Source organism: Cysteiniphilum litorale (genome assembly GCF_003428165.1).
Taxonomy (GTDB): domain Bacteria; phylum Pseudomonadota; class Gammaproteobacteria; order Francisellales; family Francisellaceae; genus Caedibacter; species Caedibacter litoralis.
The window spans coordinates 1-43109 of sequence record NZ_QLIQ01000028.1 but is presented as its reverse complement, the minus strand read 5'-3'; the positions used below and the strand labels follow the sequence as shown (position 1 = coordinate 43109).

Genomic DNA, 43109 nt, shown 5'->3' with positions numbered 1-43109 from the left:
ATCCCCGATAACTCTTCCAACACCCAACTCATTTACTTACCTTATTTCCTTGTGATTTTATTCATCTTATCTTTAACTCAACCATTTTAAAACCCACTTACCCAAAGATCCCTATAAACCTATGCTTTTCAAGAGGGGTGGCAGCCGCAGGCTGACGGGGTGTTTATAAAATCATAGTTTTTTTCTAAAGTGTGTAACTTCAGTTATTAAAGAAGTTAGCCAGTTTAACCAGTTATCAAATCCCTCTTCCGTTTTAACCGAAAGCTCAAAAAACCGAATATCACGACGAATTTTACGAATATTTTCAATACAACGCTCAACACTGAAATCGACATACGGCAACAGATCCGTTTTATTAATAATCACTGTATCCGCATGATAAAACATATCAGGATATTTCAGCGGCTTATCATCACCTTCTGTCACTGAAATCACAGCGATGCGATGCTTTTCACCTAAATCAAACATCGCCGGACAAATCAAATTACCGACATTCTCAATAAAGACAAAACTATTTTCTTGAATGTCTAAATGCTCATACGCATGTCCTACCATATGCGCATCCAAATGACATGCTTTACCAGTATTGATCTGATAGGCTTTCGCCCCTGCTTTACGGATTCGATTGGCATCGATCTCAGTTTGTTGATCACCTTCAACAACAACGATTGTGTGCTCAGCATGAAGCTTAGCAATCGTCTTTTCAAGTAATGAAGTTTTACCCGAACCTGGACTGGATACAAAATTAAATGCTAACGCATTTTTAGCACTCAAAACCTCACGATTGGCATGCGCATATTGATCATTTGCTGCCAAAATTGCCTGTTCTAGTTTGATACTATCAACCCCATGATCATGATGGTGATGATGGTCGTGCGCATGTTGATGCGTATGCTCAGAACCGCTGCAACCACAAGTTGTACACATAACTTACTCCTTAACTCTTAACTCTTAACTCTTAACTCTTAACTCTTAACTCTTAATTATTCTGACGTTACAAACTCAATTTTCTCCACCAACATATCTTGACCTGTTAGTATTTCTTTATCATGACTTTGGCACTTAGGACATGCATCATAAAACCTTGATAATTGATAATCATGCGTACATGTTAGGCAATGTGCCCATGCCGGTTTAATAGCAATATTTAAGATACTTTGCACTAGTGGCGTATCTTTAGCAGCAACTGGGAACCAAAAGCGCATTGACTCAATATCAACGCCGGCTAATTGCCCAACACCTAGCTCAATTTGTCGCACGGCTTGCGCCTCATACCCCATGCTTTTTGCTTTATCAAGCACAATCGTAATCACACTTTGGCATAACGAAAATTCATGCATAACTTATCAACCGATATATCACTGCAAATTAGACTAGCACATGACAAATAAGCGAGAATAGTATAACTGTGCTATTTAATGCCTTAAATGCGCAAATAATGACATAACGCAAGTTTTGTTTACTTTTGTGCGCTTAGTGTGTGTTTGGGTTTCCAATGAAGCACTGTCTTAGGCTATAGTGAGTAGCACTTAAGTCCAAGAGCTTGTAACCTATGCCACAGTACTTTCTTGTTTTTAATTGCGGTAGCTCCTCAATTAAATTCTCACTTTATGATCACAATACCTTAGTACAGACGCTTGTTGGACTGGTTGATAAAATTAATACCAACGAAACAACGCTAAGCATTTCTGTTAATGGGCAGACTAAGACGGAGACTTCGCCACTTAATTACCATCAAGCATTTGCCAAAATTATTGGTTTTTTAAAGCAGCAAGACTGCTTCAGTCAAATCATTGCTATTGGGCATCGCGTCGTTCATGGTGGGCATCATTTCGATCGTGCTGTCATTGTAACGGATGATGTTATTGCTAAAATTCGCACCCTTATCCCTTTAGCCCCCTTACACAACCCTGCTAACCTTGAAGGTATTGAGTTTTGTCAGCAGCATTTTATATCGATACCTCAGATTGCGGTCTTTGATACGGCTTTCCACCAGAGTATACCTGAGGAAATCTATCGCTATGCCATCCCTAATACGCTTTATGAAGATCTACATATTAGAAAATATGGCTTTCATGGAATAAGTCACCAGTATATTGCGCAGGCTGCCGCTCAACATCTATCTCTTACACAAGGCAATTTTATCTGTGCGCATCTAGGCAATGGCTGCAGTGTCACCGCGATCAAAAATGGCAAAAGCATCAATACCAGCATGGGATTTACGCCGTTAGATGGACTGGTCATGGGCACGCGCTCTGGCACTATTGATCCTGGTATTTTTAGCTATCTGCAACAGATACTTAATATGGATGTTAATGAGATTAATCAGCTATTAAACAATCAAAGTGGCTTGCTTGGCTTATGCGGGTTAAGTGATATGCGTGAAATTGAACACCTTATTGACAATCCTGATATCGAATTAAAGGAAGCAAAACAAGCGAAATTAGCACTGGATATATTTAGTCACCGCGCTGCAAGCTTCATTGCGAGCTACCTTATGTATTTTGATCAACTTGATGGGCTTATTTTTACCGCGGGCATTGGTCAAAACAGTGCCTTAGTACGTCAAGAAATCATCAATCGACTTAAATTCAACGGCTTTGCCATTGATGCTGCGCGCAATCAAAATGCCGCACAAACAATTGAAATTCACGCTAAAGGCAGCAAACGCATTATGGTACTCAAAACCGATGAAGAACGAATGATTGCGCAAAGTTGTCAAATGTTATTAGCTAATTAAGGATCAAACATGAGTCTACCAATCATACTACTACCTACCGGTCAAGGTGTTGGCTTGTTCTCGTTAAAGCAAGGCTTAAGATATGCCCTTGAACAGCGTGGCTATCGCGTTAAGCTGTTTAATCCATTATTTGATGCAGAAATCTCGTCTTCTGAAATTGAGCATTATTTTCAACAAAACAAAATGAAAGACTTCTTTGAATACTTGCTTAATATTTATGATAAAGTTAGCCAAAACAGTGATATTACCTTAATTGATGGCGTGTTTATCAAAGAACACAATCATAATCAGTTTGAATGGCTAAACGCTTACATCAATCTCTTTAATAAAACACTTATTCGCGCATTTAACGCTAATGTTATCCTCATTGCACGCCAAGGATATAAAACGCTAAAAGACCTTGAGATTCAACTAAAGCTATATCAACAGCAAATTCCCCAAGACGCACTTTTAGGCGCCATTGTTACTAAACTTAACGCGCCAGTTGATAGTGATGGCAAAAATCGTTTTAGTTTATTAGATGAAGATATTAACAGTAGCGTACCAAGCCTTACGCGATCAGACATTGAAGCATTAACTATCTTTAGCAGTAATCATCTGAATTTACTCGGGGTGACACATTGGCAAAATAATCTCACCTATCCTCGTGTTATTGATATCGCCAATCGTTTAAATTTAACTGCCCTCTTTGAGGGCTTTGATCTTGAGCGCCGTGTGCATATCGTCACCATGTGCTCGCGTACCGTCGATCACGCTTTAGATGAGATAAACCCAGGCACATTAATCATCACAGCTGCTGATCGCAGTGATATTATTCTAGCAGTGACAGTTGCCGCACAAAAAGGCATTAAAATCGCAGGATTAATATTAACTGCCTTCTCACTTGCCAATCGTGCCGTACTGGATTTCTGTCTTGATGCGGCTAAAGGCATGTCTTTACCTATCTTTGTGACCGACAATAAGAGCATTAGCACCATTTTGAAATTAGCTGATATTGATTACAGCAGCATTCCTAAAGATGATATAACGCGTTTAAATCTCTTGCGATCATCCATTGCTGAATGCATTGATGTCGATATGATTACACGCAAGCTTACCGCAACACCCGCACCAACCAAACTATCGCCGCCAGCGTTTCGTCATTATCTAATCAAGCGCGCAACTGAAGTCACCAAACGTATCATTCTACCCGAGGGTTTAGAGCCGCGCACGATTGAAGCTGCTATTTTCTGTAGTGAACGCAAGATTGCTACTTGTATCTTATTAGCGAAACGTGATGATGTGATCGAAGTTGCCAAAAAGCAAGGCTTACATTTATCGGATAAAGTCATCACAATTGACCCAGATAGCATTAAAGCTCAGTATCTCAAGCCACTTATCGATGCGCGAAAACACAAAGGCATGACCGAAATTATGGCGCGTGATGCACTTGAAGATAATGTAACCCTTGCAACCATGATGTTATATATGTCAGATGTTGATGGCTTAGTTGCAGGTGCTTTAAACACCACTGCACATACGATTTCCCCCGCACTTAAAATCATTAAAACGAAGCCTGACTGCTCGATTGTCTCGTCGGTATTTTTCATGTGTCTTGAAGATCAAGTACTTGTTTATGGTGATTGCGCGGTTAATCCTGATCCGACAACCGAGCAATTGGCTGAAATTGCTATTCAAAGTGCTGAGTCTGCCACAGCATTTGGCATTGATCCTAAAATTGCCATGATCAGTTATAGCACGGGAGACTCAGGTCATGGTGCCGATGTTGATAAAGTCAAATCTGCAACTGAATTGGTTAAGGCAAAACGTCCTGATCTGATCGTTGATGGCCCCTTACAATATGATGCTGCCACAACGCTCTCGGTTGCTCAAAAAAAGGCACCTAATAGTGCCGTTGCCGGATATGCTAATGTATTGATTTTTCCAGATTTAAATACAGGTAATACAACCTATAAAGCCGTGCAGCGAAGTGCTGACGTCTTAAGCATAGGCCCCGTATTGCAAGGCTTAAACAAGCCGGTTAATGATCTCTCGCGCGGCGCAACCGTCGATGATATTATTTACACCATTGCAATTACTGCGATTCAATCACACGCCACTGAGTAGATGTTGGCTGAGCGTAAGTCGAAACCTTTATAAGCATGCCATTCTCGGGCGCATGAAATACGCCCCTACGATTTAATCAACTGGAGAGTTATCATCTGCGCCATATTACCCGCTGACTTTTTCACAGCATCTGACATTACATCATCCTTCACAAATAAATGCTCTCCTTGCACACCGTAAAACAGCACATGATCTATCGGCATATTAAGCGCATTTGCCAATGCTAAAGAAGGTGCAACACCAATATTATGTGAAGATAAAAATCCACTAAACTCAAGAATCTCATGCGACTGTAGAGTGAATGGCATACTGGGTTCAACGCCCGCATTAACTGCATCGATTAGAATGATTTGGGCATAGTCCTTTTCTAAGAAACGCAATAAATTCAAACCTGGTCGATCAGCAATCTCAATATCAATATGTGAACGTTGGTTACTCTTGAGCATCTCTTTGATTTCTTTTGCTACTAACCATCCGAATTGATCATCGCCAAAAGGCGAGCCAATACCAAGAACAAGTGTTTTTTGTTTTCTCATCCTTACTTGTCATCACCAACATCATAAGTCATTATAGATTTCGTCCTCATCATTATCCCACACTGCTTGAAAGCTTGACTGTGACATCATTGTGAAATCTTGACGCACTTTTTGCAAACTATCTTTTTGATGCAAAAAATCAATAAAATCCTCCACCTCTGCAAAATACTTCGCGGGTAAATGGTTTAGCTTCTGAGTGATTAAATCAATATGTTTTGACTGCATAAAAACTCCATATACTCATTGATGTCTGAAATTATGGACTACATTTCGACAAACATCAAATAAAGAGTTTAATCGCAATGACCAGGGCAATATGCTAAGCATTAGTTTTCTGCAAGGAATTAAAATTGATAGAAAATTAATGCATTATCATAAAAAACCTCACCTTTACCTGCGCATGCTTGATCCAGTGTTTTAAACCACTCAAGTGGATTATCACGAAAACACACGGGATTATTTGAGGCATACATGAGTCTTTGGTAACTAAAGCAGTCAATAGCATAGTCAATAATCGCTTTACTATGCGCAAGCTGCCCTAACATTTGCAGCCCTGACAGTTTCAGTGCAACCTGCTCAATCTCGGATAAGACTCGCATAGTTTGTTGCCATAGCTGACGCTGCTCGTCATTCTCCCATAGTGGCAAACCACAATGTTCAATCGCTGTTTTAACACGTGATGCTTTAAGGTGTGGCGCAAGATTTAACAACTGTCGCGGGTAGGCTTGGCAGTCAAAAATAAGATTATAATCCGCTAATATTTGCAAATTAGCGATTACATTGGCATGCGTTGATAGATCCTGCGATTCAGGGCAGTAATCAACGTCTTGCTCATAAGCTAGAATATGACGGATACCAACGACTTGCGGGTACTGTTTAAGCTTGTCTAGCTTGGCAATAAACGGTACTTTTGGCAATGTCATATCGACATAAGCAATATGTTTGATTTGAATCTCAGGGCATTTTTGCGCCACTGCCATCAACCATTTGATTTCAACCTCTGTGTCAATACGACTATCATGTGCTTCAATATGCACTGCTCCATAGAGTTTATCCTGCATTTTCTGCTGTAGCGTCTGAGGCAAGAAATCCTGCTTCAACGTTTCATTTGATTGATTTAACACCCAACTATTTATCTTTTGATTCAAGTCCCAAAAGTGAACATGTGTATCGATAACCTGCAAAACCATACTCCATCAATTCAAGTTTTTTGTATTCTATACTCCCCATGATCCATTTTACAGCGTTTACTGCCTCAACGCTGTAACAGTTTTGATACACGACAATACTCCATTGAAACAGCAAATTGTTTTATTTCTGCTATTCTTATCTACAGAGGCCCCCAGTAAAACCACAACCCAAGAGGTGAATATTATGAAATTATTTGACTTATATATCGACTACGTTCGTCAAAGCAAGATTAATAACGACACAGATCAACCACAAATCTTCATGATCAAATAACCAAAAGAAAATTCAAAACAACTGATCAAACAAGTTTCTCTGTTAGAGTTTTCCTCCCTCCTTTCCCCTCTCTAGCAGAGAGAGTTTTTCATCTAATATCTCAAAGAATCCTTTTTCAATTTCAGGTGATATCGCTAGGTAATACCAATTATCTTTGGCAAATCCTTGGCATTTTACCGCATCTTTGTACGTCATAATCATCGGCATGTTATCATTCATCGCTTTAAAATCATCAAGTGTAAAGCTGTGATGATCTTTAAAAGGATACTCCTCAACCATAAAACCTAGATTTTTTAAGGTATTAAAAAAGCGCTTAGGATTACCGATACCTGCCACAGCATAGCATGTACTCCCCACGGACTTCAGTAATTGATCAATAGCAAACTGCTGACCTGTTGCTAAACTTACTAAGCTTTGTGGCAATAGTTGCATATCATATTGTGCTTTATTACTTACGCTTGCCCTACCACCACCGTTGATAACCATCATATCAACTTCTTCTAAGCGTGTAATAGGTTCACGCAAAGGACCTGCTGGCAAACACAGACCATTACCAAATTGGCGCTGACCATCAATCACCGCAATTTCTACATTTCGATGCATCGCATAATGCTGCAAACCATCGTCACTAATAATGATGTCAACTGCCTTAAGTTTCTCTTCGATATATTGAATCGCTTCGACACGTTTAGGTGAGATAACAATTGGGGTATCTGGTAATAACTGATGCAGCATAAAAGGCTCATCACCACAGATACTTGCTGGCGTCCTCTCATCTATCATAAAAGGATAGTGTGTTGCTTTACCACCATAACCACGAGTAATAATTGCTGGATGATAACCTTGCTCTTTTAAATGTTGGCAAATGGCCTGCACCACAGGCGTTTTACCCGTGCCACCAACAGCAATATTGCCAACGACAATCAACGGCAATTTACTTTGATAAGCCTTTTTTTGTAGCTTAACTTTGCGTTTCTTAGCAATGTATGAAAAAAGCCATGACAAGGGTGCCAAGATCATTGCGCGCCAAGTCTTATGCACTGTGTACCAATCCTTTTGCATCACTTAGGACTCTTAATGCAGCGATTGATGATAAAGCTGATAATATAAGCCGTTTTCATTTTGCAATAGGTCTTTGTGCCTTCCCATTTCAACAATCTCACCGCCATCCATCACCACAATCTTATCAGCGTGTTCGACCGTTGATAGCCTATGGGCAACAACAAAGGTCGTGCGATCTTTCATTAAGCGCTCTAATGCTTGCTGCACTATGCGCTCAGACTCATTATCCAGTGCACTGGTTGCTTCATCGAGGATTAATACCGGCGCATTTTTCAAAAGAGCTCGAGCAATCGCAACACGTTGGCGCTGCCCGCCAGATAGACTTAGACCATTTTGTCCGACTTCGGTATATAAGCCTTTAGGCAGCTTCTCAATAAAATCCCAAGCATTAGCAGCTTTTGCCGCTTCAATCACTTCTTCCTCACTAACCTCGCCATCACGACCGTAGGCGATATTATGAAAGATTGTATCATCAAACAGGTTAACATGCTGCGACACCAATGAAATATGACTACGCAAGTTTACCAAAGTCAGTGATTGCATATCCTCATTATCTAGTAGAATCTGCCCCTTTGTTGGTTGATAGAAGCGTGCTAACAAGTTCACCATCGTGGTTTTACCACCACCTGATCGCCCAACTAAAGCAATCGTTTGCCCAGGTTTTGCGATTAAGCTGATATGTTTTAATACCACTTGCTGAGACTCCGGATAAGAGAAGCTTAAATCTTTAAATTCAACTTGCCCTTTGACATGTGATAATTGCTTGCTACCCTTATCTTCTTCAGATTTCGCATCCAAGATCTCAAAGATATCTTCAGTTGCCGCAATTGCTTTTTGAATGGTTGAGTTAACATTAGTTAAATTTTTAATCGGTTTTAAAATCGCCATCATTGATGCAAAAAAGGCAACGAAACCACCGGCATCAAGCCAGCCACCTTCCTTTAAGCCATAGGTTGCCACGATAAACAAAATCACCGCGATAACAATCGCACCAATAAATTGAATAATTGGTGAAGATAAACCATCAAGCATGAGAGTTTTGATTTGTTGGCGATAGGTATAGCTTAGGTTGTGATCAAACTTTTGCAGTTGATATTTTTGCCCACCAAAGACGCGGATTTCTTTGTAGTTAATCAAGGCTTCTTCAGCAAAGTGTGTTACCGAGCCCATCGCTGATTGGGTATTACGACTATAATGGCGGAACTTCTTACTGATCCAAGTGATAAAAACTGCAAGAAAAGGGGCAACAACAATCACTGTAATTGATAACTGCCAACTGGTCACCACCATCACAATAATCAATCCAATGACAAAGGTGCCATCCTGCACGACAGTGATAATCGCAGAGCCCGTGGCACTGGTTACTTGATCGACGTTATATAAAAGCTTAGAGAGCAATTTACCTGATGAGGTTTTATCATAATAATGCGCGGGAAGATCTAAAAACTTGCCAAACATACGCTTGCGAAAACGATAAACAACTTGCGCACCAAGTTTACCCATAAAGAATGATGATAAGAACGAGCCAACACCACGCAAAGTAAACAGAAGTAAAAACACCAAGGCAATGCCCTTTAAAAACTCACCTCCTGTCGGGGTAAAGCCTTTATTTAATAACGGTTTAATCAAATACATCGCATAGGCATCACACGCCGAATAGATAATACTACCAATGACAGAGATTAATAGAAGCGGCCATAGCGATCTGACTTCCCATAGCAATCTTTTGTACAGACTATAGGTTTTCTTATTCGCATTTTCAGAAACGTGCATATTTTGCATATTTTTATCTTTATTTTATTTAAGAAGCCAAATTGTCACAGAGTTTACCTAAATTTACTGATAACATAAAGAATAAGCTCGCTTAAGCTACAATAAACATGCAAACGTATTTAGTCGGCGGCGCTGTCCGCGATCAATTATTACACCTCCCTGTCAAGGATCATGACTGGCTAGTGGTTAATGCCAAGCCATTAGACATGCTAAAGCGTGGATTTATTCAGGTAGGTAAAAATTTTCCTGTGTTTTTACATCCAAAAACACACGAGGAATACGCACTAGCACGCACGGAAATAAAAACAGGTCGTGGCTATCAAGCCTTTACATTTAACACGGATGAAGTGTCATTGATTGAAGATTTGAAGCGACGAGATCTCACCATTAATGCCATGGCAATTGATGAAAATGGGCAACTGCATGACCCTTTTAATGGTCAAGAAGATATCAAAAACAAAAAACTTCGCCATGTTAGTGATGCTTTTTGCGAGGATCCTTTGCGCGTGCTGCGTGTTGCGCGCTTTGCTGCCAAGCTTCATTACCTTGGATTTACCATTGCCGATGAAACCTTGAAACTTATGCAAAACATTATTACTAATAACGAGCTTGAAGCATTATCTCACGAGCGCATTTTGCAAGAGTTTATACGTGCCTTAAACACGCCAAACTTCGAGGTTTTCTTATCAACATTACAACAGCTAGGTGCCTTTGAACATATTCTTAAACCTTTACAAACATTAGCAATAACTAGACTTAAACCATTATTAGGTGCAATTGAATTACAATGTGAAAATCATGATATTTTATTTGCTTTACTGTTCATGCATTTAGACAGCGAGCAAGCACTTATAAATGTATTAAATGAGCTTAAACCACCGAAAAGCACTCAAACACTTAGCCTTAGACTCTATCGCCACCATTGGTTTTTCAGCACATTACAACAGCATTCAGAAAAAGAAATATTACAAACATTCAAAGCAATTGATGCATTGCGCAATAAATCCGCGTTTAATGATTTTCAAATAGCACTAAGACACCTTTATCAAAACTCAGCGCATGCCATATCTAATATATGTTTAAGTGCCAAAATTCAAAAAGCGTTAACCGAATATGACTATGGTTTAGCACTTAAGAATATTCGCAATAAGCAAACGATTGCCAAAACGGTGATGAAGCTACAGTTACAGCTGATCGAGGAAATGCTCGCCAAATTCACCGAACCAAAATAATCTCAAAATATAATAAAACATAAAAGCATCATGCCAGCGCTCAAGGTAGTGTCACAATTTTATAAACAAGCAACTACTACATATCCAAAATGCGCAAATACTTTATAGATGGTGCAATGTCCCATGAAAATGGAATTTACAAAGGAAATCAAGTGATCCTGTATCTAAAGGTTTTGACAATCCTTGATTTCGCTTGGAAATATCATCTTGCAAACACAAAAAAAAAAAACCGTCTATATTTTACCATTAACAGGTTGTAATAAGATCACAAAACAAATGAGGGGCATAATAATGATTTCAAAATTATCTATCCAAACTATATTATTTATACTTTTTAGTTCCGCATTACAGGTGTATGCTGCTCCATACAAAGATTGCTCGGGTGGCATTTCCGTTGATGGGCTATTTGATTACTGGCACCAGACTCAAGATAATCAATCCGGTCAAATGATATTAACAAAAAAACTCACTAATAATAGTTGCAAGAGCGCATTATATTATATTGTCAAATTATACCGTGTTGAAAACCCATTTAACGAGAATGGACAAAAAGAAAAAAGCATAGAAATGACCCCTAAGGATATGTCTGAATCTATCTTCATCACACCCAGTAGACTAATTATTTTACCAAAACACTCAGCTCAAGTTCGACTTATCATGCCAAAGGGACATAATAACAATGACTTAGCTTTTTATCGAGTTTCATTTCAACCAGTTATACCTGAGAAGAAATATGGTTTTGATATTGATGAAGATGAACTCGAAAAATTAAGGGCGCAAACCGTAGTTGGCATGGGCGTATCTACAGCTATTGTTATTGAACCTAAAATACCTAACTATACATCTGAATTAGTTCAGTCAGATAATATTATTACAATGAAAAATAAGGGTAATTCATTGCTAATGTATAGCCTAAGTGGTCAATGTATACCGAGCAAAGAAACAACTAATATGCCTGAAAATAACTTAGCCATAAGGGTTGCATGTAGTAAAGATGGATATACTACTTATAAAGTAAGGCTTTATCCTAATAATGAACGAATACTTGATTTATCTAATTTTAAGAGTGAAGTAATTATTACTAAGCTTATGGGTGAAGAACAATCTAGAGAGTATATTAATATCACTAATTAGAATCTCCCCCCTCCCCGCAAACATATAAACTTTAATAAATAAGCTATTTAGACATCATGATAAATAGCTTGCGGCGAGGGAAATATTATGTGCTACAAAGTAGTAAACAAAAAAAATTTAAGCCTAATTTTATTCCTTCTAATTAATACATTTACTTATGGTAACGATATATCTCCGACACTAGATTGGAATGCAGTTCCCGATGAGTTTCGTGCTCAATTAAAAGATCATGGAATCATGATTAATGTTAGATATCAAGATGAAGATCTAGGTAACTATTTTATTGAAATAATTGATGAAAAAACCATTAAATTTAAAGATTTAAAAACGCTTTCTAAAAAATTACAACTTAAACCCATAATTTATCATATTTTTGAAACACTCCCCATCAATCAAATCATATTATGTCCAGATGAATTAATATCAAAGGGTCTATGTCATAAGTCTGAACAAATTTTATATGCACAATTTAGTCTAGAATCTTTAACCATGAACTTAACTATTAATACAAAGCTTTTTGAAACTCAAAAAACTAATCAATTACAATACCTACAATCACCATCAAATCAGTATCTGTCATCTATTTTTAAATATAATTTAAATGCTGCAACAACTATCAGCCCAAACACAAGTAACGTCGCATCATTAGCATTAAATAATATCACAAGTTATGGTAATACTAGATTACTTACTAACGGTTACTTTAGCACCTCAAATCAAGTAAATATAAAAGCCAACTTATCACAACTATTAGTACTCCATGATTTCAAAAAAAGCGCTTTGAGTTTTGGGTTTAGCCAAGGAAATAGCGTCTTTAGCTCAAGAAATACGGCAACGAATTATGGCTATAGTGGTAACAGCATTGCATTAAGCTTCTATTCCAGCAATAACTTATTATTAAACAAATCACAGGGCTCATTGATTCCGATCATTTTATTTATTCCAAGACAATCAACTGTAAGGGTTTATAAAGATAATAATTTATTAAGTATCCAAAATTTTGAACTTGGCACACATGAATTAAATACAGCAAACTTTCCAGGTGGGGTATATCCCGTGCGCATAGAAATCCGTGAAGGGGATATACTCGTGAATACATTAACGAAAATTATTAATAAACCCTTTGACTTATCTACCTTAGATCCTGATTTAGGCTTTTCTTATTCTTTATGGGGAGGAGTGGCATCTTCTCCAACATATAACGAGCCAGTCACAGTGGACTCCTTTAATCACCTTTATTTTGGAGGTAATATTAATTTTGTTCTTAATCGCTATATGTTAAGCGGAGCTTCAGCTTATATGATTGGCCGCTTATCTGTTTTTGAGTTCAGCAATCAACTTATGCTTCCTTACGGCATCACTGGCAATGCTAATATCGGTGTCGATACAGATGGTGGGATTGCTCTGACCGCTAACTTAAATAAGTCGTTTTATAATATTCTATCTATTGGCACTAGCTATACTCAACAACAAGGCTCTAATGAAAAGTCTCCTTTTTATATAAGCAACAACAATTTAAGCATGTCCTTATCTTTAAACATGCAATCATTTGGCTCATTATCATCCAATATAAACTATAACTTTAAGAATCATCTTAAAAATTATAATTTTATTTATAGCAATACTCTCTTTAAGCGCCATGGATTCACATTGCGTACAAACGCATCATTATTACTCAATGAAAATCATAATAGCAGCCTCTCAAAATTTAACACCAATTACTATATTGGATTAGAGTTAACATATAATTTCGATGAAAATGGCAGTATAAACTTAGATACCTTATACAATCCTAAGGATAAGTTAATCTCATCAAATATTAATTACTCGCCTAATATTGATGATAACTTAATTATTTCAGATATGAATATTGGTGGCTCATATAATCAAAATAGCTCCATGATCAATGCTAGCACTTCGTTTAATAGTAATTATGCTTTAGGCAATATTAATACAAACATTACTCAAAACAATGAAAATTTGACTACACAAGTTATATCAGGAAATTTAAGTGGAAGCCTAGTCATAGATCAAGAACGCTCGTTATTGCCAAACCAACAAAAATCAAATGCTGGTGCTGTGATATATCTGGATAATGATATCGAAGATACCTTATCAATTAACATTAACGGCACTTCATATCCTATAACAACTGGCACTAATTTTATTCCATTACCTCCTTACAAAAAATATGAATCATATATCAGCATCAATAAAGAAACAAAAAACTCACTTCTGCTAGATACTAATATAAATGAATTTGTTTTATATCCTGGGAACGTATTTTCAATAACACATACAGCAATTCACATAATAATTATTAGTGGGCAATTGATATGCAATGGTGAACCATTGAAGCATGTGAAAGTTAGTAATTCAATCAATAGCACTTATAGCGATGATAATGGCTATTTTACTTTAGGTGTTAATAGAAACAACCCAAACTTCAATTTCGTCAGTCAACATCAAAATAAACCACACGAATTTTCTCTTAGTCAAATACAAACGTCAAAATTATATGACGGTTATTGGTTAGGAGAGATTAACTGCAGTCACCAAAACGCGGGAGATTATGATGTCATACAGTAACAATATATTAGAGTCACTTAGTTATCATATGATCAATAATATTAAGTATTTAAGCATTCTGCTTTGGATGCTATCTGGACTCTCTTACGCAATAGATATTAACTATCAAGATACTATAGATAAGCAAAACCGTATAACGCTCCAACTCAATAGCAATGGTGATAGTTTACTAAACATACAAGGCTATGGAGCGGAAAAATTATCATCCATTGAAGAGCAATTAGTTGATAGCACGTTAATAGGTTGGAAACAAGTGTATGAACAGGATAAAGTCTTACTTACGGTTAATGAAGGTATTAATTCTGTAAGTCATTTCCAAATGCTTCCATTAGATACATTATCTTCAGACCTAACGCTACAATATGGTAGTCAAAATAAACAAATAAATATCAAGCAAATTGCTCTTCTAGTTAAAATAAAACCTCTAGACCCCAATAACAATATTAGCGTTACATTTAGTAATGAATGTATATTCTGGCAAAAAAATTATGCTTACTATACCGAAGCACTCATAAAACCCAATTGCATTAATACTTCTTTTACTATTAATGACTTTGGAAATCCATGGCAACAAGTTGCTACTGCAAGCTATTATGGTATTGAAACTAATAAGCTAGCCAGTTTACAAGGTGGTCACTGGTCGCTATCAACAACAACACATTCTAATAGCTCAACAATGGGCGTAAACTCTATAACTACCCCAAATAATGTCGATACACATATTACTAATGGAAGCTATCGATTCCAATTTGACTCAGGCGGGATAGTCGTTAGCATACCTTTTAGTTCTAACTTCTATTTTCAGAACAACCAATCTAAATCTCTTAATGTAACACTTATACCGGATCCATCAAATGTCAATAACTATGTGAGTGATCACAATGAAAAAATCATTTTAACTTATACGACTAACCAATCCATTACTGGCTTAAAGTACAGATTAATATGTGATGAACAAGTGCAGCATGATAACCAAAGTTATTGTGCGCTAAAAAATTTAAATTTAACCACAGTAACAATCCCGCTCAAGGTGTTTTTATCTGAATGTAACGATAGTTCCGCTGAGTTTTGCCATGCAGAAAATCAGTTCATGCCCATGAACACTATCGATATACAAACTGATAAAAACATTAATTACGCTCAACTACGTTTTCTTGCTTCCAATCTAGCAACAAAACCAGATGGGCATTATCAAGCATTGGTCAAAATTATGGCTGATGCTCAATTTTAACACAAACTAGGAGAATGCTTATGAAACATAAAAAACATGTCATACCAATTAAAAAGCATCTGTTTATATTTGTGCTCTTATTTACAGAAACGCAGATGGCATTAGCGATTAACACTGGTGAGTCGGTAAACAAAGATATTGACATTACGGCTCGCTACAACATGGATCCTGAAGTGGGAATGAGGTTATGGGTTAATGGTATTGTCAGCAATGATAATACCATTGATTGTGGCAAATGGGACAACACATTAGTTTCAGGTAGCCATAGATCATTTTGCTCTACAGTAGCAATCAGCGGCGACGGAACTGCCGCTGGCTATCAGACAACAAATGCTTATATTAATAAAACAGCACTAGAAATCTATGATACTCGCGGATTAGGCGGCATTAAAAACTTTGATCTTAATGTTACAATCACAACTTTTGATGGTATTGGTAGTAACTTAAGCAAGGTACATATTCCGTCACATTTCATGACAGTTCAAGATGCTACAGGAGTTATTGTTAACACGTCCAACACATATGATACAACATTAGATAACACTAATATTCCATATCGAATTCAGACGGGTTACTATACAGTATTTCAAGAGTCAAAGACTGCGACAAAAGCGTTTAATTTTCAAAACTTAGCAACTACGACAAATCAATCAGCATATATCCCTTTTGGAATGTATGGTTTTGCCTATGATGGAACACTATCTACAGCGGCTTTTGAGACAAAATATACTGGATACTACAGTGCAAAAATAACATTCACATTATCAAATGATAGTTGGAATGGATTATGATCAAAACCATAATCCAAAGAACAAAACTAAATTGAGGAGTACAACATGAAAAATTCAAACAAAATGATAACACTAGGAACCCTTTTTTGCTTAACCAATGTGGTTTTTGCAGTAGATCCCTTAGAAGTCACTGTAAAATTACAAATTGGTGATGTTTCTGAGCCTAATGTCGATATTGTCCTTTTCCATGATCAAAACCTTGGAAATACCACCAATTTACCAATCCAACTTGGTGGTGAATATCTTGTTATTGGCGACAATAGCATCTGGGGATTGAATAATGGCAGCACTAATGCAATACCCGCTAATTTTAGTGAGTTCACGACACGAGCCCGAGGTGCTGTAGAAATTTACGATAGTAATCATACAGGACTTATTAATTTTAGCTCAATCAAACTTCAAGCAACAGTGCAAAGCCTATCCGGCGATACGCATACTCAACAACAGCTCAATGTTAGCGCATATGGTGTTGCCACAACGACAGATAGCAGTTTATTAAAATTTGACTCTGATCAGTTTTCAGCACTTCCAGTTGGATATTATGATGCATTAAACAATGCCACTGTCGTCTCGCTTACTAATGAGCAAATCTATAACTTTGCAACTCAAGAGGTCGGTAAATCAGTAGTTTTACCATTTGCATTTATTGCACAAATTGATAATGCCACTTTAGCAAGCTGGAATCCTGATACTTTCTCTGGTACTAGCACATTAACCATCACACCAAGCTTCACTGATGTTTCACAATAACATTAAGTACATACCAGTGTGATAAAACAAACATAATAAAACGTTTGGAGTCATTATGAAAAATCTAAATATAAACTTAAAAAGGTATAGACTAATAACAATATTATTTGCTCTATTTACTAGTGTTCAACTAACATTAGCAATCAACTCCGATGAGGTGATCAATAAAGATATAGATATTACTGCACGTTATCAAATGGATCCGATTGTCGGTATGCGCCTTTGGGTTGACGGTGTTGTTAGTGCAGATAACACTATTAATTGTGGCAAGCATGATACTACAATAAAATCAGGACTCTATCGATCTTTCTGCACAAGTGCAGCACAAGCAAGTACGAGTGATGCCATTTATAAAACAAGCCAAAATTATATAAGAAAGACCGCTTTAGAAATATACGATCAAAGATCTTTAGGAGGCATCAAATCAGTTGAATTACAAGTCAGCATTACTACTTTTGATGGTGTTGGTAATCTTTTATCTAACATTCACCTTCCTACTAATATGTATATAAGTGACAATTTGAATGAAGTTATATACAACGATAGCAATACTTACCACAATGATTTAAATACTGCTAGCATCACAAAACTAATTTCAACTACAGATAGTTACGCAGAAGTTACACAAACAAAAACTAAAACAGAGATGTTAAATATACAGGGACTACAAACAACAAGTGGGCAATCTGCTTATATCCCGTTTGGTTTCTTTGGGTGGCATTGGGCAAACCTTGCTGATGATGTCTATGAAGCACGATACAAAGGTCATTATCGTGCCAAAATTACCTTTGTCCTTTCAAACCCGAGTTGGAATGGTATTTAACTTTAACACTCACAGGGATGTGATCCTTCAAAAGATAAACTAAAATATCACTCACTTTTTATAAGCACACTAAGAAAAAAATAATCTTTAGCTTTTTCTTTATAAAAGCTATAGAATCTTATCTTAAACATCGCTAATGGTTTGCGCGAATTTGCGCAACGCAAGAGGGAATCTGGTGTAACTCCAGAGCTGGCCCGCAGCGGTAATTGGAAACGAACGATACACATTGATCCTTACACCCTGAGAGTCAATGAAACGCACTGATTAAAACAATTGGGAAGCAGTATCCAGTAGGTGTTTAAACGCGTCCATAAGCCCGAATATCTGCCATTGGTTAAATTGATTTTATGTTAAAAAGCTTTCGTGGAACAAAGCACACATATGGCATAGATATTTGGCATTGACTGATGAGTCAATATCAAAACACTTCCTGCTAACTTATGTCCTTATTCCCGATTGCTTAGTTTAAATTAATCGCGGATAGAGGATAAAAAATGAATGTAAATGTCACCAAACGCTCAGGACGTTTAGAGCCTGTTAATCTGGATAAAATCCATCGCGTCATCACTTGGGCTGCTGAAGGTTTAGAAAATGTCTCTGTTTCTCAAGTTGAGTTGCAATCACATATTCAACTGTATGAAGGCATGAAAACAGCGGATATTCAGGCGATTATCATTAAAACGGCTGCTGATTTAATCTCTGAAGAAACGCCTGATTATCAATATATGGCAGCGCGCTTAGCGATCTTTCACTTGCGTAAATTAGCTTATGGCGAATTTGAGCCTCCGCATTTACATGATCACGTTGAAGCACTGGTCAAAGCAAAAAAATATGATGCGCATTTACTTGATGACTACTCTCGTGCTGAGTTCGAGCAAATGAATACACATATTGATCATTGCCGTGATATGAACTTCACCTATGCTGCGGTGAATCAAATGCAAGGCAAATATCTCGTGCAAAATCGCGTTACCGGCAAGATCTACGAAACCCCACAAATGCTTTATATGTTAGTGAGCGCTTGTTTGTTTTCAAAGCATGACAAAGCAACACGTATGCAATACGTGCTTGATTTTTATGATGCGATTAGTCAATTTAAGCTGTCTCTACCAACACCAATTATGGCAGGGGTGCGCACGCCGACACGACAATTTAGTTCATGTGTACTTATTGATACTGATGATAGTTTAGACTCAATCAATGCTTCCGCATCGGCAATTGTCAAGTACGTCTCCCAGCGCGCGGGTATTGGTATTAATGCCGGCAAAATTCGTGCACTGGGTAGTGAGATCCGTCAGGGCGAAGCACTACACACTGGCTGCATTCCATTTTATAAATATTTCCAAACGGCAGTAAAATCATGTTCACAAGGGGGTGTGCGTGGTGGTGCGGCTACCTTGTTTTATCCACTGTGGCATTTAGAAGTTGAGTCTCTCTTGGTGCTTAAAAATAACCGTGGGGTCGAGGATAACCGCATCCGCCACTTAGATTATGGGGTGCAAATCAATCGCTTAATGTACCAGCGCCTAATCGAACAAAAAAATATTACCCTTTTCAGCCCTAGTGATGTACCAAGGTTATATGATGCTTTTTTTGCTGATCAAAGTGAGTTTGAGAGGCTTTATATTGCTGCAGAAAACACGCCCGATATCCGCAAAAAAACGCTTAAAGCCAGTGAGCTTTTCGCCCTATTAATGCAGGAGCGCGCGCAAACTGGACGTATTTACATTCAAAACGTTGATCATTGTAATACGCATTCGGCATTTAATGCGCAACTTGCTCCGATTAAACAATCTAATCTATGCATGGAGATCACCTTACCCACTAAACCACTTGAGCATATTTTTGATAAAAATGGTGAGATTGCACTATGTACTTTATCCGCATTTAATTTAGGTGCTATTGATTCTCTTGATGAGCTAGCGTCTTTAGCCACTTTAATTGTCACGGCTTTAGATAATCTATTGGATTATCAAAACTATCCGTTAGCGTCAGCTGAAATTCCCGCAAAAGCGCGCCGTAGTTTAGGGGTTGGCGTTATTAACTTTGCTTATTACTTAGCTAAAAATTATGTCAAATACAGTGATGGCAGTGCCAATAAGCTGACACATCAATCTTTTGAGGCTATTCAATATTATCTACTTAAAGCATCGAATAAGTTAGCCAAAGAAAAAGGTGCTTGCGCATACTTCAATGACACAAGCTATGCCCAAGGATTACTGCCCATTGATCACTATAAGAAAAGTATCGATGAATTTGCTGATTTTCCACTGCAATATGACTGGGAAGCCTTGCGCCAAGACATTCAACAACATGGCTTACGCAATTCCACTCTAAGCGCGATCATGCCATCAGAAACCTCGTCACAAATATCCAATGCCACCAATGGCATTGAACCACCGCGTGGTTTGGTCTCGATCAAACAAAGTAAAGACGGCGTATTAAAACAGGTTGTCCCTGAAATTCAGCGCTTAAAGCCCCACTATGAGCTGTTATGGCAAATGCCTAATAATACCGGTTATTTGCAACTTTGTGCGATTATTCAAAAGTTTATTGATCAGTCAATTTCAGCCAACACCAACTATGATCCGCTTAAATTTAATGATCACAAAGTGCCAATGCAAACCTTGATGTCCGATCTATTGATCGCTTACAAATATGGCTTAAAAACGCTTTACTATCACAATACACGCGATCACGCCAAAGAAAGCAAAGAGCCAACTAATCATACGATAGAAATAGCAGATATCGACGAATGCGAATCAGGGGCATGTAAAATATGACACAAAGTTACCATTACTCGACCTTTCAAACAACATCAAATAACCAACTGCATGAACCGATGTTTTTTGGCACATCAGTTAATGTTTCACGCTTTGATCAACAAAAGCACCCTATTTTTGAACGCCTGATTGAAAAGCAGCTATCTTTTTTCTGGCGTCCTGAGGAGATTGACTTAAGTCGCGATCGCGTTGACTTTCAGAAGTTCAATGCCATTGAAAAGCATATTTTTTTATCTAATTTGCAATACCAGACCTTATTAGATTCAGTGCAAGGACGCAGTCCAAATATCGCCTTTTTACCGCTTGTCTCGCTACCTGAGCTTGAAACGTGGATTGAAACCTGGAGCTTTTTTGAGACAATTCATAGCCGTTCATACACACATATGGTACGCTCGCTCATGGATGATCCAAGTCCTGTGTTTAATGCGATTGTTGATAATCATGAGATTAGGAAACGCGCACAGAACATCACTTATTATTACGATCATCTAATCATGCAAACACAGCTGTTACAAACACAAGGCGCTGGAAGCTATCATATTGATGGTAAAACCATTGAAGTCAGTCAACATAGCATTAAAAAAGCACTTTACTTGGCTCTGCATGCTGTTAATGCCCTTGAAGCCATTCGCTTCTATGTCAGCTTTGCCTGCACGTTTGCCTTTTCTGAGCAAAAGAAACTTGAAGGTTGTGGCAAAATTATGAAACTGATTGCACGCGATGAATCGGTGCATTTAACCAGTACTCAGCATATGATTAATATCATTCTCTTAGGCAAAGATGGCGACCCTGAGTTAACCGAGATTGCACACAATCTACATGATAAAGCACAAGCCATTTTCAAAGAAGCGATCGCACAAGAAAAGGCATGGGCAAAGTATCTGTTTTCACAAGGCTCTATATTGGGATTAAATGAGCAAATCCTTTGTCAATATATTGACTACTTAGCCAAAGAGAGGATGCACGCTGTGGGACTTAATACCGATGATATTATCGCGCCCAAAGGCAATCCCATACCGTGGATTAATCATTATCTTAATTCTGATAACGTCCAAGTTGCACCACAAGAAACAGAAATCAGCTCTTATCTTGTCGGTCAAATAGATAGTAATGTTGCCGATAATGCCTTTAGTGGTTTTGAACTATAACAATGGTTCGTATTAAACTTAATGATCAAATTATAACGATTGATACTAATAAATTAACGATACTTGAATGTCTTGAACAACAAGGTATTGCTGCCAATTTCCAATGCCGCGATGGTGTATGTGGCACCTGCCGCTGTCAACTGATCTCAGGAGAGGTTCAATACACCAAAGAGCCACTGGCTTTTATTAAAGAAGATGAAGTACTTATTTGTATTGCCAAAACACCACTGTAATAAACGCCTAATACATACTGTCATTTAGTGAAAGATCAAATTACATACGAGAAGCTTAACTATATCACTTTGATGCTTCAGTCATCTAACCTTTAACTCAATCATTTTAAAACTCTCTTATTACAGTGACCTCTGTAACTCCCGATTATCACAAGAAATACTTAAAAAACAACAATAAAAAACGATATATTAATCATAATTTAATATTTTATGATGTTATTTTATTGACAAACAGTAATTTATAGGCGAGACTACCCATGCCATTAACAACAAAAGGTAAAAAAAAATGAAAAATATAATTACACTTGCATTATTAACTGCTTCAGCGCTAACTGCATTTGCAAATACATCTCAAGATCAAAATCAGGAGCCTGTACTAGCCAAAGTATCTACAATTGAGGTATTTAAAGGCAATGTTGATAAAGAGACCCCAGATAGAACAATCAATACATACACAGCCCCAGGTTTTGAAAAATGTGCTGTGTATTTAAAATCAGGAGAAGAATCTGCCAAAATGCTTATTACATTATCTAGAACTGGAAACGAAGAAGGAGCTAAATACCTACTTCAGTGTGAACCAGTACATAAGAATACTGAAATGTAGGCAAACATAAACGTAAATTAGATCCCTACTATTTGAGTTCTTCATCAGTTCATCTAACTATGTCACTTAACTTAATAACAGAGTTAATGTCAAAAGTGGCGTATGACACTTAAGCGCTGTCAATTCGGACTATTTATGCTTTTTAATTTTTAAAAAACGTGTTGGTTTACTTTCCAACATATAATTCCAATACTCACTACCCTTTTCTTTAATGCCTTTTGGGGAAATGCTAAGAGGTATCCATTCGACAAATTCAAAACCAGCACTGGAAAAAGCATCTGTTATTGTTTTTTCGGAATAATGAGTTACTTGAATATCGCAAGGATTAGTTGTTAAAAATCTTAATTTAAACGTTTCACCATCCTTTAATGGTCTATCATGAAAGGCTTGTTCACTATATTGCAAAAGCATATCACTTTTCGCTTTCTCACCAATAAAATCAATAGTAGTTAATATAGTGCCATTATTACTTAGCAGAGAATATAATTTCTTGCATACCTGCTTAAGATGTAAAACATCACTACAATAATTAATCAAGAAACCGGCTGTTATCAAGTCAAATTCTTGGTTAGATTCAAAATCATTAACGCATGAGTGAATGAAAGATATATCATTATGACTCTTAAATGATTTTTCTGCCAATGCTAACATTTCAGCTGAACTATCAACACCTAGGACAGGGCTGAAACCATTAGCAAAGAGAATGTTGGTATAAAATCCATTTCCACAAGCCAAATCCAATGACCGACATTTCTTCAGCTCTCTAAGTTCATTTTCAATTAGCCATTTCTCGAGATACTCTCTATACGGTAATTCATCTGTTGTCTTATATTCAGTAGCAACTTGATCATATGTATGCATTTTACTTTTCCTTTAGTAATTGATAACACTCATAAATACTTCATAAGTCAATATTTATACCGCCCATAAACCATTTTGTAGTATAGCATTTTTTACTGAAATCTAGCCTTCTGCTCATTAATCCAATTAATATAACTAGGAATATAAGTGAATGCAGCATATGGATAGTGATAGGCAGGGAAAGCCATATCTTCACTATCAGTATGCCCAGATCTACTAGTAATACCTACTTGGTAAGGCTGCCCATTTTTATCAAACATCAAAATAGGACCACCAGAATCACCATTACTAATGTTGCTTATATGATCTATTGCTTGTGAAATACTCCGTGCACAGATATCTTTATTCTCATCAAACCCCCATGCATGACATCCCTGTGAAGAGTCATCTATTTGCACACGAGTTTTTTGCAAACGCTTTTTCCATAAACCAGTTTCTGTTCTGCCCATTCCAATTACTGTAAACTGTTCACCATCAGCAGGTTTGTCACTATTATATAAATTTATAATATCAGCATAAATTTCTGGTGGTACAGGTTTTTCAAGCTTATATAGACCAATGTCATCAGTATGATTATAGTAATCCGGTGCGCCACTATCATCGTGCAGATAGCTTGGATGCCTTATTGCTTGAGTGATCCTATAAGTATTTTCATCAGTTTGCGACCCAAACTCCTCTCGTCCAATCTGTAGAAGCACCTTATTAACATCCGTATTGATACAGTGCGCCGCAGTGAGCACCCACTGTTTATCAATTAATGTCCCTCCACAAAATTGTTTGAGTCCATCCTCAGTGTTAATAAGAACCCCTACATAAAAAGGAAACTCCCCTTTAGCTGCATCACTACCCCAGGTAATTCTGCTATGAAATGTAGGTTGGCTAATATTATTGCCAAATACAGTTGTAGAGGTTAACACAATAGATGCACACATTAATAATTTACGCATAAAAAATTTCCTTCTATTTATAGTTTAATAACGAAAATTAGCCCTGCCTCGTTATTGATCTAATTTACTCTTTGCGCATCAACACTCGTCTCATAGTTAAAACCAGTGAAACCAAGTGCCGTTTTACAGTTTTGAGGTTGATCACCTGTGGTACTTCCATTATAACCATCTACTTTCATTGTTATCTGAGAAGTATGCTCAGCACTGCCTATGTCAACTTCTGATGTATTTGGAGCGATGGTTTTTACACCGGGGTGATTGCCATTAATATTAACACTTACTGGAAAGTTATTAGGATTAGATGCAATTACATGTATTTGAACTGCAAGGTCGAAAAGACCAGGACTATATTGCCGACATTCAAATCTAAGACGAAGAGGTCCTGACTCAGGAAGAGCTTCAACACTTGCCTGATTACTAACAAAATTTTGTCCATCTTTAGTCACTGTTGCTTGAAGCTTATTGCTCTTCCAATCAGCATCAGCACTTTGAACCTTATATAACTGACCAGTAGCGATATCAGAGCATTGACCACCTGCCGTTGGACAGGCTTGCCATGAATAACCAAGGGATGCTTCTAATGGAAAGTTTAAGGTGCCTTGAGAAATACTTATCTCTTGATCTACTTTTACTGGGCTAGGAATTGATGGTTGACCTGATAATTGAGGATCATCATCTTGAATAACAAGTGTCGCACTCTCTTCACCAACTTTTATCTGATAATCAGAGGAACTCTCTAAATTAATTTTAATCGATTCATTAGGGTCATATATATTATCATCTATTACTGTTATATCTTTAATAACAGACGCTTGACCTTTCCGAATGACGACCTCTTTCGTGATTGCATTAAAATCTTTATTTTCTTCTGCAGTACTTCCATTAAGATTGACTCTAACTGTTATGTCATCTGATACCGCTTCTGCTGCATGAATTTCAAATTGACCATTGGTAGATGGCTCTGCAGGATTCTGTATCTTTACAATACCTATTTCTGGCTTATGTACTGTATTATCTCGAATGGTGATCTGAGCACTAGACTCATCGCTATCAACTAAATAATCACCACCAACCACATCAATTTTAAGATACTCATCCCCTTCTGATATCTGGTCGCTCTTAACCTTAACTTCAACATCAGCTTTATCATACCCTGCTCTAATAATTACTGGTGAGTTAATAGCTTCATAATCATCTCCATTTGTGGCAGTGTTATTAATCGTTTCATCAATGTTGATATTAACACTTAAATCTTTATCAAGACGCTTTGAACTATAAACAGTAAAAAGACCATTACTATTCGGCTCAGCACCATCTTTTTGCCCTTTGATTGAAATTACTGGTTGCTCCTCACCAATAATATCAACATAAACTTCTTTTAACTCGCCATCCAAGGCTTCATTATTTATTTTTGCACTAACTGTCACCTTCCCCGGCTTAACACCTGGTGATAAATGTATATAACACTTATTTTTATGCATCGGATCCGAATCTGGATCAGGATAAACCTTACTTGTAAACTCTCCAAGTTCTGATGGTGACTTAGTAAACTCAACCGTTGAGCAATCATCCATTGCAACTGAGTTTCCATTAGTATCGTATGCTGCAAGTCGTATCACTGAGTATTTACTACTATCTGAAATTTCTAACTCAGTACGCTCTGTTGCTACCTCTGACTTTGATACTGACACGCCGCCAAAACCACTACCGAACATACTACAAAGTAGCCCAATTGCTATTAACTTCTTTTCCATTTTTTATTTTTTCCTTCTTTACTCTATGCTTTCGTAGACAGATCACCACGAGTATTACCCATCGATGAATGAAACCACCTAAATCAAATACTCACTTTAATTTTGGCTGCTGCTCAAGTCGATAGACTTCACCCATAGGTATCAATACGTAGTAAACCAGTTTAAATCTTAATATGTAGACTTACACTCATGATGTTGTACACCAAAACTATTACCCCAACAGACTAATTCTTCTTCGCTTCTTGCTATCATCGCATAGTAGTCATTTATACCAGAAACATTCTCAATTGCATGCAAAGAAGTTATGTTTTTAATCTCTTCTGAGGTAAAAGTCAACTGACGCCCGTTTAGTATAAAGTCTTTTGCTGGTAACCCGCTTTCTGGCGCAAAAAAAACACTAACGTGAAATGAAGATCCTGCTGGAATTTTAATCTGAGCAGAATTATTATCACAATCCAAGGTCATATAAGATGAGCCAGAACGCCCCATAGCATCAATAGTTTTCACACCATTAGCACAAACTGCACCTTCAACTGGTTTTGTATCATCATCTTGAATAACAAGTGTCGCACTCTCTTCACCAACTTTTATCTGATAATCAGAGGAACTCTCTAAATTAATTTTAATCGATTCATTAGGGTCATATATATTATCATCTATTACTGTTATATCTTTAATAACAGACGCTTGACCTTTCCGAATGACGACCTCTTTCGTGATTGCATTAAAATCTTTATTTTCTTCTGCAGTACTTCCATTAAGATTGACTCTAACTGTTATGTCATCTGATACCGCTTCTGCTGCATGAATTTCAAATTGACCATTGGTAGATGGCTCTGCAGGATTCTGTATCTTTACAATACCTATTTCTGGCTTATGTACTGTATTATCTCGAATGGTGATCTGAGCACTAGACTCATCGCTATCAACTAAATAATCACCACCAACCACATCAATTTTAAGATACTCATCCCCTTCTGATATCTGGTCGCTCTTAACCTTAACTTCAACATCAGCTTTATCATACCCTGCTCTAATAATTACTGGTGAGTTGATAGCTTCATAATCATCTCCATTTGTGGCAGTGTTATTAATCGTTTCATCAATGTTGATATTAACACTTAAATCTTTATCAAGACGCTTTGAACTATAAACAGTAAAAAGACCATTACTATTCGGCTCAGCACCATCTTTTTGCCCTTTGATTGAAATTACTGGTTGCTCCTCACCAATAATATCAACATAAACTTCTTTTAACTCGCCATCCAAGGCTTCATTATTTATTTTTGCACTAACTGTCACCTTCCCCGGCTTAACACCTGGTGATAAATGTATATAACACTTATTTTCATGCATCGGATCCGAATCTGGATCAGGATAAACCTTACTTGTAAACTCTCCAAGTTCTGATGGTGACTTAGTAAACTCAACCGTTGAGCAATCATCCATTGCAACTGAGTTTCCATTAGTATCGTATGCTGCAAGTCGTATCACTGAGTATTTACTACTATCTGAAATTTCTAACTCAGTACGCTCTGTTGCTACCTCTGACTTTGATACTGACACGCCGCCAAAACTACTACCGAACATACTACAAAGTAGTCCAATTGCTATTAACTTCTTTTCCATTTTTTTCTCCTTTTTTGGTTGAAATTATTAAACTTCTTGATAACTGACTATAAAAACTAAAGATGAGGTAATCTCACCACCAATAGGTTTAATACCATTAAGGTTATACATAAAGGCATTAAACATCACTCTGAAAGGAGTTGATAAACTACCATACTTAGTTGTCTGATTAATGACGTTATTATCATTTTCATCGCGCACAGCTACTCCAATATTTTGGGGGCCAAATTGACTTAAGTTTCTTAATACACCCTTCGTACTTGACTCAAGACCAACAGTTGTAATTTCTGCAGATTTAACCGACCTACATAAATTGGGGTCTCTAGGACCTATATAGAATTTTGTTTTTGTTCCGACAGCTCCTTGAATTTCAGCATCACTTGGTTTGAGCTGCTCTAAAGAGATAATATTAGAAGGAACGTAGAGACCATTTTTATCAAATAATGCCACTTCACAGGTATCTGAATATGAAATAGCTCCTGTAAATTTAACATCTAGACTACCTTGTGCAAAAGATATCGTAATCGCTCCTAGTGGCGCCAAAAGAGACCATTTTATTTTATTTATTAATTTCATTATCATCTTCAACTATTTCTTAAAAAATTAAATTATTTTCTACCATATTATTTAAACTAATTATAAATCACTTCAAATGTAACTGATGAACTAAGCTCTCCATGGTAAACACTATTATTCGTTCTAAAATAATTAACGTAATATTCTACACTCGTGCCCTCATGTAAAATTGGCGACCCACTTATTACATATTGATTATTAGTAATATCTCTTACCACAAAAGCATAAGTATCATTTCCTGCATAAATTGCAGGACCTTGACTCACTTGAGTTGCATTCATTGTCATTGTAACCCCAACTTTACTATTACAATCACTGATCCCACTTTTTGGTCTAATACCAAAGTATTGTCTGTTTCTATCCTCAGCCTCATTGTTTAGAGCAATTGCGCCTTTTAAATTATCTAATCTAATCGTATTTGGATCGATTTGCCCATTCCAATATAATTCTGGTTCACAGGTCTGAGGCGGTGTAATGATGACCTGAGACTTATCAGGTGACCATGGATTAGCTACAACCTGAGAGCCTTGGCAACCAGATTCTCCATTATTATAAAAACAGTAATAGACTTTTGGGTAGGTTAAATAACTAGTTGTGTCTCCAGTACTGCCAATACGCTTAATCCAAAGCTGTGACTTCCAGTAGCGATTATGATCGGTGTCCGAAGAATATGGTTCTTGAAACAATTTCCCATTATTACAATTCACATTTTCTACTAAGACAGTGCTACCATCACTGCTTAAAGCCTTCAAAACAAATTCAAAATCATTATTACCACTATCAATCCCTGTGCCCGTATAGGATAAATCAGATTTATAACAACCGATATTACCATATGGACCAACTGGCTCATCAGCCGCAATATACAAGCCGATATCATACTGACCTACCAATATTTCATCGCCAACCTTCATTTGACTTAGATCAAGATTTGCAGGTGGAGAATAAATATCATACTGTGTCGTAATATGATATTCTCCAAAAACGAGGCTACTGCATAACATTATAGTTATTCCAGCTATAAACTTATTGAACATCATATGTGTATGGCTCCTCAGCGCCATAATCATTGATAAAACCAATAGTATATTTGTCTGCTTGTTTACACCCATTTAAAACAATTGTTTCATCTTGAGGCACAACCAATCTTTCCAGTGGTGAAATTTCTTTTTCATCAAGACTCAAGCCCGAGACAATTTTATTTATAGAGAAGAAAAACGGTGTTGGATTAGATATCACTAACACATCATTTTCACAACGCAATGTTATTTTAGACTCTTGCCCTTGACGATTATCTGCTAGAGCTTTGGGACGATAAAATAGCTTAACAACTATCCTCGGCGCTAAAACAATTTTATTTTTGCCTGCATCACTATCGTTTATCTCAGGAATCATTTGTAAATTCAGATGAAAAATTGACTCTCTATCTTTAGGTAACTGATCCTCAAGCATCATAATATCAAAGTCTTTCTCCTCTTGTGCATTAAATACAGAAACAGAGGGCGTTACCACAAATAGTGTTTCAGAAGTATATTTTTTGCGACCTTCTGTCTTAAACGCATATGGTTCAACCCACATTTGTCCACCATATTTTATGTCTAATGGATTTTTTACTGTTGAAGTTATACGTTTATCACCCTCAGTGTATACATATCGTGTCATATTCAATGTTAATGAATAGGCTTGTAATGTATAAGTAATAAAAAATAACATTAAAAATATTTTTTTCATTTAAACCCTCTCCAAGATTACTTTATTGTTAAACAACATGAGTACACTCAATACTACCTAGATTTAGAATTCCATCTGTTTTCTCCTCGGAGACTACTACTGAACAGCTGTATTGGTCATTTTTTAACACAACATCTAAGTTTGCACTGTTGCCTTCTAAATTAGTTGAAAATAACAATCCGCCATTATAATCAACAACAAAGTTTTCACCTTTCTTGTCATTCAATATTGTCCCCATTGGTAAAAACTTGCCATCTACTTTTAATCGCATATAAACTCGCTTTAATGTTTGTGCCTGAAAGTCGACAAAAGCGAATGATTTGCTTCCTGAGTAAATTTCCTGTTGATAATTAGGAATCAAGATATTGGTATTAACTGAACTAGGATTAATATGATAATAACCTTCTCGATAGCGTCCAGATGGATTGTTTAATAACACATAACCATCTTTATTTGTACCCTCTCCATTGACCTCAATACCTGAACGATTACCGACTTTTGCTATAACTGGATTTGAAAGATTCAAATCAGAAATCAGCATACCACTTTTATTAGTATATGCTATTGAGCCTCCGACATGTGCACTATAAGTTTCATTAGTATCTACCATAATATTGTAGTTAAATACATTATTAACTTTGCTAGATACAGCTAAGGATCCTTCATAATTTTCTTTATTATCACCACTATAGCCTATTGAATAACCATAGTTATCGTCAATAGTTCCATTAATTGAATTGGAGTAGGTTGTGTTACTCTCATTATCAGTCGCCATATTCATGTTGATATTATTTAATTTGAAGCCACTGATTGCTTCATCAAGACTAACAGAAATACTCAATCCAACTGCAAAAAGATTATTTTTGGGACTATAACTGAAATTCAAACCATAATTCACTGGGGAGTAAGAGGCAGAAGCATAGATATTAAGTTGTGATTGCGTCGGTAAATTATCATAATACTCATACTGGCTATAACTTAAATTTACTGAGGGAATAATAGTAGAAGCACTATCCATCATAACACTCGGACTTAATGTAAGGTTTAACCTATTTTCATTTCTTATATTCTGCGTTGGTACAACATTAAAAATTGATTCTTGCTGATTATTCAAACTAGGCAAGTAATATCCAGATGCATAAAATAGTGATGACATCGCAACGTTGAAGCCCTCAAATACTTGTTTATTAACACTAAGTCCAATAGCATCACCAGAGTAGGTTTTACCATTAATTTTATATTGTGAGTAGCTATATTCGGTATTAATAGAACTATCGATCCAAGATAAATAACTATCTAGTCCTAACTGAGCATTAAAGGATTGCCTTCCTTGAAAGTAGCTAATATAAGGCGTATAGCTACCTATACCATAGCCGTAATACATCTTAAAGAAACCACTATTTTGCCAAGTGTTTATATCATCGTCGGAATAACCAACATCCAGCTGATACTCACCATATCCACTTTTTAACAAACTACTATTGTATGGAACGCGTAGCGATCTAACTGTTTTTGCTCCAGATCTAGCTTCTTCTTCTATCGTCACTGTTGCATATGGTGGAAACTTTAAATCAGCGATTTGATAATAACCTGCGCTCATATAACGCATAGTAGATAATCCACCATTAACGTAAACCTTTACAGTTGAAGGCTCCACTAAATAACCATCTATAATTGGTTGATAATGTAAAGAGTCTTCCCACATATCAGCATCAGTAAATAAAGAGACACCATAGAAAGAATATCCAGATGTTAATAACTGAGATCTCGTCATTAACTGACCTATTCTAGCGCTAGAGTTAAGTGAATATATCGGATGCTCAACGTAAGCTCGGCTAATTTGAAAATCATCTTTGAAAGCATCATCATTATATACATCTGCATAAAAACTCCACAGACCTACATTTCCACCAAATTGTGCGGTAACGGGCAATTGAGCATCAGTCAAGTTGCCATTTTTAATCGCATTAGCGTTATAATTTAAATAGCCTCCACTAATTAGCGATTCATCGACTAAATCATCTAAAGATTTCTTTTTGTGTTGCAATAGTTTGGTTGGCACATAATAATTAATTTCACGGCGATCAAGGTCAAGCTTATAGTAAATACCATTATCTTCATCAAACTGACCACAATCTAATTGTTGCGGTTCTCTTATTGAACTGATATCTACTACATTGTTTTTAAATATTGATAAAGGCTTACAGACTAAAAAGCTACCTTTCTTTTCTTTAATATCAATACGCTCTCGACCAACAAAACGATCATTTACTTTGACAGTTAAATAATACACGCCCGGAATAACCCCATTATTATCTAAATATTTATCAACAGCTTTCGATGAAACAGAGTTGGTAGGTGTATAAAAGAAATCCGTATAAAATTTAGCTTCCACTATCTTTGTTGTTGATAAAGAAGTGAACATCCCACTAATAATTGAGATCGCTAATTTATTTCTAGACAGCATTATAATACACCAACAAACTCAACTAATAAAATTTAGAAATACGCAACCGTAAAACTGGCTGATGCAACAATAGTACCGACAGTAACAGGACTAGTAGAATCACCTATATGATATAAGCTTGCCTTATAATCAACGGTATAAGGGCCTCCCGTATTGAATGTATAGTTAGTTTCCTTACCAATTACTTCTCGATCTGAGCCATCGACAAGATGAACACCTATATTCTTAGCACTACCAGCATTTTTAATTACATCAGGTATTTGCTCCTCAGCATCTACCCAAATATTTGCACCAGTTGGTGTACATGTGCCACCAGCATCCTTTGCATATATTTTGAAATTTTTAGTAGTGTCAGTTATGATGTCATTATCTTTAGCACTAGCCATTGCTGCTGTGATAATATCAAAATCAATAATATTATTTGCAACAACACCACCATCATCCATAAGCCCTGGTTCACATGTGACATCTGATACCGCCCCACGAAACTTAACTTCAAGAGTAGGGCTAACAGCATAACTAACCACTGAAGTTGACATTAATAAGGCTACTGAAAGCATCAATTTATTTTTCATTATTTATTTCTCCATAATATTTCTGTTCAATTTAATTAATGACTAAGAAAAATACTTGAGCAAAATATATAAGCATATAGATTAAAAATACATAACCTTATCTTATACTTATGCAAATACCCAATTAAGAATTGTCCCCAATCAACAAGGGCATAATATCGCCAAACAAGAGTACAAAAAACATACCAGAGCATACGGTATGATACTGAAAAATATCTGATAACCACGCTAAACATCTTCTCATCATCCTTAAATAGTCAACAATCATAGAGCTCAGTGAATGTATCAAGCAGTATCTGACGATCTAGCACTTCATTCTGTAAGATAAATCCGATTAATTAGTACCAATTGGAGATATTTATGCGTACCAAGATTGTTAGCTTTACTGTAACCACTCTAAGCTTATATTTATATACCTCAATGGCTTATAGCGCACCATCCGCGGTGGCTGACAAGCCAAACTTTAAAAACATCAGTAATACACAAGAAAAAAAGCAAACATTTATCGATTACCTTAACCCATTTATCACTGAGGTTGCTCTTGAAGTGACAAAGAACAGACAGTTTCTTCAAACATTAAATCAAAAGATTAGTGAAGCAAAACCACTATCTACCACTGATCAGCGATTATTACAACAGCTCGCTTTAGAATATAAAGTCACTATTGATAACTCAAATTACAAAGCAAGCATTAATGAATTATTAACTAAGGTCAACATTGTTCCTGCAGGATTGGTACTCGCTCAAGCAGCTATTGAATCAGGTTGGGGAACCTCACGATTTGCAGAAGTGGGAAATAATTATTTTGGGCAACATTGCTTTACTAAAGGCTGCGGGATTGTACCAAAGCAACGTGGCAAAGGGCAAATATTTGAAGTACAAAGCTTTAACTCACCCAAAGAAAGTATTGCAGCGTATTATAAACTGCTTAACACGGGCAGTCAGTTTACTGAGTTTAGAGCATTGCGCTATAAACTAAGCAAATCTAACAACTATTTTTCCGGCAAACCACTCGTGGATACGTTAGATAACTACTCAGAACTTACTGGCAACGATTACCAAAAACGCGTCCTTGCGACGATAAATTATAACAATCTATGTCAATACAACCCTAAGGCTTAAGATTTCTTATTTTAGTTACTAAAAAGGAAGTGTATAACTTACTGTCACACCCATACTATAGTAAGCTAGCGCATCATTAGCTGTAATATCTTCGAATGTATCTGTACTTTTACCAAACACATAACGCAAGTTACCTGCTACAGATAACCCATTTTGCCATTGATAACCAACTTCAGCACCAATTCGAGGAGCTAGATTCCATTTGCTGTCATGATCTGAGCCATCACTAATATCTATTGTCCAACGTTGCACTTCAGCACCGGCCTCTACGGCAACAACCAAACCAAAATCAAAAAACTTTTTCGCTGCTAATAATATTGGAATATTAAGCATATTAAGCTTATAAGTTGCTGAACCCATAGAAATACTTGTAACATCTGCTTTATTAAGACTATCAAGATAGTTAACACCTGTTTTGACACCGAGTGTATAGCTTGGCAATATCGTATAGTCGTAACCAATATAAGCACCAAAGCCGATGCCTCCGCCATTAGTCGTTGAACCACTCGATGTAGTTTGTGACAGACTGTTAAAGGTATTTTTTGGTGTTGCATTTGCTGATATTTCACCAGACAATACAACATGATTTTGCTCGTTAGATAAATTAGCAAAGACTATACTTGATAAAGCGACAGATCCAATAGTTGCAGACAATAGTAGTTTTTTCATGATTATTTATGACCCTCATTTGATTGTAAAAAATATATTACGAACATTAAACCTCAGGATTTTTATTGCACTAAAACAGGAGGGCATAAATCGAGATAAAACATTCGTAATTGGTTTAAGATCATAATGATTTCATAGCTTCATGCAAGTAACTAAACTTGTATCTTAGATACCACTCGTATGAAACGATACTCATCAACAGTTAACTCATCTATATGAGATTACAATAAGACTAAATGTGTTATTAATAATCCGCCCAATATAAGCCATATAAATAGAATTAATGATAATAACAATGGTTTAAGACCTGCTTGCTTGAATTTAGAAAAATGAGTTTCTATACCAAGCGCTGTCATTGCCATCGTCAACATAAATTGGTCAACCACTAGAATGCCATGCACCAGTGATTCAGGTAATAGTTGCAACGAATTAAACCCTGCAACAACAATAAATCCTACAGCAAACCATGGAATAACCACTTTTACCTGTGCTTTATTATCACTATTATTAGCACTTAACTTCTTTGCTTCATATGCAATCCATAACCCAACAAAAATAAGCAAAGGAGCTATCATCATAACCCTAATCATTTTTACCGTCACTGCGATCACTTCAGCATTATGGCTTACTGCATTACCTGCTGCCACTACTTGAGCTACTTCATGTATGGTTGCTCCGGTAAAAATACCATATCCTGTATCATCTAAAAACAACAGTCCACTTTTCATTAAAATTGGATAAATAAACATTGCCAATGTTCCGAAAATGACCACTGTCCCAACTGCCATAGCTGATTTATAAGCTTCTGACTTTATTGCGGACTCTGCGGCTAGTACTGCCGCCGCACCACAAACAGAGCTTCCTGCAGAAATCAAAATTGAGCTATCTCGATCTAATTTGAAAACTTTCTCACCTAAGACTATGCCCAAGATAAAAGTTGTTGCTAAGACGATCAATGACGCCAATAGACCTGACAACCCTACTGAAGCAATTAGCTGAAACGAAAGGTTAAACCCAAATAATATAATCGCTATCCTTAAGACCCGTTTGGCAGAAAAAATCACACCACTTGACCACCGCAAAGGAGTCTTATGTTTTAATGTATGCGCATATATAATCCCTAAAATTATACCTATAATCAGCGGGCTAATGCCTAAATCCTTTATCACAGGAATCATGGCAATGATATAGGCTAATGCCGATATTAAAATAACTTTAGATAATCCTGCAAAAAAACCAAGTCTAGATTTCATCGTTTTATACCTCTTATTGTTTTAATTATCGGAGTTACGCACTTTTGTTATTTCAACACCCCACCTCGCAAGCTCGGCACCCCTCTTGCAAAGAGGGGAATTAAAATCACCGTCGCCCGATTCCCCTCTTTGCAAGAGGGGTGGCAGCCGCAAGCTGACGGGGTGTTTATAAAATCATAGTTTTTCTAAAGTGCGTAACTTCAGTTAATTAATCAAAGCTAGATCATAATAATCAGCAAGTCAATTCCAAAATATTATTATTGTTGTGATCTACCATTGGACTTATGACCACTCATCAAGCCATATATTCATATAGTCGAAGACAAGTAAATTAGTCCAAGTGTAATAACCTGTTTCTACAACAAACCCTACCGAACCAGCAGGCGTATTACCTATATATTTTCGAAAAGGCTTACCAATGCTAGTTCTTAGTAGTTTATTTGCATCAAGGGCCATTGCGGTAATACCATAAAGCACTGTGCCTGCTACAAACTCATTAACATTAAATTTATTTCCATCTGCCATATTTGCTACTTGCAGGCCTAGGTTAAATGCAACTGATCTCAACATCCCACCACCAGCTTGTACTATTGTCAAAGAGGACCTTTTTAGCTTGCTATTCATTTTTTTAACAGATTTAGTCATCATACCGAGAGAGACCGATGTTTCAAAAAAACCGGCTGCAATAAAATTTATCATAGCCGTCATAAAAAGGCTCCTACCATCATACTCTTCACCACTTATTAATGTTGGAACAATGCTTGCTACAGCCCAAATAGAACCAGCTCTAGCAACTGACGCAATATGTTCACTATTACTTATTCCTCTGATTTTATTGCTCGAAGCACTTCCAGAACTAGCAGCATTTCTAGCACCTCTTAGATTAGATGGCTTTAACTTGCCAATATTTGATGCAGATTTAATAACTGGCACAACTATCAATGCAGTTGCCGCACCAGAGACAAAATCACGCCAGTCTGTTCGTGTGCCAATGATTGGACCGGCTATCAACATTCTCTCAATTCCATCAAGCATCATGTTACCAAGCAGTGCTCCGAAAAGTGGCAATGTTTCGCTCAACAATATTCCACCCGCTGTCGTAATGAATGTGAGTATAATAGCTGCTGTAATTTTACCGCTATTGCCAGTTGCTTTTGCAACTTGCATAGAATTATATGTGATAGCAAATGCCATCGTTAGGGTACTTATAATTAGTGTCACAATACCAAAATGACCACTTGGGTCTTTATACATAATTGGATTATTTAAAGCATAAGAGTAGCCATTAATACCTCCTTTATCAAAAGGTGACATTGAATCATATTGCATAAAACGCTTTAAGGCCGGATTATATGCTCTATAACCATTACCTAAATATTGATACTTTGTTACGTAATCTGTACGAATACCATTGTAACCAATATGCAGTTTAGTAATATCATTAAGTTGTCTAGCAAAAACATCTTGTAAATAAAACTCTTTGACCACACCATAAGGAGAATAACTTCGTTGAGAGACTAATTGACTCTCATTTTTTGCGTTAATTTTAAAGCTTAGAAGTATCGATCCAGCAACATCTTTTAAATGATAAATTTTTTCACCATTAGGCATTAGTTGCCCAACTGTACCGTCTAACGACTGAAGATAAGTAAGCCAATTATCACCTTGTGATTCATGGATTAATTGTTCGCCTAAATAATACATATAAACAGGATCTTCACTATTAACTTGTTGCATTATTTGCTTACCCTGAGCATCATAAGCATACTTAACTGTTTCATTACCTTGAAACTGAATGAGTTGTCCCAATTCATTATAAATCAAGCGATTACCCTGATCATCTTTAACAATACTACCTGCTTCATTGTATTGAATATTTTGACTTCTTACTCCATATTTAGAATTACTGTTTTCATAGTAACTCAAACGTGTTGGATCACTTTCATTATAATGATATGTTGTCGTATTAGATTCGCCGTCTAGTGTATCTTGGGTCACTGTCGCAATATTATTAAATCTATCAAAAGTATATACTTGTTTTTCAATTATTTTGCCTAAAATATCAGCAGGACAGAGCCCACCACTACACTTATATGCTGATAAATTACCAATGTCATCATACTCATAACGCTCATCTGATAATTGCGTTTGACCGTTAACACTATCAATCCGTTCTTTTCTACTCACTGTTCCTGAGTAATAATTATCTTTATTTGTAAAGCTATACCTCAATAATTGAGTCTTGTCTGATCCGACTTTGTTTGTGAGTGTTAGATTTTGTGGCAGTTTACTATAGTCGATGCTACGTGTAACAGAAATATTGCCATCATTTAACTTAACATCTGTCACACGATAAAATGGATCATCATAATTAAATTGCATGTACTCATTATTTTGAGAGCCATTTGACAGCTCTAACTTAATTTTCTCAATTTTTTGATGCAAGCTATTGTAGTAATAGCTATAACGATTATTCTGATAATCTTTAAATGACAATAGTTGGCCATTGAGAGAATAATGATACTCTGCTGTTAAAGTCTGCCCTGAGGATGAACCAAATTTTGGCGTAAATGCCACTTTTGTTATTCTCTTATTACTCGAATAAAAATACTCATACTTTCCAGTCTTATCCTCAGTAGTTTTATTTACATTTGTTTTTTTGTCTTTGGTATAAGCTGTCGCAAATTGTAGACTTAAGCAATCAGTTCCCTCCACCTTATCACCGATATAGCTACAGTTTACCTGATTTGTTTTTTCATCACGTTTGATCACAAAACGCGTGTTAAACTCATTTAAAATGCTCTCTACATCACCATATTCTGTATACGTAGTTTCTTTTTTATAACCTTCTACATTTTCAATTGATAATAACTGCCCTAAAGCATTAAATGATCTTTTGCCTAAAAGATAAGCTTCATCATCCTTTTTATCAATTTCTGCTATTGAAATCGCAATCTCATTTCCCAGAAAATCGTACTGGCTTATTAATTTTGTCTTATTTGGCATAAGTTTTTTAATGACTTGGCCTTTTTGGTTGTAGTTATAAGTAACCACTCCCCCTAATGCTGAGGTTGTTTGATATATTCTACCCATTTGATCATAAGCACTTTCTACTTTACTTCCTATACTTTTATCTGGGTTTTCAATATATGATACAAGCACATTACCATCATCATCTGTCTTACTATAACTAATCTCTGTTTTTTCACCTTCTAAGTTTAAATCGTTGATATCAGGACAATCATCATTCGCCTTTTGTTGACGATTAATATTAACAGCATATTGTTTGATTTCATTTTTCATAAGATCACGTTCTATGACCTTTATTAGTCCTGAGTTAAGGTCTAGCGTCATGCTTTCGTCATTGAACTCATCATAATAGAAGCATTGCTTATTCTCAAAAGTAAATAACGTGCCATCAGGGTAACTTCCTTTGTCATATCCCCTAACATAATCAACAAGACCATCATTATTGTAATGTGTATCATTTATTTTAAAGAATTGATTAGTTCGTTTTCCCTCTTCATCTAAATCATCCACATATTGCGCTATTTCTTGACCTATGCCATTATAAACTGTCTTCACTCTATAAGACTGTCCATCTGGGCTATCAGAAATTTCAATAATTGAAATCTCACCTTCTACACAAGCATTATTAGTCTTTTTACCATTACAATAAATATATTTATTGACCATGTTTTTTGAATTATCTTGATTTCCTTTGGGATAAAAATAGTGATCTGTTAGTCGTCCCAAATCATCATATTCTTTATATTGAATATTGCCAAAACCATCTTCAGTTGCAATATCTTTATTATCATAAAGTGATTTATATTTAGTGCGCTTAAGCTGGCTATTTTCACCTTTTTTACTCACATTACCTGAAAATTGAGATATCTTTTTAACAGGTATTGCATTTTGTTGATCAAAAAGAACTGCTTCAAAATCATATTCATATAACTCATTGACTATTTGAGATCCATCAACTATCTCACTATCAAGGTTTTCTGTGGTTTTTTCTTTTTTTAATCCAAATAAGGGTGTATTAGCATCGCTCTCTTCGTCAAAATACGACCAACTACTCTTAGCTGTGTATATAACTTTAGCTTCATTATCACCAACGATTTTTTGAATAATTTCAGTAACATCTTGTATGTTTTTGGTATAATCAATAGACTCAGGGTCATATTCACTGATATGACCCTCTTGAAGTGTATCTTGAACTACAAGACCAGCTTCCTCATTCCTAAGCACTTTATATGTGAATTTTTTTAAGATAATTGTTTGATCAGGAGTTTTGTTTCCATTTGTTTTTGATGGCAATATTAATTCATATTGTGGATAGCGATTAAAATTAAATTTTAGCTGCTGATTCCCGATCATTAAGTAACCTAAAGAATTTCTTTCCTCTGTCGAATAATAACTTATCAAACGCATTCGTCCGTAGCTATCAACTTCTTTGATTAAATTGCCATACTCATCATAACTTTGATAGGTCGTTAGCTTTTTGCTATCTTGAGCTTTGCCATGAATGATTGTTGTGGTCTTAGTAGGCATATCATAGTTTGCTGGCATATTTGAAATTGGTGCCTCTAAGTCTGCAATATTGCCATATTCATTTTGAACTTCTTTCAGTAACACTAACTCATCAGAATAAAGTTGTTCAGATAATGAAAGATGAAATTTGTTATATATTTGTTTGTTTTTATTCAGTGGTGTTCTTTGACTTACTTCATAAGTAAAATTACCCTTTAAATCTGCAAGTTTATCACCATGAAAGCCAAACTCAGAAGCCTCAACTACAGGATAACCTGAAAAATTATTATCACTATGATCTGAATTGTAAGTGTAATATGTAGGCTTTATTATCTCATCACCTTTTGCTGAGTAGATACCATGTTCGCCAATAACACAAATTGTATTGATCTGCCCCTTAGTGGGTTTTGTCCCTGTTATCTCCAATGAGTTATAGGTTAATTTCTCATAAGCACCTGTTGGATAAATAATTTTACTCATCCCTGGCGAAGCAGAACTGCACGTACCGCCTTGTGGATTATACTCAAATTTATATTCCTGACTGATTTCGCTGTTAGAGGCATCTATGATACTATCTAAATGCTTATTACCCTCATCGCCGTCTGCTAAATTTAGCTTAACAGTTTGATATTTTTTTTCATTCTGACGTCGCTTAACATCTGTATAACAAATACTATCAATAATAACTGACTGATTAGAGTAACTTACCTTAATAGCTGTATGACCATAGTCACCATTTGGTTTTAGACTATAGATAGATTTGACCTTAGCTGATTGTATAGCATCCTCATAATAAAACTCTAATGCACTACCATCAGCATAATACCTTTTGTCCATCAAACCATTGTGAGCGACATGCTCTATTATGCCATTCTTGTAGATTATAAAAAAATATTCTGCATTATTTTCGTCTTGTACTAGTTGAATATCGTGTTTTCGATAATATTTACTGCCTAACGCTACATTTTTTCTATCGACCTCCAAAAGTGCTCCACCATCGGATAAATATAGTTTTTTTGTATCTTCATCATAATGTGTTAGATTGAAAGACCATCCTTCACCATAACCATAATTCTTACGTGAGCTACTGTTGTAATTCAAATTCAACTGAAATGCCTCTTTATCCGCAACTAGCATTCCAGCAACTACCTTTTTATACTGATAACTTCCAGAGCGCTGATTAACTTGCCCTGATGCAAAATTATAGGCATTAGAATTTGGACTACTTTGATCAGCCTTAGCAGTTACATTAGCAGCCGCTTGAATCTCCATTTGCTCAAGAGATTGATTTTCCACTGTTTTGGCATAACCCAAAGTAATTAACAAACACAACAAACTGTTAAGTAAAATAAATTGTCTCATTAGCTCTTCTTATCTAAAATTTAAAATTGGATATAACTTAGTTACATATACTTTATATGTGATTTTTACCAAACCCGATAACCTGTACTATCATATGCCATTTGATAATATTTTACGTCTTGAGAAAGGGTTGGCTCCCCTAATAAGAGAATCCTCTCGTATTTTGAACCAAACTGATTAGTAACAACTATACGCTGCGGCAAATCAGAAAAGATCGTGGGATATGAAAAAAATTGACCTTCCATGAAAGTCCCCGTGTATATTATACGCTTTGCGCGCTCTATTTTGATCTCTTTATCAACCCAAACTGTAGCATTCTCATCTGTAGTAGTAGCTACTTTATCTATATTAACCTTAAGCGCTGAGAATATCCCACTATTAATACCTAAGATAGATTGCAATCCACCAGGATAAACATAGCCAGGTCCGTACCCATTTGGACGAAAACTTAAAGGGGTATTATAATTTTTAGTCATTACAAAGTTATCATGTGATAAAATGTATTCTACCCCAAAGTGTCAATACAGTTTTTTAAAAATTCTTATTCCTATACATGTCATGCAACCTGCAATGTTTTTTGCGCCTGACTTTTAAAGTCAATAGCACCTTCTTTGTACACGTTCATTGG

General features: G+C 36.3%; 34 protein-coding genes and 1 riboswitch. Of the genes, 14 read left to right on the top strand and 20 right to left on the bottom strand.

Annotated elements, in window-relative coordinates; all coding sequences use genetic code 11:
- Positions 1-171 precede the first annotated feature (171 nt).
- Complete coding sequence (gene hypB, locus DNJ75_RS10825) at positions 172-927, bottom strand: hydrogenase nickel incorporation protein HypB (protein ID WP_117003480.1); 756 nt, start codon at positions 925-927, stop codon at positions 172-174.
- Positions 928-983: 56 nt separating this feature from the next.
- Entirely contained in the window at positions 984-1340 is a 357-nt protein-coding gene (hypA, locus tag DNJ75_RS10820) for a hydrogenase maturation nickel metallochaperone HypA (RefSeq protein WP_117003479.1), read from the bottom strand.
- Positions 1341-1552: 212 nt separating this feature from the next.
- Here hypA and DNJ75_RS10815 point away from each other — a divergent pair, with 212 nt between their 5' ends.
- Entirely contained in the window at positions 1553-2740 is a 1188-nt protein-coding gene (locus tag DNJ75_RS10815; protein WP_117003478.1) for an acetate/propionate family kinase, read from the top strand.
- Positions 2741-2749: 9 nt separating this feature from the next.
- Positions 2750-4846, top strand: a complete 2097-nt coding sequence (pta, locus tag DNJ75_RS10810) for a phosphate acetyltransferase (RefSeq protein WP_117003477.1) — start codon at positions 2750-2752, stop codon at positions 4844-4846.
- Positions 4847-4911: 65 nt separating this feature from the next.
- Here pta and DNJ75_RS10805 read toward each other — a convergent pair whose 3' ends face one another.
- From DNJ75_RS10805 to msbA, 5 genes are all read right to left on the bottom strand, one after another.
- Positions 4912-5382 carry a hydrogenase maturation protease gene (locus DNJ75_RS10805; protein ID WP_117003476.1) on the bottom strand — a complete coding sequence of 157 codons (471 nt, stop codon included), beginning with the start codon at positions 5380-5382 and terminating at the stop codon, positions 4912-4914.
- A gap of 21 nt (positions 5383-5403) precedes the next feature.
- On the bottom strand, positions 5404-5607 hold the full coding sequence (locus tag DNJ75_RS10800) for a DUF2281 domain-containing protein (RefSeq protein ID WP_117003475.1): 204 nt from the start codon (positions 5605-5607) through the stop codon (positions 5404-5406).
- A gap of 119 nt (positions 5608-5726) precedes the next feature.
- A complete protein-coding gene (locus tag DNJ75_RS10795) occupies positions 5727-6566 on the bottom strand; it encodes an amidohydrolase family protein (RefSeq protein WP_157968307.1) in 840 nt (279 codons plus the stop codon).
- Positions 6567-6888: 322 nt separating this feature from the next.
- The gene (gene lpxK, locus DNJ75_RS10790; protein WP_224742321.1) at positions 6889-7887 is read right to left on the bottom strand and encodes a tetraacyldisaccharide 4'-kinase; all 999 of its coding nucleotides are present in this window, start codon (positions 7885-7887) and stop codon (positions 6889-6891) included.
- Between the two features lie 33 nt (positions 7888-7920).
- Positions 7921-9690: a lipid A export permease/ATP-binding protein MsbA gene (gene msbA / locus DNJ75_RS10785; protein ID WP_117003472.1), complete on the bottom strand. Its 1770-nt coding sequence runs from the start codon at positions 9688-9690 to the stop codon at positions 7921-7923.
- 98 nt (positions 9691-9788) lie between these two features.
- Between msbA and DNJ75_RS15730 the strand changes: the two genes are divergently transcribed.
- The 11 genes from DNJ75_RS15730 (at position 9789) to DNJ75_RS10730 (ending at position 22999) form a co-directional block, all read left to right on the top strand.
- Positions 9789-10913 carry a hypothetical protein gene (locus DNJ75_RS15730; protein WP_117003471.1) on the top strand — a complete coding sequence of 375 codons (1125 nt, stop codon included), beginning with the start codon at positions 9789-9791 and terminating at the stop codon, positions 10911-10913.
- Between the two features lie 291 nt (positions 10914-11204).
- Entirely contained in the window at positions 11205-12047 is an 843-nt protein-coding gene (locus tag DNJ75_RS10775; protein ID WP_117003470.1) for a hypothetical protein, read from the top strand.
- A gap of 87 nt (positions 12048-12134) precedes the next feature.
- Positions 12135-14636 (top strand): TcfC E-set like domain-containing protein, encoded by a 2502-nt coding sequence (locus tag DNJ75_RS10770; RefSeq protein ID WP_117003469.1) that lies wholly within the window; start codon positions 12135-12137, stop codon positions 14634-14636.
- Positions 14623-15867: a hypothetical protein gene (locus DNJ75_RS10765; RefSeq protein WP_150469028.1), complete on the top strand. Its 1245-nt coding sequence runs from the start codon at positions 14623-14625 to the stop codon at positions 15865-15867. Before DNJ75_RS10770 ends, DNJ75_RS10765 begins: the two co-directional genes overlap by 14 nt.
- A 20-nt stretch (positions 15868-15887) precedes the next feature.
- Positions 15888-16658 carry a hypothetical protein gene (locus DNJ75_RS10760; RefSeq protein WP_117003467.1) on the top strand — a complete coding sequence of 257 codons (771 nt, stop codon included), beginning with the start codon at positions 15888-15890 and terminating at the stop codon, positions 16656-16658.
- Positions 16659-16703: 45 nt separating this feature from the next.
- Positions 16704-17408, top strand: coding sequence for a hypothetical protein (locus tag DNJ75_RS10755; RefSeq protein WP_117003466.1), 705 nt, complete (start codon positions 16704-16706; stop codon positions 17406-17408).
- A gap of 55 nt (positions 17409-17463) precedes the next feature.
- Complete coding sequence (locus DNJ75_RS10750) at positions 17464-18231, top strand: hypothetical protein (RefSeq protein ID WP_117003465.1); 768 nt, start codon at positions 17464-17466, stop codon at positions 18229-18231.
- Positions 18232-18351: 120 nt separating this feature from the next.
- Positions 18352-18577, top strand: a riboswitch (cobalamin riboswitch).
- Positions 18578-18725: 148 nt separating this feature from the next.
- Positions 18726-21014 (top strand): class 1a ribonucleoside-diphosphate reductase subunit alpha, encoded by a 2289-nt coding sequence (nrdA, locus tag DNJ75_RS10745; RefSeq protein WP_117003464.1) that lies wholly within the window; start codon positions 18726-18728, stop codon positions 21012-21014.
- Positions 21011-22162, top strand: coding sequence for a class Ia ribonucleoside-diphosphate reductase subunit beta (gene nrdB, locus DNJ75_RS10740; protein WP_117003463.1), 1152 nt, complete (start codon positions 21011-21013; stop codon positions 22160-22162). The genes nrdA and nrdB overlap by 4 nt, the downstream gene beginning before the upstream one ends.
- 2 nt (positions 22163-22164) lie before the next feature.
- Positions 22165-22395 carry a class I ribonucleotide reductase maintenance protein YfaE gene (gene yfaE / locus DNJ75_RS10735; RefSeq protein ID WP_117003462.1) on the top strand — a complete coding sequence of 77 codons (231 nt, stop codon included), beginning with the start codon at positions 22165-22167 and terminating at the stop codon, positions 22393-22395.
- 286 nt (positions 22396-22681) lie between these two features.
- Positions 22682-22999, top strand: coding sequence for a hypothetical protein (locus DNJ75_RS10730; protein ID WP_117003461.1), 318 nt, complete (start codon positions 22682-22684; stop codon positions 22997-22999).
- Between the two features lie 129 nt (positions 23000-23128).
- Here the strand turns inward: DNJ75_RS10730 and DNJ75_RS10725 are convergent, their stop codons facing one another.
- The 9 genes from DNJ75_RS10725 to DNJ75_RS10685 form a co-directional block, all read right to left on the bottom strand.
- Entirely contained in the window at positions 23129-23860 is a 732-nt protein-coding gene (locus DNJ75_RS10725; RefSeq protein WP_117003460.1) for a class I SAM-dependent DNA methyltransferase, read from the bottom strand.
- Between the two features lie 92 nt (positions 23861-23952).
- Positions 23953-24807: a S1 family peptidase gene (locus DNJ75_RS10720; protein WP_117003459.1), complete on the bottom strand. Its 855-nt coding sequence runs from the start codon at positions 24805-24807 to the stop codon at positions 23953-23955.
- 59 nt (positions 24808-24866) lie between these two features.
- Entirely contained in the window at positions 24867-26561 is a 1695-nt protein-coding gene (locus DNJ75_RS10715; protein WP_117003458.1) for a Calx-beta domain-containing protein, read from the bottom strand.
- 168 nt (positions 26562-26729) lie between these two features.
- A complete protein-coding gene (locus DNJ75_RS10710) occupies positions 26730-28190 on the bottom strand; it encodes a Calx-beta domain-containing protein (RefSeq protein WP_117003457.1) in 1461 nt (486 codons plus the stop codon).
- 27 nt (positions 28191-28217) lie between these two features.
- Complete coding sequence (locus DNJ75_RS10705; protein ID WP_117003456.1) at positions 28218-28766, bottom strand: fimbrial protein; 549 nt, start codon at positions 28764-28766, stop codon at positions 28218-28220.
- A gap of 56 nt (positions 28767-28822) precedes the next feature.
- Positions 28823-29770: a hypothetical protein gene (locus tag DNJ75_RS10700; RefSeq protein ID WP_150468981.1), complete on the bottom strand. Its 948-nt coding sequence runs from the start codon at positions 29768-29770 to the stop codon at positions 28823-28825.
- A gap of 22 nt (positions 29771-29792) precedes the next feature.
- Positions 29793-30497, bottom strand: a complete 705-nt coding sequence (locus DNJ75_RS10695) for a fimbrial biogenesis chaperone (RefSeq protein WP_117003454.1) — start codon at positions 30495-30497, stop codon at positions 29793-29795.
- A gap of 28 nt (positions 30498-30525) precedes the next feature.
- Positions 30526-32964 carry a FimD/PapC N-terminal domain-containing protein gene (locus DNJ75_RS10690; RefSeq protein WP_117003453.1) on the bottom strand — a complete coding sequence of 813 codons (2439 nt, stop codon included), beginning with the start codon at positions 32962-32964 and terminating at the stop codon, positions 30526-30528.
- 32 nt (positions 32965-32996) lie between these two features.
- Positions 32997-33539: a fimbrial protein gene (locus DNJ75_RS10685; RefSeq protein ID WP_117003452.1), complete on the bottom strand. Its 543-nt coding sequence runs from the start codon at positions 33537-33539 to the stop codon at positions 32997-32999.
- Between the two features lie 360 nt (positions 33540-33899).
- Between DNJ75_RS10685 and DNJ75_RS10680 the strand changes: the two genes are divergently transcribed.
- Entirely contained in the window at positions 33900-34661 is a 762-nt protein-coding gene (locus DNJ75_RS10680; protein WP_117003451.1) for a glucosaminidase domain-containing protein, read from the top strand.
- An 18-nt stretch (positions 34662-34679) separates the two neighbouring features.
- Here DNJ75_RS10680 and DNJ75_RS10675 read toward each other — a convergent pair whose 3' ends face one another.
- From DNJ75_RS10675 to DNJ75_RS10660, 4 genes are all read right to left on the bottom strand, one after another.
- Positions 34680-35330 (bottom strand): outer membrane beta-barrel protein, encoded by a 651-nt coding sequence (locus DNJ75_RS10675; RefSeq protein WP_117003450.1) that lies wholly within the window; start codon positions 35328-35330, stop codon positions 34680-34682.
- 221 nt (positions 35331-35551) lie between these two features.
- Positions 35552-36583: a YeiH family protein gene (locus DNJ75_RS10670; protein WP_117003449.1), complete on the bottom strand. Its 1032-nt coding sequence runs from the start codon at positions 36581-36583 to the stop codon at positions 35552-35554.
- Positions 36584-36865: 282 nt separating this feature from the next.
- The gene (locus DNJ75_RS10665) at positions 36866-42481 is read right to left on the bottom strand and encodes an RHS repeat domain-containing protein (RefSeq protein WP_117003448.1); all 5616 of its coding nucleotides are present in this window, start codon (positions 42479-42481) and stop codon (positions 36866-36868) included.
- Positions 42482-42546: 65 nt separating this feature from the next.
- Entirely contained in the window at positions 42547-42957 is a 411-nt protein-coding gene (locus tag DNJ75_RS10660) for a hypothetical protein (RefSeq protein ID WP_117003447.1), read from the bottom strand.
- Positions 42958-43109: the final 152 nt, after the last annotated feature.

Excerpts from the sequence above, each read along its gene's own strand:
- hypB (WP_117003480.1), bottom strand. The coding sequence starts at position 927 with ATGTGTACAACTTGTGGTTGCAGCGGTTCTGAGCATACGCATCAACAT.
- hypA (WP_117003479.1), bottom strand. The coding sequence starts at position 1,340 with ATGCATGAATTTTCGTTATGCCAAAGTGTGATTACGATTGTGCTTGAT.
- DNJ75_RS10815 (WP_117003478.1), top strand. The coding sequence starts at position 1,553 with ATGCCACAGTACTTTCTTGTTTTTAATTGCGGTAGCTCCTCAATTAAA.
- pta (WP_117003477.1), top strand. The coding sequence starts at position 2,750 with ATGAGTCTACCAATCATACTACTACCTACCGGTCAAGGTGTTGGCTTG.
- DNJ75_RS10805 (WP_117003476.1), bottom strand. The coding sequence starts at position 5,382 with ATGAGAAAACAAAAAACACTTGTTCTTGGTATTGGCTCGCCTTTTGGC.
- DNJ75_RS10800 (WP_117003475.1), bottom strand. The coding sequence starts at position 5,607 with ATGCAGTCAAAACATATTGATTTAATCACTCAGAAGCTAAACCATTTA.
- msbA (WP_117003472.1), bottom strand. The coding sequence starts at position 9,690 with ATGCAAAATATGCACGTTTCTGAAAATGCGAATAAGAAAACCTATAGT.
- DNJ75_RS15730 (WP_117003471.1), top strand. The coding sequence starts at position 9,789 with ATGCAAACGTATTTAGTCGGCGGCGCTGTCCGCGATCAATTATTACAC.
- DNJ75_RS10775 (WP_117003470.1), top strand. The coding sequence starts at position 11,205 with ATGATTTCAAAATTATCTATCCAAACTATATTATTTATACTTTTTAGT.
- DNJ75_RS10770 (WP_117003469.1), top strand. The coding sequence starts at position 12,135 with ATGTGCTACAAAGTAGTAAACAAAAAAAATTTAAGCCTAATTTTATTC.
- DNJ75_RS10765 (WP_150469028.1), top strand. The coding sequence starts at position 14,623 with ATGTCATACAGTAACAATATATTAGAGTCACTTAGTTATCATATGATC.
- DNJ75_RS10760 (WP_117003467.1), top strand. The coding sequence starts at position 15,888 with ATGAAACATAAAAAACATGTCATACCAATTAAAAAGCATCTGTTTATA.
- DNJ75_RS10755 (WP_117003466.1), top strand. The coding sequence starts at position 16,704 with ATGAAAAATTCAAACAAAATGATAACACTAGGAACCCTTTTTTGCTTA.
- DNJ75_RS10750 (WP_117003465.1), top strand. The coding sequence starts at position 17,464 with ATGAAAAATCTAAATATAAACTTAAAAAGGTATAGACTAATAACAATA.
- nrdA (WP_117003464.1), top strand. The coding sequence starts at position 18,726 with ATGAATGTAAATGTCACCAAACGCTCAGGACGTTTAGAGCCTGTTAAT.
- nrdB (WP_117003463.1), top strand. The coding sequence starts at position 21,011 with ATGACACAAAGTTACCATTACTCGACCTTTCAAACAACATCAAATAAC.
- yfaE (WP_117003462.1), top strand. The coding sequence starts at position 22,165 with ATGGTTCGTATTAAACTTAATGATCAAATTATAACGATTGATACTAAT.
- DNJ75_RS10730 (WP_117003461.1), top strand. The coding sequence starts at position 22,682 with ATGAAAAATATAATTACACTTGCATTATTAACTGCTTCAGCGCTAACT.
- DNJ75_RS10725 (WP_117003460.1), bottom strand. The coding sequence starts at position 23,860 with ATGCATACATATGATCAAGTTGCTACTGAATATAAGACAACAGATGAA.
- DNJ75_RS10720 (WP_117003459.1), bottom strand. The coding sequence starts at position 24,807 with ATGCGTAAATTATTAATGTGTGCATCTATTGTGTTAACCTCTACAACT.
- DNJ75_RS10715 (WP_117003458.1), bottom strand. The coding sequence starts at position 26,561 with ATGGAAAAGAAGTTAATAGCAATTGGGCTACTTTGTAGTATGTTCGGT.
- DNJ75_RS10710 (WP_117003457.1), bottom strand. The coding sequence starts at position 28,190 with ATGGAAAAGAAGTTAATAGCAATTGGACTACTTTGTAGTATGTTCGGT.
- DNJ75_RS10705 (WP_117003456.1), bottom strand. The coding sequence starts at position 28,766 with ATGAAATTAATAAATAAAATAAAATGGTCTCTTTTGGCGCCACTAGGA.
- DNJ75_RS10700 (WP_150468981.1), bottom strand. The coding sequence starts at position 29,770 with ATGTTATGCAGTAGCCTCGTTTTTGGAGAATATCATATTACGACACAG.
- DNJ75_RS10695 (WP_117003454.1), bottom strand. The coding sequence starts at position 30,497 with ATGAAAAAAATATTTTTAATGTTATTTTTTATTACTTATACATTACAA.
- DNJ75_RS10690 (WP_117003453.1), bottom strand. The coding sequence starts at position 32,964 with ATGCTGTCTAGAAATAAATTAGCGATCTCAATTATTAGTGGGATGTTC.
- DNJ75_RS10685 (WP_117003452.1), bottom strand. The coding sequence starts at position 33,539 with ATGAAAAATAAATTGATGCTTTCAGTAGCCTTATTAATGTCAACTTCA.
- DNJ75_RS10680 (WP_117003451.1), top strand. The coding sequence starts at position 33,900 with ATGCGTACCAAGATTGTTAGCTTTACTGTAACCACTCTAAGCTTATAT.
- DNJ75_RS10675 (WP_117003450.1), bottom strand. The coding sequence starts at position 35,330 with ATGAAAAAACTACTATTGTCTGCAACTATTGGATCTGTCGCTTTATCA.
- DNJ75_RS10670 (WP_117003449.1), bottom strand. The coding sequence starts at position 36,583 with ATGAAATCTAGACTTGGTTTTTTTGCAGGATTATCTAAAGTTATTTTA.
- DNJ75_RS10665 (WP_117003448.1), bottom strand. The coding sequence starts at position 42,481 with ATGAGACAATTTATTTTACTTAACAGTTTGTTGTGTTTGTTAATTACT.
- DNJ75_RS10660 (WP_117003447.1), bottom strand. The coding sequence starts at position 42,957 with ATGACTAAAAATTATAATACCCCTTTAAGTTTTCGTCCAAATGGGTAC.